The following is a 50,098-nucleotide window of genomic DNA, read 5'->3' as shown; positions in this document are numbered from 1 at the left end:
TCTATGACTGGAGCGAGAGAAGTTAATACTTCTTCTACGGCTTGGTAAAACTCTTTTTGAGCCGGGCTACTGTGTTGCAACGCAACAATAGTATCGTGTATGTGTGACATAGATCTCTTCCTTGATATGAATAAGCAATCAGTTTATATGAATTTATTCCCATTAAATAGTGATTTTGACCAATTCTCAATGGCTATAATGGTCTTTCCTGCGGATGAGAACGCTCAATTTCCAACTTCTGGTCGTATTGATGAGGAAGATTAAGTGAGTGACATGATTGGATGGTTGAGTGATCGGTTTCACATATAGCGAGCAGAAGCCAAATTAGTCGATATTGTTGTGCTGTCACGCAAACTGTTTTTGTTAACTCGGTGTTAACATTTGAGCGTGTTGACTCGAAAAAGATAAAAATATGCATGAGCTTAAGACTCTGGACTCGTTTATTCAGCAAAACGGTCTACCAGTGTTTGGCCATCTTGATGGGATTCCCACATCTTTACAGTTAGATAAGTTTACCTACCTTGATGAGATGGATAAGCCAGCGTCTAAGTGGCGCCGTTACTGTGACTATAAGCAGTTTCAGTTCGTTAATTTGGTCACACCTAACTACGTGATTGGGGTTGCGATTGCGGATATTAGGTATTTAGCATCTGGTTTTTGCTATCTGTTTGACATTCAAAATAATGAGTTAGTGGAGCAGCAGTGGTTAAAGCCTTTTAATATTGATTATCAAACTCAGCCTTCCAGTTGGTCTAGTCATGCCCATCTTGCTGACAAAAGTATTCAGTTTTCTATTCAGAATGGTATTTGGCACGTCCACTTTGTGACAAAGTCTGTCAATGCTGATCTCTACTTACGTCCAGAAAGTATGAGTTTGCCATTAATGTTGTGTACGCCAACCGGTTATGCGGGTTGGACTTATACGCAGAAACATAATGCGTTAACGGTAGATGGCAATTTATTCATATTAGGAAAGGAACAAGATCTCTCAGAAGTGGCTGCTGGTTACGACTTTTCCGCTGGGTACATGCGACGGGAGACAAGCTGGCGGTGGGCGAGTATTAATTGCTTTGAAAGCGGCAGACGGTTGGGGCTGAACTTAGCTGCGGGTGTCAATGAAACGGGCTACTGTGAAAATGTATTCTGGATTAATGGTGAACGGCATTTTTTACAGCCTGTTCAGTTTCAATTTTCACGAAATGATGAAGGACAAAGGTGGCATATCACGTCGGAAGATAAACGGATTGACCTAGTATTCACGCCTTTAAATCGACGTTCAGAAAAGAAGAACTTTTGGTTTCTCAAAAGCAATTTTCGTCAATATATCGGCTATTTCTCTGGCTACATCGTTGATGGGAATGGTATCAAACATCAGTTAGAAGAAGTCATAGGTCTTACTGAAGATCACTATGCAAAATGGTAGAAACACAATGGATTGGACACAGTTGATGGAACGCCCTGAATTACTTCTGATGATTTTGGCGCCTGTTTTCTTTTTATGTATGGTTGCAGAGTATTGGTTTGGACAACGAAGGGGACGTTTACCTGAAAGCGCGACGTATTATATTCCGGAAGTTGTATGTAATTTTGTGCTTGCGGGCTTACACCAAGCGACAGACATACTCACAGGTTTACTGATAGCTCAGTTATATTTGTGGTGGTTTGATTGGCGATTGTTTGATATCGAAATGAGCGTTTCAGCGTTTTTGTTACTTGTCGTCCTGCAAGATTTTTTCTATTACTGGTTTCATCGAGCTAGCCACCGTATTCGTTGGATGTGGGCTGCGCACGTGGTCCATCACAGCTCGGAGAGAATGAATTTCAGCACCGCGTTTCGTCAAAGCTTGATGTATCCGTTAGCGGGGATGTGGGTTTTCTGGTTGCCTTTGGTGATTATTGGCTTTGATCCTAAGTGGGTCGTCTTCGTTGTGCTGTTTAATCTGGGCTTACAGTTTTTTGTTCATACTCAATCAATTCGCTCGCTTGGACCGCTAGAGTGGGTATTTAACACGCCATCTCATCATCGTGTTCATCATGGTATAAACCGTCAGTACATCGACAAAAATTACGCGGGAGTGTTGATTATCTGGGATCGGATGTTTGGAACGTTTGAACCAGAAGTGGAAACCGTTAGGTATGGAATTTCTAAACCTGTAAACAGCTTTAATCCCATTCGTGTGACGTTTGCAGAATGGAAAGATATGTTTTATGACGTAACACGACCAAATTTAACGTGGAAACAACGTTGGCGCTGTCTATTTGCTCCGCCATCGGATTCTTTTGAGTAGATTGAGATAAAAGAGATTGGAGCGGGCAGCGGGAATCGAACCCGCATCATCAGCTTGGAAGGCTGAGGTAATAGCCATTATACGATGCCCGCGCATCGATAGGACTCAGGTAATATGCCACACTGAACGAAAAAGAAAAGTCTTTTCTCATCAATTGTTTGTCAGATGCCTAAAAAAGTAGCGTCTTGGTGTTAAAGTGTCCATTGTCTCTGTTTTTCAGGAGGGTCAGCGATTCCGCTTCTAAAATCGATGGCTGCTAATTAGGGGCAAACACACTGTCTACTAGCGTTTAGGCATTGATGATATTCAAGATTGTCAGTGTAAAGGTTAATCGCGTTTATTGAACAGTCAGGTTTCATGGTCAAGACTAGATATTGAAATGATTACTTTTTACTGCTGAAGCGTATGTATAGCACTAGCGTAATTCCGCTGAAACAGTCAGCTTAACCAAAGGAGATTTAACATGTGGAAAGGTTTGATATTAGGGGCGGTGATGATGCTCGTATCGGCTTGTACAACCGTAACAACGGATGTTGATAAGCAAGCCGATTTTTCAGCTTACAGAACGTTTGATTTCGGTGCCCAAGCAGAAGCCCCTACGAGTATTGATGGTCGACGTATTGAACAAGGATTGGCTGAACAGCTTGAAGACAAGGGCTTAATTAAAGTGAATAGTGGTGGGGACCTTTACGTTCATCATGATATCGTCGAAGAGTCCGAGCTTGTCTCTTCTGGGTCTTCGGTGAGTTTCGGTTATGGTTGGAATAGCTTTGGCGTGATCACTTCAAGCCCGGAACGATACAAAGAACGTAAGTATGGCAAACTGGTGGTAGAGCTTGTTGATGCAAAGGCTAATCAGGTTGTGTGGAAAGGTGTTTCAAGCAGGAAACTATCTGAGTCTATGAGCTCTGAGAAAAGAGAGTCTCTGATTGAAGAAGAAATTGCGAAAATGTTTGAAAACTACCCTTACGGTGAAAAATAATTAGTATTCTTAACGATTAAGAATACTAATTGCCAATCGTTACGCACAGGGTTAAAAGAACTTATTATTTTGGTTTTGGTTACCTTTGTGCGTACGACTCTGATTGCTTTACTCGGACTACTTTTCTGCTTGTTGGCTCCGAGCATGAGTATGGCGCACTCATACCCAAATTTTCTTTCCTTTCATAACCAGAATATTGCTGTTGACGCTAAGTCGAAGCACTTTTCAGAACACCCTGCCTCTCCAATACAACAAGACTATCCGAGTTTAAACAGCCGGAATATATTGAGGGTTAGCCATTCTAAGGAAACGAGCTCGAACGACGATGTAGAACTCGAATGGTTTGAAACGCTTGCTGTAGTTTGGTGGACACATCGTTCGGCAATTCACTCGATGGGGCTGCTAAAACGCATCGGCAATGAGGCTTTAGGTCGTTGTGTTGAAAGTATTTTTACTCATTCTAAATACAGAATCGGTGCGAGGAAAGAATCGAATCTCATATACCGCTTTATACATGCTCGCTAACACATTCCATGTTTTTACAATTTTTGGTTAGTTATGCTTAGGAGCGGTTTATGTTTGATTCGATAATTCAGGTCTTGAGTGCCTTTTGGCATCAAGATTTTACGGCGTTAATGGCGCCAGGCGGTGCAGGATTGGTTTATTTTGTTGTTGCTGCGCTTATCTTTTTGGAAAGTGGTTTTATTCCTGCTGCGCCATTCCCATGCGACAGTGTCGTCGTATTATCCGGTACGCTGGCGGCGGTTGGTGTCCTTGATCCAATAATGATCATGTTGGTGATAGCTGTTAGTGCGGGATTGGGAAGTTGGGCAGCTTACTTACAAGGCAAGTGGCTAAATCGCTTACCTAAGGTCCAAGGCTGGGTGAGCGCGGTTCCTCAAAAGCGTTTGGAACAGGTCGACGTATTACTCAGTAAACATGGATTGATCGCGCTTTTTTGTGCGCGGTTTATTCCGGTTGTTCGTTCCCTATTGCCATTAATGATGGGGTTGCGAGTGAAAGGTATTAGTAAATTCCATTACTTTGCGTGGCTGAGTGCGATTTTATGGACGCTGATATTATGCGGTTTTGGTTTATTGCTTCCCTTGTTACCAGAGAATATAAGCAAAACGATCACAATGCTATTAATGGCGGCCCCAATAATTACTCTTGTGATTGGGGTGCTTAGTTTCTTGTTTGTTAAAGCACGTCGAGCGTTCTGTAAATCCAAGGATGTGTCAGAGTTTTCTCAGTAAGTTTACTTTGATTTGCACTTTTAAGCTTGTATACAGATTAGACATCTAATCGGCTGGTTTTTATCAGTAAAAAGAAAGGCGCAATGTATGCGCCTTTCTTTTTGAGTGTCGTTAGGGTTTCGAGTTTAATAGCCAATGCTATATAGGTACTCGCCAACCTCTTTACACTGAGACTTGTAGATAGTTTCTACTTCGGATTCATTCTTATCTGCTGCTTTAAATTCAAGCTCAGCAGAAGATAACTGGCTGAAACTATAGTTTCTTTCAGACATTAGGTAGTGTCTGAACATCGCTCTGTGTTCAGGAACCGCAATACGTGCATTAGAAACATTGGCACACTCTAGCAGAGTCTCATTGCTCATTTCTTCTGGCTTTGCTTCTGTGTTAGCGAAGGCTGAGCCCGTTGCAAATAGTAATGCTAGTGCGATAGTCGTAGCGAATTTTGTCATTATATGGACCTCAAATTGGTTCTAGTAACAATGAGCGTATTGGTTCTCATCGTTACATTTCCGTGTTCTCTGTATGTCATAAAAAGTTAAACAACAGGGAAGGCGTTGCGACCATGAGTAAAGACGTACATTAAATTGGCTTCTTTTCTTCCTGAGAGTCGATAGAGAGAGCGTTTACTCATCAGCCCGCCATAACCATCAAGAGGTAAGCGAGATGCTTGTTTTGCCAATTCCAATAGTGGTGGGGAAGAGAAAGCAACAAGTAAAAAATAATCAGGAGTAAAATCTGATGATAAAACACCATCAGTGGCGGATGTTCGGCGGCAGGAAACCAGCGCTAACAACTCGCGCTTTATATGCAGATAATAACCTTCTGAGCCCCAAGAACTTGGAGAGGCAAAAGTATGGAATTCGCTATGTGCTAGTTCAAAATCGTCTTGTTGCGCAAGTTTAAGCAAGCGTTCAGAGGTGTAATGTTTAGTGTGGTGATACGTATGCGCATATGAGGCAACGATGAACCCTGAAAATAGGGACAATGAAAGCATCAATAATATACGGTGTAGATAACGCAAGAAGTAACCCTAAACATATAACGTCATAGACTATCACTATGACTACGGAATCTTAGTGACACTATGATAACAATGAAAATCGGTGTCTGACCAACTCAGCGTATACTAACGAGATGGAAGAGGGATGAACAGAGTTTTCTGATGTTATTTGGGTATAAGCTAATACCTAAATAATTTTAGCGTTGAGGCAAGCGAAAACTGGAGAAACAGGTAAAGAGAGTCATGAGACAAGGAAGCTTGAGCCAATCCGATTATTTGTTAGGGAAGAAATAGAGCATTCTTCCCCACATAATTTGCACCGCGTTATGCGCTTGCATAAATAACACTGCCGCCTTTTATGGTGTCAATGATCTCACGAGACAACTTCTTTGGCAGTGCAGGGCAACCCCAACTGCGCCCAAGGTAACCATTCTTCTTGATAAAAGAAGGGTTAGCATAGTCGGCACCGTGCACAACGATATAACGCTCGCGAGCTTTATCGTTCAACCCTGAGCTTAGACCATCTAATCGAAGTGAATAACCATTTGATCCGTAGTAGGTGGTGTCAGTCAAAAACGTACCCAGTGATGTTTTACGCGAGTTCACCACATTTGAAAACTGCGTCGCTGTTTTCTTTCCACTGTTCACACCGTGAGAAACATAAGTATTGTAGATAAGCTTCTTTTTATCTAAATCAACCACATAAAAGCGTTTTTCAGTCGATGGTTTACTATAGTCGATAATGGTTAGTACTGATTTCTTTCTATCGGGTGTTTTTTGGTACGCGATATAAGCGTCACGAAACAATTTAAAGTCTACTACGCCATCTAACTTTGCTTGTTTGAACACTTGTTCAATTTGATTCTGTGGTATGTGACTTTTGACTTCGTTATCTGCTTGTTTTGCAAAGGCAAAAGGAGAGGCAGACAGAAATGTCCATATAAATAATAAAATTAACTTTTTCATCTTGGCTAAATAAAACTCTATGGTGTTACAAATTTACCGATTGCTTCATGCATTCGTTAAAACAACATGCACATCAATATAATTCTATTCCCAATGTTTCTTATTGTACGCTTAGGTACTTAATATTGGGTTAACGATAAGTTTTCAAGTTAAAAACTAACTGTTTGAAACTCAAATAAATTATGAAGTTAATCGATTGTTTCGATAAACTTCGGCATAAATAATATCTGATATGTGTAATTAATAAAACTGTGTTTAAGGATATTTGTGAGGTGGCGAATTTATAAAAACGACGTTTTATTTTTCTAGATTAGAAATTCTTTTTATTTCAATATGTTTGTTTTTTGTACGTCTATTTAGCTTGCGTTTAGATTTGTGATTTGACTCGTAACAAATCGTAACGTCAACTCGTTATGTGTGTTAGTGCATTTTAAGTGAATGGGTAAACAACAAGATGGATAAGAAAGGTAGAGAAATACTGAGAAGAAGGGCATTTCTTGTTCACAAGTGATAAAGCTAAGTCTAAGTGGAGCCGACAAATGAGCTTCTACACGAATCATCTAAGCCGGTGATTAGCAGTACAAAAGTAAGTTTTGTCAGCTTTTACTTATTTCCTCTTGTTTTCAATTAAATACATAAAATCTGAACTAAACTTACCAAAAAGTAATTCTATCGTTTTGATTAAATATTTAAATAACTGTGAGGTTTCATCGAAAAATAATAATACCAAAAATTAACGTACGAACTTGTATCAATTTTTATCTTGTTGAATCTAAGAGTGATTTTTTATGTTGGACCTTATGTTTGATTCATAGAGAAAAATCCCCTTTCTTAGCTGAGTATCGAGTTTTTAATTTTGATCTTTAAACCTATTTTGTCATACCTGATAATGCAGTGACATTAACATACCAAGCATAATTGATATATTTAGCTAAGTAGGCGAAAATCTTGAGGGTGGAGAGTTCCCATTAAGAGAAGCTATTCAACCTGTTTAAGGATGGTTATGACAGCATTTAACAAAGTGTTTATTGTCACACCCAATGCGCATGATTTTGCAATCTTGCAAGAATCTGCATTGGAAATGTCCCTTCAAGTAACCACAAACGAACCTATCCAGCTGTATGGAGAATCTGTTAAAGACTGTTGGAGAAGTATTGATATTGAATGGTTAGATGTTGAAGGTGAAAACACATTACCTAGGCCTGATGTTGCTGCTTGGGGAGCGGTTACTTTCGCTGTGCCAGCTGCCATTGCTGATAAGCTTGGTGCGTTAAGCGAGAATGTCGAATTCTTGCCATTGAGTCTAAAAGGACAGCCTTGGCGAGCATTAAATATTATTACTCAAATCGATGCTATTGATAGCTCTGCTACCAAGTATAACCTTCGTAATGGGAAACCGAGTCGTACTAGGCCGTTTAAGAAACTCGTTTTGAATAGAGAAGCCATTAATGAAGCTGGCTTATTCAGAGTAAAAGGTGCGGGACTCAGGACGTTTTGCACGGACAAAAAAGGTGGATTGTACGATAGAGTCAAAGAACTAAATTTGACTGGATTGGATTTCAAAGAGGTGCTTGTTTAAGAGTAGATAAACGGTAATTTTATGCAACTGTATTATATCTATAGGTGTGTGATAGTAAGAGCTAGATTTTTTGTTCTCTCTATGAATCACACGTGACCAAGTACAGCAGCCACATATATGGCTTCTGTACTTAATCTTTAACAAGATGTCCCTTGAACAGTAATCGAACCTACTATGGAACCATCGAAGCGGCTATCATCATTTGCGGATTGCCACCACAAATTCAGTTGTTCCTTACTCATTGGCTTACCAAATAAATAGCCTTGCATATAGTCACAGCGGTAGGCCGATAACCATTCATGCATAACATTGTGCTCAATACCTTCTGCGGTGACCGTTTTATTTTGAGCGTGGCATAGATCGATGATGGGTTTGATCACATGACCGTTGTTGGTTTTCATCAATGTAACGAGGAACTCTCGGTCAAACTTGATCTTTTGAACTGGATATTGAACAAGTTGAGTCAGCGATGTATAGCCAGAGCCAAAGTCATCAATGGCGAGACGATAGCCACGCTTCGACAGCTCATCAAGTAATGCTGTACCTTGTTGTTCTGCGGCAAAGGTTTCTGTTATCTCTAACTCAATACATTCTGGTTTCACACCGTTTTTGCTTGCTTGGTCATGAATATAATTCGCCATTTCGATTGAGTTAAGTTCTGCTGAAGAGAGGTTGATCGAAAGGACAATGTCTTTGCCAAAAATATTTCTTAATTGGTGATATTCTGCAGTTGCATTGGCGAAAACCCAGCGATCAATTTTATCAAATAAGCCCGCCTGTTCCGCGATTGGGATAAACTCTTTCGGAGGCACGGGACCAATGCCTTCCGCTTCCCAGCGCAATAATACCTCTAGTCCTTCAATCTCGTTGTCCCGATTATTCATATAGGGTTGAAAAACGAGATGGAACTCTTCTTCCACGTTGCTTTTTCTGAGCGCTCGCTCAAGCTGACTGCGTCTTTGAGACTCAACATTGAGAGCAGCTGAGTAATAAGCGTACTGGTTTTTCCCGGCTCGTTTGGCTTGATACATTGCCGCATCGGCACTGGAGAGTAATTTCGCGACGTCTGTACCGTCTTGAGGGTACTGAGCGATACCTACGCTCGCAGTCACGGGGAATGAATTACTCCAAGATGGACTGAGATTGCTAATCGGTTTTAGCAACTCTGAGGCCAGCAAGTCGGGTAGGCGTTGTGCATCCTGATTTGAGCTCAATAAAATAGCAAATTCGTCACCAGACAATCTTGCTGCAAAACAGGGACTATCGTAGTCGTGCGAGAATTTTTGACAGACATTTTTGATGTGTGATGAAAACACCTTTAATAAGTTGTCTCCCAGTTCATGCCCGTATTTGTCATTAACGTACTTAAAGTTATCGAGATCGACATAAATGACCCACAAATGCTGCGAAGGGGAGACGAGTTCACGAGTTGCAAGTTCATGGAAACGATGGCGATTAGCGAGTTGCGTTAGGTGATCCGTTTCAGCCAGGCGTTTTGTCTTCTTATATATGACGTTGAGCTCTTCATACATATCAAAAAAGCGTGAGGATAAGCGTCCTATTTCATCGTTTGTTTCTAGCTTTTCAATGTTGCCGCGTTGATTTGTTTCCAGCTCTTGTAGCTGTTTATCGAGGCGAGAAACGGGGTGTAATACATAACGATACAAAACCAAAACAATTAAGGTGATGGTGCAAAACGCCGCCACACCAAAGGAAAGGGCCAGTTCTAGCCACACTTTATCGACTTTATTCCACATCAAATATTCAGCGGGGGAGAGTACCGCATAAAAGTGTGGCAATAGTTCAATCGTCTGAGCGAGAGGAATATCGAGATAAATAGGCTTGTCGGCAAAAGTTATCACGCTATGCGTGTCGAACTCGATTTCGTGCTTGATCTCATTGAAGGCTTCGAGCGATACCGATACCACCACGAAAAAGACATTTTGCGGATCAAAACTTAGAGGTTGTGTCCCTGTTCGTTTGTCGATCAGTTCGTATTGCAGAAGAATACTTTGCCCGCTGGAATTGTAAATAAAGCCAGTATGGTTAAACGTTTCTCTCGTACTAAAGCTTCGCGAGATGTAATCCAATACCTTAGGGTCGACTACACCTGAAGATTCGTAGTATTTATTTTCTGTGTAATAAAGAAGGTTTTGTTTCCCGTCGAGAATCGCCATGCTTGCATCGCCTGTATAGCCATGGCTTAACACATCTGCGGTTTCATCGAGTCGGTTAAATAACACGCGCTCACGATACGGATTGCTATGATTCACCAAGTAGTCTTGCAATACATCACTTTTGCTTAATGTGTATGCATAACTATTGAGGAATATGTTGGCTTGTCGGAACTGCCCTGCGAGCTTTTCCATTTGCAATTGGATATAGCTGTCTTCTCGCTTGATGAGCGTTACTTTTTGAATGCTGTAAATAATATAACTTGATACCAGCGCGCTTAATAAGATCACTGGCGCGACAAGCAAGATGACTCGATTGCTTAACTTCATTATGGCTTTTAGTTTCCGTTTGTGTCCCTACAAACGTCGCATACCATATAAGGTACTGAACGGATGATGTGTTTTGCAAATTGTAACCAGATTGTAAGGTGAGCGTTCTCCAAAATCAGACAACCATCCAAGAACTGTGATGATGTGTAAGGTTTCCATCTCATTAACTAGAGTATTTCTCAGTAATGGGACGTACCTCTTTTTCAACTGTCTTTAAAAACCTCACTTCAAGTGTCGATTAAACCAGATATCGAAACGTTTCGATGACAAAGTGTGACTCATGTACCTTTTTACTATTCGATGACCCGTTAATTACGGATCATTCTCACACCTTATCGATCTCACTCTGGTCAAATTACCACAACGAATTACTATTTCATCGAAACGTTTCGATGAGTTTTCTGTTAATAACGAAAGCACTTTAAAACAGGCGCTCATGGTTGTATGAACGTGTAACCGAAAGGTCGATGAGATGAAAAAAAGTACCCTAATTAACTCAGATATTTCTTACTTGGTGGCGACGCTAGGCCACACCGATGAGATCACGATATGTGACGCTGGCCTGCCAATCCCTGAGCATGTACAGCGAATTGATTTGGCGCTAACGCATGGCGTACCAAGTTTTCTTGATACTGTTCGCGTGATTCTATCTGAGTCGCAAATCGAAGGGGTCATCATTGCGGAAGAGTTTTCTGATGTAAGCCCTGTTTTGCATCAAGCATTGCTTAACGAACTGAGCAAAGAGAGCGAAGAAACGGGTAAATCTATCGAGATCAGCTACGTGTCACATGAAGCATTTAAAGCACGCACGGCACAAAGCCGCGCTGTCGTTCGAACTGGCGAATGCTCGCCATACGCGAACGTTATCTTTCAAGCGGGCGTGGTTTTTTAAGCCAGAGATATTGAGGACAGATTATGACTCAAGCCATTCTACAACTGAGCGACATTGAGAAAGCGTTCCCGGGCGTAAAAGCACTGGACAAAGCGAGCCTGAATGTTTACCCAGGCCGTGTCATGGCGCTCATGGGAGAAAATGGAGCAGGCAAGTCAACCTTGATGAAGGTGCTGACTGGCATCTATCACATGGATGCGGGTAGCATCCAATATCAAGGCCAACCTGCCGCGTTTAAAGGGCCGCGTGACTCACAGGAAGCGGGCATCAGCATCATTCACCAAGAATTGAACTTGATCCCTGAACTAACGATTGCTGAAAACATCTATCTAGGTCGTGAATTTACCGGCACGATGGGGCGTATTCAGTGGGGCAAGATGTATGAAGAAGCAGACAAGTTGCTTCAACGCCTTAACGTAAAGCACTCATCGAAAACGTTGCTTGGTGATTTGAGCTTAGGTGAACAGCAAATGGTGGAGATCGCGAAAGCGCTTTCGTTTGAATCGAAAGTCATCATTATGGATGAGCCAACTGACGCGCTGACTGATACCGAGACGGAGTCACTATTTAAAGTGATCAACGAGCTTCGAGAGCAGGGCTGCGGCATCGTTTACATCTCACACCGTCTTAAAGAAATCTTTGAAATCTGTGACGACATTACCGTGCTTCGTGACGGTAAATTTATCGGTGAATGCAAAGTAGCAGACACTGATGAAGACGGCCTAATTGAAATGATGGTTGGCCGAAAATTAGAAGAGCAATATCCACGTATTGATGTACAACATGGCGAAACTTGCCTTGAAGTGATTGGCCTGACTGGCTCTGGCGTTCACGATGTGAGCTTCACGCTGAAACGCGGTGAAATTTTGGGTATCTCTGGTTTGATGGGGGCAGGCCGCACCGAACTGATGAAAGTGATTTACGGCGCGTTTCCAAGTGAGCATGGTGTTATCAACCTCGATAACAAAACCATTAATCCGGTTAGCCCACAAGATGGCTTAGCAAATGGCATCGCTTATATCTCTGAAGATCGCAAAGGCGATGGCTTGGTGTTAGGTCTCTCGGTTAAGGAGAATATGTCACTTTGTTCTCTCAATCAGTTGACTAAAGGCTTCCAAATCCAACATAGCGATGAAGTGATTGCCGTGGAAGATTTTATCAAGCTATTTAATATCAAAACCCCTACGCGCGACCAAATCATTGGTAACTTATCCGGCGGTAACCAGCAAAAAGTGGCGATCGCGAAAGGGTTAATGACCAAACCTAAAGTTCTGATTCTCGATGAGCCAACACGTGGCGTCGATGTCGGTGCGAAAAAAGAAATTTATCAACTCATCAACAAGTTCAAAGCCGAAGGCATGAGCATCATCTTGGTGTCTTCCGAGATGCCAGAAGTGCTCGGTATGAGTGACCGCATTCTGGTTATGCATGAAGGTCGTATTACTGGCGAATTCGATGCGAAAGACGCCGATCAAGAAAAATTACTCTCCTGTGCCGTAGGCAAAAAGATCAATGAGGAAGCAGCATGAGTACTAATACCATGAGCAAACCAACCGAAGCTAGCAACAAGAAGTTGTTCACAAAAGAGTGGTTGATTGAGCAAAAATCACTGATAGCACTGATTTTTTTGATTGTTGTTGTGTCATTTTTGAACCCGAACTTCTTTACGGTCGACAACATTCTCAACATTCTTCGTCAAACCTCAGTGAATGCCATTATCGCGGTAGGTATGACACTGGTTATTTTAACCGCAGGCATCGACTTGAGTGTTGGTTCCGTACTGGCGCTATGTGGTGCCTTTGCGGCAAGCATGATTGCGCTTGAAGTCCCGGTGCTGGTGGCGGTTCCGACTGCTTTAGTCGCAGGTGCAGCGTTAGGCGCAATTAGCGGCATCATCATTGCGAAAGGCAAAGTACAGGCCTTTATCGCTACGCTGGTTACCATGACGTTACTACGCGGTGTGACTATGGTGTACACCGAAGGTCGTCCAATCTCGACAGGTTTTACTGACACAGCTGATGCGTTTGCATGGTTTGGTACCGGCTACGCGCTAGGTATTCCAGTACCCGTTTGGTTGATGGTAGTTGTATTCGCTGCGGCTTGGTATCTACTTAACCACACTCGCTTTGGTCGCTACGTTTATGCACTAGGTGGCAACGAATCAGCGACTCGTCTATCTGGTATCAATGTAGACCGAGTGAAGATTGGTGTGTACGCCATCTGCGGTATGCTGGCAGCGCTTGCAGGCATCATCGTGACTTCTCGTCTGTCTTCGGCGCAGCCAACAGCGGGTATGGGTTACGAGTTAGATGCGATTGCTGCGGTTGTACTTGGCGGTACCAGCTTGATGGGCGGTAAAGGACGCATCATGGGTACGCTAATTGGTGCGCTGATCATCGGCTTCTTGAACAATGCTCTTAACCTACTTGATGTTTCTTCTTACTACCAAATGATTGCCAAAGCAGTGGTTATCTTGCTCGCAGTACTGGTAGACAACAAAAACAAATAATCCATAACCATTAAATCCTGAATACAAACCGAGCCAGTGGGCGTGTGCTGGCTCACCCTACACAAAGGACTAGAACGATGAAAAAACTTGCAACTCTTATTTCTGCTGCACTTCTTTCTTCCACTGTATCAGTAGCGGCACAAGCCCAAGATACGATGGCGATTGTGGTTTCGACGCTAAACAACCCGTTCTTCGTAACGATGAAAGACGGTGCGGAAGCTAAAGCGAAAGAATTGGGGTACGACTTAATTGTACTGGACTCGCAAAATGACCCGAGCAAAGAGCTGTCGAACATCGAGGATTTAAGTATTCGCGGTGTAAAAGCAATTCTTATCAACCCAACGGATTCTGATGCTGTGTCTAATGCGATTCGTATGGCGAACCGTTCTAAGATCCCTGTATTGACACTAGACCGTGGCGCAAGCCGTGGTGAAGTCGTGAGCCACATCGCGTCCGACAACGTGATCGGTGGTGAAATGGCAGGCCACTACATCATGGAAAAAGTTGGCGAAAAAGCAAAAGTAATTCAGCTTGAAGGTATTGCGGGCACATCGGCGGCGCGCGAGCGCGGTGAAGGTTTCATGAATGCCGTGAAGGGCAGCGATATGGATCTTCTTGCCAGCCAGCCAGCAGACTTTGACCGTACTAAAGGCCTAAACGTGATGGAAAACCTACTCGCGGCTAACCCTGATGTACAAGCGGTGTTCGCACAGAATGATGAAATGGCGCTAGGTGCACTTCGCGCCGTTCAAGCTTCTGGCAAAGACGTCGTTATCGTTGGTTTTGATGGCACGGAAGACGGCATTGCCGCAGTTAACCGTGGCAAGCTAGCAGCAACCATCGCACAGCAACCAGATCTTATTGGTGCTTTAGGTGTTGAAACGGCTGACAAAGTCTTGAAAGGTGAAAAAGTAGAAGAATACATTCCGGTGCCACTAAAAGTAGTGACTAAATAAGTTTGACGTTCAATAAAGCGTCCTAATTTTTGCTCTCTCCTCCGTTTATATCTGTCGTTTAGGAGGAGAGGGCAAACATACCCAAGAGACTTAAAAATGCAGGGTATAGATGCCTTTGACTTTTTATCGTGACTCCTTCGTTAGGAAGAGAAGTTAAAGTCATCTAATGTATTTTCCAAAATAGTTTTTCAAAAAAAGGGTTCATTCAGAACCGAGGATAACCGTATGAATAAGTTAGTGGTGTTAGGTAGTGTAAACGCTGACCATGTTCTTCAAGTGCCTTCTTTCCCTCGCCCTGGCGAAACGCTACATGGTCGCAACTATCAAGTTATCCCAGGTGGCAAAGGTGCCAACCAAGCTGTTGCTGCAGCTCGACTCAAGGCTGATATTGGCTTTATTGCTTGTGTAGGCGATGACTCGTTCGGCATCAATATTCGTGAAAACTTCAATATGGACGGCATCGACATCACTGGTGTGAAGATGCAACCAAACTGCCCAACTGGCATTGCGATGATTCAAGTGTCGGATAGTGGTGAAAACAGCATTTGTATTTCAGCAGAAGCGAATGCCAAATTGACAGCAGAAGCGATTGAGCCAGATTTAGATCGCATTCGCCAAGCGGATTACCTGCTGATGCAATTGGAAACGCCGATGTGCGGCATTGAGAAAGCCGCGCGAGTGGCGAAAGATGCAAAAACTAACGTCATTTTAAACCCTGCCCCTGCTCGTGAACTGTCAGACGAACTGCTTGCTTGTATTGATGTCATTACACCAAATGAAACCGAAGCTGAAGTCCTGGCGGGGGTAACGGTAACGGATAATGACAGCGCGCAAGAAGCGGCGAATGTGCTTCATAGCAAAGGTATCGAAATTGTCATGATCACTCTCGGTGCGAAGGGTGTTTGGTTAAGTCAAAATGGTAGAGGTGAGCTCATCCCGGGGTTCCGTGTTGACGCGACTGATACCACCGCAGCAGGGGATACGTTTAATGGGGCATTCGTCACTGGCCTGTTAGAGGATTTACCTTTAGAATCAGCAATTAAGTTTGCACATGCGGCGGCTGCAATTTCTGTGACCCGCTTTGGCGCTCAGACGTCGATCCCAACTCGCGAAGAGGTGGACGCGTTTCTCGCAGCACAATAGGGCTTAAACGCCTCATTAATTAGGAGTAATAACATGGCGACGATGAAAGACATCGCAAAACTGGCAGGGGTTTCCACTTCAACAGTGAGCCATGTTATTAACAAGACGCGTTTTGTGAGTGAAGAGATCTCCGAACGCGTCAATAATGCCGCAAAAGAACTCAACTACTATGCGCCATCAGCTTTGGCGCGTAGCCTCAAAGTCAATCGTACCAAAACCATTGGTATGCTAGTGACCACTTCAACCAACCCATTCTTTGGCGAAGTCGTAAAAGGCGTCGAACGCAGTTGCTATCACAAAGGCTATAGTCTCATTCTATGTAACACAGAAGGTGATAATGAACGCATGCGCCAATCCATTAATACGCTTTTGCAAAAGCGTGTCGATGGTTTGATCTTGATGTGCTCCTCGCTAGAAGGGGAGCGTATCGATGTATTTGAGCGTTATCCTGATATCCCTGTCGTGGTGATGGATTGGGGGCCGATGCTGTTTACGAGCGACAAAATTCAAGATAACTCGCTTCGTGGCGGTTACCTAGCGGCGAAATACCTGATTGATTGCGGCCACACAGAAATAGGATGTATCACCGGCCCTTTGATTAAACACCAAGCACAAATGCGATACGAAGGTTACAAACGTGCGATGAACGAAGCTGGCTTGGAATTTAATGCTAACTGGATAATTGAATCGGACTTCGAATGTGAAGGCGGATATCAAGCATTTATGAAAATGGCGCAGCGAGGCACCTTACCCAGCTCGATTTTCGTTTCCAATGATATGATGGCGATGGGTGTGATTAACGCCGCAAATGAGCTCAATATTAAAGTCCCGGAACAGATTTCAATCATCGGTTACGATGACATACATATCGCGAAGTTCATGTCGCCATCACTCACCACAATTCACCAGCCTAAATACCGTCTTGGGCAAGCTGCCGTGGAAACGCTTGTCCGAAAATTGGATGATAAATCAACAGAAGCGCAAGTCGTGCAATTAGAACCTACCTTAGTTGAACGAAAAAGTGTCAAGATATTAAAGTCAAGCAGCACTAGATGACCTGTGATGTTGAGCTAAAAAATCAAAAAAGTCGTTTCTCTTTATACTATAAAGCCTTACTATCACCATTGATTATAAATAAAAATATTAATTGTTGTCTGGCGGATTAGTTAAATGTTATCAAAAGGTTACGCTAAGTTCTCCGTAAAGCATCCTTGGTTTCACCGAGTTAATGTTATTGCGGTCATACTAATTTTTTTTGTGAGCTGTTATCAGCTCTTGGTGAATGAAGCATTCGAGTACGCCATTGGGTTTGTTATTACACTTTTGGCGTCAGCTTTATTTGCATCAGCTTCCGCATTCAAAAAGCGCTATTTAGGTTTGGATTCTTAGGCGTGTTAATTTCCAAGCGGTTCAATTGAGTCATTTATTGCTTTCAAGCAAATATTGAACTGAATTATGATCGAGTGCATCAAGAGGGGGACAAATGTCCTCCTTTTTGTTAGGTGTCACGCCCTAATATAGGCATATTCCCAAACAAAATAATAAAGGACATCGACATGGACCTACTTGCCTTACTCGATATAAACAACACCCTAGTTAACATTCCAATTGGCGGCGGTTACGCAATGAGTTGGATCGAAGCTTTCGGTACGGTTTTTGGGTTGCTTTGCATTTGGTTTGCTAGCCAAGAAAAAACCATCAACTACTTATTCGGTTTGCTGAATGTCACTCTTTTTGCCGTTATCTTTTTCCAAATTCAGTTATACGGATTATTACTTCTTCAACTGTTTTTCTTCTGTGCGAACATTTACGGTTGGTATGCGTGGACTCGTCCAAACGCGGAAGGTGAAACGCTGGAAGTACGCTGGTTAAACAAACAGAAACTCATCGCCACTGCTTCTATTAGCGTTGTGTCTATCGCGTTGTTAACCATCTACATCGACCCTTTTTTCTTTGCATTAGCAAACATTGCTGTTGATAGCTTGAATCTCTTTGGTGCAGGTTTGGCTGATCCGGTACTTGAACCTGATGCGTTCCCGTTTTGGGATGCAACCATGACAGTACTTTCTGTTGTTGCACAAATTCTGATGACACGTAAATATGTGGAAAACTGGATTCTTTGGGTTGTGATTAACATCATTAGTGTTGGCATCTACGCGACACAGGGTGTTTATGCGATGTCCGTTCAGTATGCGATTTTGATGTTCATTGCTGCCAATGGTACGCGTGAATGGGCACGTAGCGCCAAGCGCAATGGCGATAAAACCTTAGCTCAAGCTGCAGCTTAAGGAACGAAAAATGGCGAAACAACCTCATATTGGTGTTGATGAAACACAAGTCGCTCCTCTCGTCATTGTATGTGGTGAGCCAGACCGAGCTAATCGTATTGCCGCATTATTGGATGATGCAGAAATGATCTCGGAAAATCGCGAGTACCGTGTTTTTACTGGCAAATACAAGGACCAGCCTGTTTCAGTATGCAGCACAGGCATCGGCGCGCCATCAATGATCATTGCGGTGGAAGAGCTAAAACAGTGCGGCGTAACTCATGTGGTACGTGTTGGATCGGCAGGTGCGATGCAATCTGGGATTCAGCTTGGCGAGCTAATCATTGCCGAAGGTGCGGTAAGAGATGAAGGCGGCTCCAAAGCGTATGTGGATTCGGCTTATCCGGCGTACGCAAGCTTTTCCTTATTAAAGGAAGTTGAGCGTTACCTGTCGGTGCAAGAGGCACGTTATCATTTTGGTGTGGTACGTTCTCACGACAGTTTCTATACCGATGACGAAGATGTGATATGCCAATACTGGAACAAGAAGGGCGTCTTAGGTGCAGATATGGAAACCTCAGCTTTGTTTGCCGTTGGCCGGTTACGTGGTCTTCATGTGGCTTCGATCTTAAATAACGTCGTTCTGTACCAACAAGATGTGAAAGAAGGGGTTAGCCAGTACGTTGATGAAGCGAAAGTAATGATGCAAGGTGAGAATCTTGCTGCAATGACGGCGTTAGAAGCTCTGATCGCTCAGAGGTAGTCCGTACTAACCTCAGTAACTCTTATAAATCAATGAATGTAAAGCGACAGGCCTCTGTCGCTTTTTTATTTGGTGTTACGGGGTACAATCCACCTGAGATAGTTATCAGTAACTTTTCTGAGAGAGCAGAGAATGAAAATCAGCCCGTATCCAACTGGCCGCTTCAAAACATACCTTGAAAAAAAGAGCGTTGCCTTTCGTGAGATGATCTATCAGTGTCAAATTAGTACGCGTTACTTTGATGCTGGGGAAGAAATTCTCCGTCAAGGTGAGCAACTTCAGTACTTATATGTTGTGCCGGTAGGTCGAGTGTCAATGAGCATATTGGCCGCGAATGGGCGACGCTTTCAATTAGGAGAGGCAAACTGCGACTATCATATCTATGGTGAAATGGAGTACTTCACTCAGACTCCTTGCCAATGGAATGTGATTGCAGATGAGCACATGCAGGTTGATGTTATCTGCATCCAAAAACTAACTGAAGCGCTACAAAAGCATCCAGAAATGATGGTGTTCTTTACTTCAGCGTTGGCCGAAGATTATCAAGATTCTATGGATATCTATACCAATCGGTTATTGCATCCCATTACTTATAATATTGCGTATGATCTTTTCGTCCGTAATCAAACCAACACATTGCTCGGTGGCTTTGACAAAGTAAATCAAGAAGCTGAGCGATTTGGTACTTCTGGTCGTGTTTATCGACGTGCAGTTAAAGATTTGATTGAAAAGGGATTGATTGCAAAAACGGAAAACGGGTTGGAGATTATTGATGAGCTTGCACTCAAAGCATTTATCGAAGCGCATGAATGATACACCTAGATATTGCAATGAATGGTTTTTATAAGTCTTTGATATAGTTGGAGCTCGAATAAGCGTAACTAATGTAAAGTACCTTAAATTTTGTTGAATGCAGTAAAGAGTAACGTTATATTGCGAACGCGCATGATAATAGATCTCATTAAGGCTTAACAAAATGAAAAAATTCGTCGGTGCGGCTATGTTGTCGCTATTTACTGTTTCTCCTTCTTTCGCTGCTAAGGTTGTGATTGACCATTACATGGGTCAAACCGAGCTAGAGCAATCACCAGAACGCGTGGTTGTGATTGGCTTTGGTCCGCTAGATGCGCTGGACAACTTTGGTATCGATCCTGTTGCAGTCTCTAACTCTTCTAATCTGCCTAGCTACCTTTCAAAGTACAGCAAAGATAACTACACCTCTGCGGGTAGTTTGTTTGAACCTGACTTTGAAACCATTTACATGCAAAAACCGGATTTGATATTGGTTGGTCCGCGAGCGTCTGCGAAATATGAAGAGCTGAGTGAAATTGCTCCTACGGTTGTTTTTGCTGCGAAAGAAAATCAAGGTTACTGGGAAGGTACGCAAGCGCAATGGCGCAATATTGGTAAAATCTTCGATATCGAAGAAAAAGTAGAGCAGAAAATTGAAGCGCTAGATGCTCAATTCAAAGCAATCCGTGACTACAATCAATCAAATAACAATGATGCGTTAACGATTTTAAGCATGGGTGACAACATCAGTGCGTTTGGAGCTCAATCACGATTTGGTGTGATTTATAACGATTTCGGTTTCTTGGAAACGGTTGAACACGTGAAAACGGGCACTCACGGAGATGTTATTTCTTATGAATTTATTCGTGAAGCTAACCCGAAAAATATACTCGTAGTTGACCGCAATTCGCTGAAAGGCACGCCAGATAACGATATTCGTAAGTCCATGGATAACGACTTAGTCAAAGCAACCGCCGCATATAAGAATCACAAAATCACTTATTTAGATGTGGACGCGTGGTACTTGTCGATGTCTGGTGTGACTGCAACAGAAAAAATGGTCAGTGAGATCAAGCAAACCGTTGAACTGTAATCCAAGATAGCAGAGGTTAACTTTGAAAAAGTTATTGCTAACCCTTGTGGTTTTAAGCGCGGTTTCGTTATTTGTTGGGGTGGCAAACATGACGCCCCAACAACTCTTTTCGGGTGATGAGAAAGCGTTGGAGCTTTTCTTTACCAGCCGTATACCACGTTTATTTGCCATATTACTCGCTGGTGCAGGCTTAAGTATTGCAGGCCTTATTATGCAGCAAGTTAGTCAGAACCGATTTGCTGCACCTTCTACAACCGGTACGATCGAATGTGCCATGCTGGGCTACGTACTGAGCGTGGTTTTCTTTGGTAACGACAATCACCTATGGCTTGTCTTCGGTATTTCGGTGTTCGGGACGCTAGCATTTATTTTCTTTATTCAACGCATTCAATTTAAGAGTGTGGTCTTTGTGCCACTTGTCGGAATTATTTTCGGCAATGTCATCCAATCCATGACCACGTTTATCGCTTACAAATACGATGCACTTCAAAGTCTGAATGCTTGGACAGTCGCGAATTTTGCCAACATCTTACGTGGTGACTTTGAGCTACTGTACATCGCGGTACCAATGGCTATTCTAAGCTATCTTTTTGCCGCACGGATTTCAGCCGTGGGTATCGGAAAAGATTTCGCGGTTAACTTGGGGTTAAATTATCAGCAGGTTGTCACGATTGGCGTGCTGTTGGTGTCAATCATGTCAGCAAGTGTCGTGATGATTGTTGGGCAGCTGCCATTCCTTGGTCTGATTGTGCCGAACCTCGTTAGTCACTTTTATGGTGATAACCTCAAAAAGAACATTCCGCTTACGGCCATGTATGGGGCGACTTTAGTGCTGTGTTGCGACTTGGTGAGTCGTTTGATTATCTTCCCTCATGAAATGCCAATCTCTATCGTGATCAGCATATTGGGTGGCGTGGTATTCATCGCGATGTTGTTGCGAGGTAAGCAACATGCGTGATTCAACGAAAATCCTACTGCTAGGTGGCATTGCGGTACTTTTTGCATGTTTGTTTATTGGTATTGGGCTAACGGCTGACAACTACCAGTATTTTTTATCTCGTAGAGTTCCTAAAGTATTGGCGATAGTGCTAGCGGGTGTGGCTATTGCTCAGTCTTCACTTGTATTTCAAACCATTACGCACAACCGAATTTTAACGCCAAGTATCATGGGGTTTGATGCGTTGTATGTGTTGACGCAAATTTTGATCGTGCTGATATTTGGTGGTTTGAGTACTTTAGTTCTTAACTTGTACGTCAATTTCGCGATTGCCGTAATTGTAATGGTGTCGTTTTCGTTATTGTTGTTTGGTTTTTACTTTTCTAAAGGAAGCAAGAACTTGATTACGTTGCTATTGGTCGGCTTGATCTTTGGTCAGCTATTTTCCAATGCGGCGTCATTTTTCTCTTTGCTGATGGATCCAAATACGTTTGCAATCGTTCAATCGAAACTTTACGCCAGCTTTAATAATGTCAAAGTGAATTTGGTTTACTTTAGTGCGCCAGCTTTGATGTTTGCATGTTGGTTGCTATTTAGTATGCATCGCACTTTAGATGTGTTTTGGCTCGACCAAGACAATGCGAAAAGTTTGGGCGTCGATGTACCTAAGGTGACGCGAAATGTATTCATTATCTCGGCGGTTCTGATTGCTATTTCTACGGCTCTAGTGGGACCAATTATGTTCTTTGGTTTGCTGGTAACCAACTTAAGCCGAGAAATGTTCAGAAGTTACCAACACAAAACGCTACTGGTTGGTTGTTCGTTTCTCTCCATCAGCTCGTTACTGGCTGGGCAATGGATTATCGAGAACGTATTCAGTTTTGAGACGACGTTGAGTGTCGTTATTAACTTTATTGGTGGTGCGTATTTCTTATACCTACTACTGAAAAACAAAGTTGTATAAATATGATAGTGATAGACAAATTAACGAAGGCCTTCGGTTCAAATAAAGTGGTTGATGAGGCCAATACTCAGTTTGAAAAGGGCAAGGTAACATCGATTATTGGCCCGAATGGCGCGGGAAAGAGCACGCTGTTATCTATGGCTTCGCGCTTAACGGAGCGGGATGGTGGTAGTGTTATCATTGATTGCAAGGAAATTGCGGAATGGGACACTAAAGAGTTAGCGAAAAAGCTGGCGGTACTTCGTCAAGCCAACTCGATTACCATGCGATTTACCGTGAAAGAGTTGGTCTCTTTTGGCCGTTTCCCATACTCCAAAGGAAATCTGACCAAAGAAGATCATGCGGTGATTGAACAAGCGATCGACTACCTAGATTTACAAGGTATCCAAGACAAATATTTGGATGAATTAAGTGGTGGTCAGCGACAGCTTGCGTTTATTGCCATGGTGATTGCACAAGATACAGACTACGTTTTTCTTGATGAACCACTTAACAATCTAGATATCAAACACTCTCTTCAGATCATGAAAGTCGTGCAGCGGTTAGCTCATGACATGAACAAAGCCATGGTGGTGGTAATTCATGATATTAATTTCGCAGCGTGCTACTCGGATGTCATATTGGCGCTTAAGCAAGGCAAAGTTGTGGCAAGTGGTGCGGTGGAAGAGGTGATTCAGGCGTCTACGCTAGAGGATATCTACGAAACGCCGTTTAATATTATCGAATTAAACGGCAAGCGCATGTGTACTTACCACTAATCCAACCTCAGTGCTTAATGAAAGCGATTCTTCAATGAGGATAGATAGGCGAGTTTACTTGGTGAGCTCGTCTATGATTGGGCATCGGCTTTCAGCGTCTCCCGGACAAGAAGAAACCCAACCTTCAAGTTGCGTTTTGATCTCCATAAGGTGCGCGATTTTTTCTTCAACCTCTCTCAGCTTATCCATGGTTCTTGCTTTTACTTCGCTGCTTTTTCGGTTGGGATTATGGGCAAGCTGCACAAACTCTTTGCATTCTTGCAGTGAAAAGCCAGCGTTTTTTGCGCGTGATACTAAGTTAAGCTCTTGAATATGATTATCTGAATATTCGCGATAGCCAGAGTCGCTGCGCGCTGGTGGAGATATGATCCCTTTGTCTTCATACAATCGAATCGACTTAGATGAAAGCCCAGTAAGCTTTGCGACAGCACCAATATTCATGTTCAACCTCCATAACGTTTAAGGCGAGTATATACCGATGTTGTGGATAAGACACTCCTAAATAACAGTCAGTTACCTGGGGCCTCTTTACTCTTTTATCACTTCATGCGGTGGTACACCAAATACCTTTTTGAAAGCGCAGGTGAAGTTGGAAGGGTGGTGGTATCCGGCTTCATAAGCCGCTTCCGTGATCGTCACTAGGCCACGTTCCAAGTGTTGCCTCGCAATCTCAAGGCGACGAAAGCGAATATAACCATTTACGGTCATATTCAGTGATTGTTTAAATCGGCGCTGCAGGTTTGAAACGCTCATTGAAAACACGCTTGCCAACTTTTCTAAGCCTAGTTCTTGCTCAAGGTGAGTTTCTATATAGCTAACAATATCCTCTATTCGACCATCTGTGTGCCGTTCATGGTTATTTTTATTAGCACTGAAGTTTTTGGGGATTTGCTCAGTCGCTTGATGCAAAATTTGATAGATCAAGCTTTCAACTTCCAACTTATCTTGGAATTCTTGTGGTGTTTCTCGGCTTGTCAGCGTTTCAGCCAGTTCGCATAACGCCTGGTTAAGCTCTAGAGGATGAAACGCCTGATGAGAGTTAAAAAAGGACCGATGACGACAGGTTTGGTCAAGGCGAGCCTCTAGCCACTGGGGCTTAACCAATATGTTGATCTTATTAATGACGTTATCTTTGAGCAGTGAACGACGAAAGTTTGCAGGTTTGAGTAGGTTCACCACGACACCTTTAGGGCCGTCGCTTGCGTCTAAATCAAATTGCAAATCGTCATAGCCAAACGAGAGCTTACCTTCTAAAAGAATAGTGACCAACAGTGAGGCGTGTGCAGTAGAAACAATATGTGAATCAACAAGCTCTAGGCAACGTCCACCATGAATAAAGATTTGATCATTGTACTGATATGATAGGAATTTGCCTTCTGCCAGTTGAGTTTGACAAGGTTGACCTTGCGTGACGATCCACTGCTTTTCTGTGGCTTCCAGTTTTTGGGTTAAAGCGATCTTGGCAATTCTAGTTCGTTTTGGTGTGACTTCCCGCATTTGACACTTCCTCATAACACTTGTGCGATTTCGCATAATCAAATCGCCTTTGTATTTATAAAACTCATGCTTATTATACCTGAGAATTATTATCATTAATATTTAGGAATGAAGTTATGGAAAGCCCTGCTTGTTCATCTATCAAGCTTTCAAGCCTTTGCCTTGCAGTGGGAATGGCGCTATCAAACCCTGTTTTAGCTCAAGATACCGAGTCACATTTTGAAGAAGTCGTTGTATGGGGAACAAAAGTTTCTAGCAATACTGAGTCGATGTTTGCGGACGACATGTCACTGAAGCAAGCGGATCATATGTCTGATTTACTGCGCGATATTCCCGGTGTGGATGTTGGTGGAACACACTCTGTGAATCAACGTATTACCATTCGTGGTTTGAGCGAAACCGATTTGGACATTCGTCTTGATGGTGCTTCTCAGCATGCGAGCATGTTCCATCACATTGGTAACTTGACGCTAAACCCTGACATTCTCAAATCTGCCGATATCCAGGTAGGTAATAACTCTGTGACTCAAAATGGCTTAGGCGGCTCGGTTTATTTTGAAACGAAAGACGCTCGCGATTTACTTCGTTACGATGAAACGTTTGGCGCTCGTGTTTATGGCGGTTATGCATCCAACGACAACCAACAAGGCTCGTTGACGCTGTACGGGCTTTTGTCCGAAAACATTGATGCGATGGTTTATGGTCATTACGTTACGCGTGATGACTTCGAAGATGGTGACGGCAACAAAACCTATGGCTCTGCGGGTGATGTTTACAACATTCTGGCTAAGTTGGGGTATGAACTAAACGACATCCATCGTTTTGAGCTCTCTTATGACATGTACCGAGACAGTGGTGATTACAGTCCGCGTCCTGATATGTCGGGTAGTGCGAACAATGGCTTATCGAGCACGTTACTTATTCCTACGGATTATGACCGAGATACCGTTACCTTGAGTTACGAGCTGCGAGGCGAACAGCATAAAGGTAACGTCACACTTTATGATACCGAGACAGAAATTAAACGGGATGAGAGCGTTATGGCTCCTCGCTGGCCTTCGAACCGTTTATCGAAGAACACCGCTAAAAACCAAAACTTTGGTTTGAATGGTAAGTTCCAGTCGGATGTTATGTTAGGTGAGTTTGATAATCGAATCACCTATGGTTTCGACTACATGGATAAGACATCTTCAAGTTACTACGGTAGTCGTAAGTTCATGGATGAATCGGCCATTTCAACCGCATTGTTTGTAGAAGACCAGTTCTTCTTCTCTGATGCTTTCTTTGTTACCGCAGGTATGCGTTTTGATGATTACAAACGTGAAGCTGAAACGGGGACGAGTAATTATGATGATGTGACCTGGGCCCTAGCAGCAGAATGGGCAGTCACTCAGGATTGGACGTTGTTTGCGAGCGCACGCTCTCTATTCAAAGGCCCTGAGCTGATGGAAACCTTTATTGCCTACCAAGACGTTGCATTTTTAGAGGATGGACTAAAGCCAGAAACGGGGTTGAACACACAGGGTGGTGTCCGTTTTGATAAAACCTTTGATAAGCATTTCTTTGGAGCGAATATTACGGCATTCCAAACGGAAATTGATGATTACATTGCAGACCAGTACCAAAACGCGACTCAAACTTACCTGATTTACAACTTAGGTGATGTCGAGATTAAAGGCTTTGAGGCAAGTGCTTCTTATGGCTACGACAAGTTTAACAGCAAACTTTCTTACTCTAAGTCGGACACCAAAAACAAGAATACTGGTGGCCCTGTTGCTGGGGGTAATGGGCGTAGCATTGATATGGGTGATAGTATTGCTCTAACTTTGGATTACCAGTCAGACGCTTTAGAAACGATCTTCGGGTGGAACTCAATGTTTGTTCTAGAGGAAGACAACGTCTTTGATGGTCAGCCAAAGAAAGCAAGCTATGATGTACATAATCTATATGCTCAATGGGTGCCGTCTGATATTGATGGACTGTCGGTGACCTTTGGTATTGATAATGTATTTGACGAGTTGTACAGCTCTCATGCGTCTCGTTCGGGTACGGCACGTGGCTTCACGCTTGATGACTACGAGCCGGGTCGCAACTTCAAACTTTCTGCTGCTTATCAATTCTAATAGAGCTCCCGAGAGGGGGCGCTTCAAAACACGAGTAAATTCATGATTAAAGAAAGCACCCGAATAGATAGCGAACACGCTGACAAATACTTAGTGACGCTTTGTCGGCATTTTGGACGAAAGGTTCCTGCTACTTGGAATGAAAACAGCGGTTTGGTGGCATTCCCGACGGGAAAAGCGGAGTTTGCTCTTTGCGAGTCTAGCTTGACCATTATTTGTGAGGCGGATTCCGAAGAGAAACTGAGCACAGTGAAGGCGATAATCTCATCGCATGTAGACATGTTCTCTCGTCGAGAAACATTAGCACTTAACTGGGTTCGCTAGAGCTATTGATGAATGTGCAGAAAATGAGAGCGCATTAAAAGCAAAAAGCCCGCGCTCTTATCATTCGCGGGCTTTTATTGTTCGAATGCTATTGCTTTTTAGGCTCTAGATTCTAGGCTTTTTTTTTCCTGTTGCATTTTTGCTAGGAAGTAGATATTAACGCAAGCAATAAAGCCGTTAGTTAATACTACAGGCCAAGAATCAATCATTAGTCCGTAAGCAGTAAATAGCGCACAACCAATAAAGTTAAGGATACGAAGCTTAACAATATCTTTCATAGTTAGCGAAATTGCGACCATGATTGAAGCTGCATAACCTAAAATCTCAACCATATTCATGTCCATTTTTTGACCCTCTTAAAATCTGCCGAATTTTGTCGGTACCAATTCTTCTCATCTTGAGATTAATGAGGAAGCTCCATGCCTCGAATGGTCTTTTTTTGTTGTATGGACGCACTATATCAATGGAAAAACCGTGATAAAAGCCTCAAATCAAGGTTAAGAGAAGGTTAGCGATTACGCAAACGTTTAGGACGGGAATTACTGATAATTTTACTTATTGTGTTGATTGATAATAACGATGGTATTAATAGCTCTCACATCATTGAAAGTGGGGGAGTATTTACATATGATTGAAAATGATAATTATTTTCAATTGTGATGTTTATGTATTTTCTTATTAGCTTGCTCGTATTTTTTTTACTGTATATCAGGACAAAGCCGAATTCGTGGTGCTCGGGAATTCATATTGTGAGCCACATTTTCATGGTTATATTTTGTCCAACGATTTATGTCATTCAATATTTAATCGTCACGTTTTTCTCGTCACCAATATTGATTAAGTTGTCATCACGTTCAGGTGTATACAACATTCTTATTGCTTTTCTTCCATTATTGATTGCAACCGGTAGTTTGGCGTTTAGCTGAGCGTTTTCATCTATCTTCTTTTTTAAAACGACTACACTTATACGGAATAAGGTATCAATTTCATATAATTAATCGATATTGCGGTGTTAGGACATGTGTCACCTTTTTGTGACTACTAGTAAGTTTTACTTACTTTGCTCATTAGTGCGCCATTTATCGATTGTTTAATGAGTTGATACTTAGTCTAATCGTCTAAAGGTGTGCAGTATGCCGCACTAAATCATTTAAAAACTATCTAAAAAGGTTAATGGGAAACGTAGGCCATTAGCGGAGGTCAGATGAGTACGCAAACCGTGCCGCAGAACGCGATTGTAAATGCTGTCAAAGGTGAAGTCTTGGTTTTAGGTCTGGATGGAAAAGTCAGGTCTATAAAAGCGGGGGATGAGTTAATATCTGGCGAAGTGATCATTACTGAAAATAACGCTTCTCTTGATGTACAGATACATAATGAGCTGTATCTGATTGATGCTAATTGTGTCGCGTGCCTTCCAGAACCTTCTTTTGAACAACCAGAAACCTTGTTGCAATCTCCAGTTAATGGCCAGGTTACTTTCGATCCAACAGCTATCGAAGGTGCTAACTTTGACGCTAATGATGTCGCGGCTATCCAACAGGCCATTTTAGATGGTGCTGACCCGACTGCTATTTTGGAAGCAACGGCTGCTGGTGCTGGCGCTGAAGGCTCAGCCAATGCTGGCTATGTGACCGTTGAATATAATAATCCGGAAGTACTTGCCTCCACCTTTTTTGAGACGTCAGCGACTCGTAGCGGTGTAGAAGAACGCGATGAAGCTGATGATTTGGATGTCACTATTTTTGCCGATGGCGGACAATCACTGCAATCTAGCGTAACAGAAGGCTCAATTTCTCTATCAAGCTATCCGCAAACCATTTCTTCTAGTGTGCTGGTTGAAGCAGGGGATCTCGCACTTGATACCGCTTCATTTGTACCCGAAACGTCTTCTTTAGAGTCTTTGTTAACTGAGCTTAACAGTGATATTACCTCTGGTGGTCAGCCAGTGGCGTTCGTTTATGACGAAGCGAAAAATGCCATTATCGGCACTCAAGAAGGTAACGAAGTGCTTCGTATAGAGATCGAAGCGACATCTTTAGGCCGTGATTTAGAGTTAGAGGTCGTCACCACGATTAGCCAGGGCATTGACCATGTCGCTTCTGTTGCTGATGGTCAAGTTTCCATCTCCGGTGATCAAATCAATATCGCTTTTGACATTACAGGCGCAGATATTGGTGGTAACAGTATTCAAGCACCTATCGATTTCACGACAACCGTTATTGATGGCGATGATCCGGCGCCGCAAAACGTTACTTTCGAAAACGTTGAATCTTCTTCTACTCCGATTACTGGCACCTTTGTTGATATTGGTAGTGATCAATTGGCAACGGTCACGTTTAATCAAGAAGGGCTTAGTCAGTTCGATGGCCTACTGAGTGATAATCAGGCGACAGAAGCGGTACTCTCTGAAGACGGCAGTACTATCACCTTGTACATTGCTGGCTCGAATGAAACCGTCTTAACCATCAGTCTGAACACCGATGGCACCTACCAATTTGAGCAATTTAAGCCGTTAGAACAAACAAACGGTGAAGATACGATTGAGCTCTCTTTGCCAACCACAATCGTCGATTTCGACCAAGATACGGCAAGCAACACCTTTACGTTAACCATCCTTGATGGCGATAATCCAGTGATTGAAAACGTGACGGGATTGTCTTTAGACGAAGCGGGTGTTGACCAAGGTTCACAGGAAGGCGCGGTAGTAACAAGTGGCACTGGGTCGATCACGACAGCGGTCGGTAGTGACATCATTGACCATTATGAGTTGGAACCTACAGAGTTTAATGTTGGTGGAGAACTCCAATCTCAAGGGCAGGTTGTTCAACTAGAATTAGCGTCCGAGAGTAACGGCGTGCGTACTTACGAGGGCTTCATCGAGCTGGATGGCGTGCGTATTACCGTATTTGATGTGGCGATTGATGCCCCTGCATTGGGCGAATACCAATTCAACTTGTATGAACAACTCGACCATACGGGTGCTAACGATGACTCGCTCACTTTCTCACTGCCAGTTTATGCGGTAGATGCGGATGGCGACCGCTCCTCGATTACTGAAGGTTCGAACACACCAGAAGCGGCGCAAATTGTCATTCAAGTTCAAGATGACGTTCCTACGATTGATGGCGTTGATGCACTAGCCGTCGACGAAGATGATTTATCAAGCATTGGCTCCGATCAAAGCGATTCTGTGCTCGCGCAAGGCAGTTTCACAACGACTCAGGGCTCAGACCGTGTTGTAAGTTATCAATTAGAGAGCGGCACTGATCCACTCAATGGGTTGGAATCACAGGGTCGATCTATCTCTCTGACGGAAACTGTCAACTCAGATGGCAGCTTTACCTATTCTGCAACGGCAGAAGGGGACGCTATCTTCACCTTACAAGTGAACTCTGACGGTTCTTATTCATTTACTCTTGAAGGTCCAATCGATCATGCTGTGGGTAGCGATAGCCTAACCTTGGATTTCACGATTGTTGCAACGGACTTTGACGGTGACACCAGTTCACTTGTTCTACCGGTAACCATTACTGATGATGTGCCAACCATTAACGACGTTGTTGCTCTTGCCGTCGATGAAGATGACTTAAGTTCGGTAGGCTCTGACCAATCACAGCCAACGCTGGTTGAAGGCCAGTTCACGACAACTCAGGGCTCTGATGGCGTTGTACAGTATCAGCTGGATGTAAACGCTGATCCTTTAAATGGCCTGCAATCTCAAGGTCAAACCGTCTCCATTGCCGAAACTCAAAATGCAGACGGCAGTTACACTTATAGCGCAACGGCAAATGGCAGTGCAGTCTTCACACTTATTTTGAATACCGACGGCTCGTACAGTTTTGAGCTGCAAGGTCCAATCGACCATGCGGCAAATAGCGACAGTTTAACTCTTGATTTTAGTGTTATTGCTACTGATTTCGATGGTGACACAAGTCAAATTGTACTGCCTGTTACCATCGTGGATGATAAACCGACCATTACCGATGTTGATGAGATTACTGTTGATGAAGATGATTTAGGCACGATTGGCTCAGATCAGACAGACCCGATTTCAATCGATGGCAACTTCACCACCACACAAGGCTCGGACCGAGTAGTGAGCTATCAGCTCGATGCTTCTGCAACACCAGTTGACGGCCTTACATCACAAGGCGTTGCAGTCACGCTAACTGAAACCGCAAACGGTGATGGCAGTTTTACCTACCAAGCAACAGCAGGTACTGAGTCGGTCTTTACACTGACAGTGAACACTGATGGCTCTTATAACTTCACGCTAGAAGGGCCAATTGATCATGCTGTCGATAGCGACGAGTTGACGCTCAACTTCCCAATCATCGCGACCGACTTTGATGGTGATACCACAAACGCGACTATCCCTGTCACCATCGTGGACGATAAGCCAGTTATTACTGACGTAGATGCCATTACGGTTGATGAAGATGATCTAGCATCAATCGGTTCAGACCAAAGTAATCCAATTTCTATTGATGGCAGCTTCATAACCACGCAAGGCTCAGACCGTGTGGTGAGCTACCAACTCGATGCTTCATCAACACCAGTGGACGGTTTAACATCTCAAGGTGTGGCGGTAACGCTAACAGAAACCGCAAATGGTGATGGTAGTTTCACTTATGAAGCGACAGCGGGTGGCAACCCAGTATTTACTCTGACAGTAGATACTGATGGCTCATATAACTTCACGTTAGAAGGACCAATTGATCACGCGGTTGATAGTGACGAGCAGACACTAAACTTCCCAATTATCGCGACAGACTTTGATGGCGACACCGTCACTGAAATCATTCCAGTCACGATAGTTGATGATGTACCGACTATTACAGCGGTTGGTGCGCTGAATGTTGATGAGGATGACCTTAACGTTGTAGGTTCCGACCCAGGCGGCGATCTGTTTGTTGAAGGCGCATTTACCACCACTCAAGGTTCTGACCGAGTGGTGAGCTATCAATTGGATTCAACAGCCGATCCTGTTGCGGGCCTGACGTCTCAAGGTGAGGCGATTACCTTGGTGGAAACCGCGAATGGTGATGGCAGCTTTACCTATGTTGCGACCGCAGATGGCAATCCAGTATTCACGTTAAACGTCGCAACAGATGGTACTTACGACTTTACGCTGCAAGGCCCGATTGACCATGCCGCTAACAGCGACAGCCTAACGATTGATTTCCCAATTGTTGCCACCGACTTTGATGGTGATACGACCACGGCAACCATTCCCGTTACGATCACGGATGATGCACCAATCATCGATAATGTCGTGCCTCTGGCTGTAGACGAAGATGATCTATCAGGTATTGGCTCAGACCAAAGTGACGCTGTTTATGTAGAAGGCGCGTTCACGACCACTCAAGGCTCAGACCGTGTGGTGAGCTACCAACTTGATTCAACGGCTGATCCTGTTGCAGGTTTAACCTCTCAAGGTGAGCCTGTTACTCTGGTAGAGACTGCGAATGCCGATGGCAGCTTTACTTACGTTGCTACCGCGGATGGTAATCCTGTATTCACCATGAATGTGAATGCAGACGGTACATACAACTTCCGTCTGGAAGGGCCGGTCGACCATGCGTTAAACAGCGATGAGTTAGTACTGAACTTCCCAATCATTGCGACGGATTTTGATGGTGATACGACTACTGCGACCATTCCAGTCACCATTACTGATGACGTTCCAAGCATCGACAACGTTGTTCCACTGACAGTAGACGAAGATGATCTCGCCACAATTGGCTCAGACCAAAACGATGATGCGTTTATGTCTGGTTCGTTTAGTACGACAGAAGGATCGGACAGCGTTGTTAAATACCAGCTTGATGCAACCGCGGATCCTCTAGCAGGGTTAACTTCTCAAGGTGAACCTGTTGTGCTTGCTGAGACGGCAAACGGTGATGGTAGCTTTACTTACACTGCTACAGCGGATGGCAATGCCGTATTTGAATTAGTGCTGAAGCCAGATGGCAGCTACACCTTTACTCTGCTAGGTCCACTAGACCATGCGATGAATAGCGACAGCCTACAAATCGATTTCCCGATTATCGCAACAGACTTTGATGGCGACACTTCAACTAAAATACTGCCTGTCACTATTGTTGATGATCAGCCAAGCATCACTAATGTTGATGCGATCAGCGTGGACGAAGATGACTTGGCTACGATTGGCTCTGATCAAAACGAGTCCGTGTCGATTGATGGTCACTTTGTCACGATGGGTTCTGATCATGTTGTGAGTTATCAGTTAGACGCGTCCTCTAATCCTATTAATGGCTTAACCTCACACGGGGTAGTGGTGACAATGACGGAAAGCGAGAATGCGGATGGCAGTTTCACCTATACCGCTACCGCAGGATCAGAAGCCGTATTTACCTTGACGGTGAACAGCGACGGCAGTTACAACTTCACGCTTGAAGGTCCAATTGACCATGCAACAGGTAGTGATGAGCTCACGCTGAACTTCCCAATCATCGCGACAGATTTTGATGGTGATACCACCACAGAAACGATCCCAGTCACCATCGTGGATGATAAACCGACCATTACCGATGTTGATGCGATTACCGTTGATGAAGATGACTTAGGCACGATTGGCTCAGACCAAACTGACCCGATTTCAATCGATGGCAACTTTACCACCACACAAGGCTCGGACCGAGTGGTGAGTTATCAGCTTGACGCTTCTGCAACACCAGTAGCTGGCCTTACATCACAAGGTGTGGCCGTCACGCTGACTGAAATCGCAAATGGCGACGGTAGCTTTACTTACGAGGCGACGGCGGGGAGTGAAGCGGTCTTTACGCTGACGGTGAATACCGATGGTAGCTATCAGTTTACGCTTGAAGGGCCAATCGACCATGCTGTTGATAGCGATGAGCTGACACTCAATTTCCCAATTATTGCGACAGACTTTGATGGCGACACGTCAGTTGAGACAATTCCTGTCAAGATTGTTGATGACAAGCCGACGCTTGGTGGCATCGAAGCAACAAGTGTGCAAACGGTTGACGAGGACGATATCCCAATAGTTGGATCTGATGGTACGCAGTCGAACAGCATTGCCGGTAACTTCATCGCGACTGATGGCTCTGATGGCATTGTAGAGTATGGTGTTTCTGACCTAACGACGCCAGTACAAGGCCTGACCTCTGGTGGTCAATCACTGGTCATGGTTGAAGTCTCAAACGCAGGTGGCGTTTCAGTTTACGAAGCTCGTATTGATGGCACGACGACACCAGTATTCCGTGTGACCCTTGATGCTTCTGATGATAGCTACACGTTCGATTTGCTTGCTCCTCTCGATCATCCAAATGCTGATGGCCAAAATGAACTGGTCATCAATTTGCCGATAAACGCGACTGACTTTGATGGAGACGTGTCGAACAACATCACCTTACCAATTATGGTTGTGGATGATGTTCCGACCATTGATGGTTTACTAGCAGGCAGCGAACAAACCGTTGATGAAGATGACTTACCAGCAGGCACTGATGCTGCAAGTACAGAAGATACTGTTATTTCAGGTACTTTTGATATCACCGAAGGTGCTGACCAAGTTGCTTCTATTCAGCTGAGTGACCTGACCACGCCTGTTGCTTCTCTGACTTCAGATGGTGATGCTATCACCTTAGTTTTGTCTTCTAGTGCAAACGGCGTGAACGTATACCAAGGTGTCTCTGGCAATCCTGCTGAAGTGGTGTTCGAACTGACGTTGGATGCAACGAACAATTCCTACGAGTTCGATTTACAGAAGCCGCTTGATCACCCAGATGGTAATCATCAAAACGAGATCATTATTAACCTCCCTGTGACCGCGACAGATAATGATGGTGATACTTCTCCAGCCTTCACATTGCCAATTACCGTTGTGGACGATGTTCCAGTTGTTACCAATATTGAAAGTCTACGTGTCGACGAAGATGACTTACCTCTTGGTTCTGATAGCACTAAAGAGCCGTTAACGGTATCAGGTGAATTCGAAGTCACTAGCGCAGATGGTATTGATTCTTTCGAATTAGATCTGAGCTCAAATCCTATCCCGAATCTGAAATCGGGTGGAGAAGTGGTAACACTTTCTCAAGACGTTGGTGCTTCAACTGCTGACGCGCTTGTTTACGTGGGACAAACTCCGGGTGGAGTGACTGTCTTCACGTTGACACTTCATCAAGATGGTAAATACGACTTTGAGTTATCTGGTCAGTTAGATCACGCGGTTAACTCTGATGAGATTTTGTTGAATCTACCTGTGAAGATTACAGATGGCGACAACGATACCATCACTGCGACCTTGCCAGTGACTGTCGTAGATGACAAGCCAACCATTGATGCTATTAGCTCTGGTAGTACCTTGTCTGTGGATGAGGATGATATTCCAAGCCAAGGTTCAGACGATACGCCAGAATCCAATATCATTGGCGGCAACTTTGACGTTACCGATGGTGCTGATTCTATCGTTAGCTTCCAGTTGGATAGCTTGACGTCACCTGTATCAGGACTTACCTCAGGCGGTCAGCCGCTTGAATTGGTTGAGTTTTCAAATTCAAACGGTGTGATTGAGTACCGAGCTTATGTACAAGGTACGACGGATACCGTCTTTAAACTGACGCTAAATGGTTCAGTAGACAGTTATGAATTTGAACTGTTGGGTGCACTTGATCATCCTGCGGGTAACGATGAAAACTCGTTAGTCATCAACTTCCCAGTCAATGCGACCGATTTTGACGGCGATGTGTCCAATAACATCACCTTGCCGATCATTGTGGTGGACGATGTTCCAGCGATTGTGAAAGTGACAGACTCTAGCCAACAAACCGTTGATGAAGATGATCTTGCTGGTGGCTCAGACACGACAAGTGGCGATTCAACGGTATTAACTGGTGGATTTGAAGTCGTTGATGGCGCGGATGAGATAGTCAGCTACCAAGTTTCTGACCTCAATGCGGTTGTGTCTGGCTTAACTTCAAACGGCAACAGCATCGAGTTGAATGTGGTGAGCTCGGTTGGTGGTGTAACCAGTTACCAAGCGGTCATTGCTGGCACCTCAACTAAGATCTTCACGCTGTCTCTTGATGCGAATAACGACAGTTACCAATTTGAACTATTGGGACCCATCGACCATGACGCTATTCAAGGTGAAAACAACCTTGTCATTGATATCCCAATTACAGTCACAGATTTTGATGGTGACACGTCATCATCACTGAATCTTCCAATTACCGTGGTTGATGACATTCCCGAAATTAAATCAGCAGATGCTTTGGCTGTTGATGAGGATGACCTCGCTAATGGCTCTCAGGCAACCAACAAAGACAGCCTAGAAGCAACGGGCAATTTCGATACGGTGGAGGGGGCAGATACCGTTGTCTCTTACCAGTTGGATCTTACTTCTAACCCGATCCCAGGAGTAACTTCCGGTGGGTTAGCGGTGACACTTGTTCAAACTGCAGTAAGCAACAACAACTACACTTATCAAGGGCAGACTCCGGATGGAAACTCAGTATTCACGCTAGTTTTGAACGCTGACGGCTCTTACAAGTTTACGCTTGAGGGTGTGCTAGACCACTCAATCCAAGGCGAAGATACACTTATACTTGATCTCCCAGTCTTCGCGACCGATGTTGATGGCGATACGGCTGATATCAACTTACCAGTGACGATCACCGATGATGTTCCAACCTTGTACGATGCATCTATTTCGCGTGTTGAGGGACAAGGCAGCCGCACGGTTCACTTATTCCAAGACCCTGTAGAAGGTGATGACGATCTTGGTGCTGACGGCGCACAAGTGACTTCATTTTCGGCTGATGATTCAGGCATTTACTTTAAGCAAAACGGTGTTGATTCTGATTCTGTCGATTTGAACGGCAGCGACCAAGTCGTATTTGTTCACAAGGTTCTTGACGGAGTGGATACTGAAATAGGTCGTTTGGTTGTTCGAACTGATGGCAGTGTGTCATTCCGTCCGAATGACGATCTTGACCATACAGAAACCGACTCGATTGATTTCACCATCAACGTTGTTGCAACCGATGGTGATGGCGATATCGCAGATGCCGATGTGGATATCTCGATAAGAGACCGCAATGCACAAATTGACACGTCTACCGTTATTGCGTTCGAGGACCAAGGGCGTGATGGTGTCGTTGTGGGCGTTGACTCTGCAAATACGCAGGACAACTTGTCGACGCTGGATGTGACACCGGCGAAAGTCGATTTGGTTATCGATTTGCATGATATCGATCGTAACGAAAGCTTAGGTGATATCACTATTCGAGATGCTGATACTCACAACGGTACGTTCTACTACCGAGACGGCAGTGGCAACTACATTGAATTAACATCTGTGGGCAATACGGTTGTTCTCGACGCATCAAATGTCGAGCAGTCATTCAATGGTGAGCTTGTCTCGTTAGATAACTTGTACTTCGTACCAGATCGTCATACATCAACCGATGCTTCTGGTATCGATCCTCGTATCCGTGTGGAAATTCTTAATAATGGTACGCCAGATCATACGATTAATGGTCGTTTAGACATTGAAGTTGCTGCCGTTGCAGATATTGCGACTTGGACGACGAGCAGCGAGTTTAACTATTCTGTCGATGAAGACGGAAACAACGTCGCACTTAATATCACGGCGGAAACTCAGGATACTAGTAATCCTGAAGATATAGTGTACGAGCTCGTCTTTACACAAGGGGAAGGTAACGCAGAGTTAGTCTATTCGGATGGTAGTGCGATTCCACAAACTGGTGGTGTTTATCTCGTAGATGCCAGCCGAATTGGTGACGTTCAAATTGACCCAATCGATAATTTCTCGGGCGAAATCAAGATTGATGTAACCGCGATTACAACAGAAAACAACAATCCGTTATCAGGGAAGGAAACGGCACGTTCAGAGACAGAAACTATCATCATTGATGTTAACCCAATCGCGGACCCAGGTAGTTTTACGGTCAACCGAATCAATGTCTTTGAGGATAACGCTCGAACTCAAGATACCGTCAATCCTGTCACGGATCATGATCCACTTCAGTTAAGTGAAGTGATTACCATGAAGCCGTCTGCGGATTTAGATGGTTCTGAAGCACTATTTGTGCGTATTTCTGACTTCTCAATTGATGGCGTTACGTTAGTGTGGCTTGATTCAGCAAACCCAAGCCAAATCGTAGAAGTAACCGATTCAAGCGGCAATGTACTCTATTACGAAGTGCCAGAATCTGAGTTAGCCAAGGTCGAAGTGCTTCCTCCGTTGCACAGCAATGATGACTTTACTTTCAACGTTGAAGGTATCGTCAAAGACACGGCATCCTTATCTAATGGGGTTGCCGAAGATATTTTGTCACTAGGCAGCAAAACAGTGATCGTCGGTGTGAAAGGCGTAGCTGACATACCATTTATTGAGCTGAATGATAAATCAGGGATCTGGCATGAGTTTAATGACGGCAATGTAAGAGGTATTGAGACTAATATCGATGAGAATGGTCAAGTAGAGTTGGGCTTTAGTGTCATCTCTGGCGAGTTACCAGATAACCCGAATGACCACTCAGAGTCGGTTACGGTTCTGCTGTCCAATATTCCGGCAGGTGTCGAGGTATTTGATAGCGATGGTGCATCCGTCGATCTGACCTTTGTAGGCTATGACGCGCAAAATCAGCCAATCTATGAAGCCAATATCACCACGGCGAATATTAATTCTGGAATTGTTATTAAACCGGAAGCGTCATCGACGGAGAACATTCATATTACAGCAACGACGATCGTCACAGAGAATGATGGTCACAGTCGAACCTCATCGGGTGAGATCCGAATTATTGTCGCTCCTGTCATTGATGCGCAAGATAACTACACGGTTCAATCAGAAGGTGATGAAGATACACGCTTTAATATTGATTGGAAGCCAACGTTGGCTCAAAGCCCTGATACAGACGAGTTCTTTAGTGATGTGACGATTTCTGGATTTCCTCCAGGCAGCACAGTTTATGTCGATGGCGTAGCACAAACATTGGTTTCTGGAACATTAACACTTTCGCCACTAGCGAACGAGTCGGAGCAAGACTTCTCTGCTCGAATCTCTCAAAGTGGTTATGTCCAGGTGCAATTAGAGCAAGACTCCAGTACTGACTTTGATTTGAATACTACGGTGACGGTGAAAGAGATAGACCACGAATATGTCGATGCTTCTAATCCAGGACAGGGAATTGCAGAAAAAACCATCAATGGCATGGTGCATGTCCAAGTCAATCCAATCGTTGAGCCAGAAAATACAACAGGATCGCTAGACGCCCAGACACGTTTGCTTGTTACTGAAAGCACTGGCGTTGTCACTGACATCGTGAAGTCAGACGGTCAAGGGAACATTGATTTTACGATCAATACTTCAACGGGTGGGGAGTCTGGTGCGAATATCATCAAATACCAAGAGTTTGACGCCTCTTCAGATGAAGTGGTGACTCAGCTTGTTGTTCAGTTCCACAATGTCGACCCTGAGATTCTCAATCAATTGGTCATTGTTGGTGCATTGAACGAAGGCGGCGGTCGATGGACAGTCATTGACGAAGAAAACTTCTCGATTAAAGCGCCTTCCGGTCTTGATTTAACGCCAAACGACGACAGCGATGATGGTGACAACGGCGGTCTATCTCAAATTGGGTTAACCATCTATGCCGAGGTCAACGATTTAGGTGAAGATGCCGTTGAAAAAGACGCAACAGTAGTAAGAGAAACTGACGTGACACTTGAGTTTCCGACGGTTCTCACGCCGCAAACAAGTGTTGCAGCTGAAATTAAGGTGGCTGATGACGTCCAAATTGAAGCATCGGAAGATAATGCGATCGACCTTGGCACTCAATTGACGTCGAAAGTCGATGCGATTAATGCGGATGGTGTGGAAGATGTTTTGACAGTTGTTATTGATCCATCCGCTCCCGGTATTCCTCCAGGCTTGGTGATAACAGGCACTGATATCGATTTTGTCAATGGTAAATACGTTTTCCAAGCAGATATTGATGCTAGTGGCAATATCACAGGTTTGGACGGTTTAACGATGCACTTGGCGGAAGATTACGCTGGTGATTTTGAATTGCCTGTGAGGTTTGTCACCAAAGACACAGAGTCTGGCGACGAAAAAGAAAACAACGTGCGAATTCCAGTTCAGGTTTTACCGATTGCAGATGTTCCGAGTTCGGCGGGTGATCAGCCACTAGATGGTGATGTTACACCAAATGTGACAGTGGATATCACAGGTACTCTCGGTTTAGACGCGAACAAACAACCCGTTGATGACCTAAATAACGATGTACCAACGGCGGATGGTGTGGGTTATGAAGATGGTTTAATCCAACTTAATCTGAATGTCGATTTTGCCGACCGTTATAACAATATCCAAGGTGGTCAGGAAACGCTAACGAACATCAAGTTAGAGCTCGATGACACAACACTGGGGGAGTTTGTTGACGCAAATGGCAATAGCTTAGGGACAAGTATTGAGTTTAATGAAGCAGAGATTTTAGCGGGTGCGCTTGATAATGTTCTGTTTAGGCCGAAAGAAAATTATCCCGTAGGTGGGGGACAAAACACCGTCAAGATTAATATCGAAGGAGAGATCACGGACGAGGCTGTATTTGATCAGTCTATCCTAAATAACCCTGGCGATAATATCGACATAAGAACTTTTACTGATGACGTGACATTCGAAGTTACGCCAGTGGTGGACGATATTACGATTACAGGTGCCGATCCTACGAAGCCAATTACCGTGGTTGGTGACGAAGATACTTTAATTTCGTTGAATCAATCGGGCTCAGGGGTTTCGATCAGCTTAAACGATAATGATGGCTCTGAAAGTTTCGTTTCACTCAAGTTAACAGGGATCCCTGATGACTTTGTCGTGCAATCCCATTCCTCTGATTATGTTGTTAAGAACAACGGCGGAGGAGAATGGAGTATTCAGCTAAAAGACCTTACTCAGACATCCGTTGATTTAAGTGACATCCAAATCAAACCGCCGAAAAACTTCAGTGGCGAGGCAGAGATTGGCATTACCGTGTTCATCCAAGAAGAATTGTTACAAGTACCAACTGAGCGAACTAATAACTTTACGCTGGTTGTGAATCCTATTGGCGATGATGTTGATGTGAATCCTGATACTTCAGCTGCGGGGAATGAGGGAGAAGATATTGTTATCAACGTCAATGCGTTGGTGGTTGATAACAAAGAGTCCATCGGAGATGGCGCAACCTACCAGGAAAATGATCCAGAGACGCTGAGAGTTGAGATTTCAAATGTCCCTGATGGGGCGAGTGTTTCATTACCTGATGGAACGGTGTTTACTGACCAAGGAAATGGCGTCTTCGTATTAGAAATCGATGCTCAAGATTTGGATCAAGTGGTCTTTAATTCTGGTGATCGAAACGATAACTCATGGGGAGGGTCACTGCATTTCAAAGTGCAAGCCGTTGATACCGGGCTCGATGGTCGCCAAAATTTAGGTTCAGCCGAGGAGTTTGACGTAGCTGTTGATGTTGAAGCGGTGAATGATCGACCGGACTTCGTGAATGTCATTGACGTTGAAACACCAGAAGACAACGCTATCCTGCTGGATACATTTGGTATTTCGGATATGGATGCGGTACTTGATGATCCTACCGCAGAGTATGTCTTGAATATTGCTGTCGATAGCGGTTACTTGGCGCTCAATCCATCGATTATTGCCAATTACGGATTGACGGTTTCAGGAGACGGCACGGGTTCAATTGAACTGAAAGGAACCGTATCTGACCTTAACGCCGCTATCGCTGATGGTTTAGTGGAGTTTAACCCAGCGCTTAACTTCTTTGGTAACGTCAATGTCGACATCTCTGTCGATGACCAAGGCAACGAAGGTATCGTGATTAGCGGTGTCGATGAAACACTCAATTCAAATAGCAGCCAATTTGTAATTGAAGTCACAGAGGTGAACGATGCGCCAACAACATCGGAAGTGACGCTGACAAGTATTGATGAAGACAGCGGCGCTGTTATTGTTACCGCAGCGGATTTGCTGGTTAATGCTGTTGATATTGAGTCGGACAATTTAACCGTTAGCAATGTTACGCTTGTCGACCCTGCAACAGGGACGCTTACTCAACTGAGCTCAACGGAGTGGAGCTTTGAACCTGCTCCTGATTTTTACGGAGATGTAAGCTTTAATTACGATATTACGGATGATGGCATGACCAATGGCGTCTCGGATCCGAAGACCGTCAGTGGCTCAGCCGTGATGACAGTGCAGGCGATTAACGATGCTCCGGAGATTGATGGCTCAATGGTAACAAATACGATTATGGAGTCATCGGATCAAAAAATCTCAGGTATCGAAATTACCGATGTTGATTTTGCAGGTATTCATGAGAATGAAATCATGACGGTGTCACTCAGCATCGATGAGGGTGATATAAGTGTTCTTGTCCCGGCTGGGAGTGGCATTACTCAAGGCGTTGGTTTAGCAGGTGAAACTGTACTGATGGGGACCTTGTCTCAGCTTAATAGTCTTTTCGCTTCGACGGATCCGGATGCCGGTGTATTTATTGATGCCAGTGACGTGAACAGCAATTCTATTGCGCTTACCGTTACCGCTAATGACAACGGTATCTTCTATGACAACTTAACGGGTACCTCACTACAAACATCAGAAACGTTTGATATTAACGTAACGCCTGTCGCTGACGTACCAAACTTGGCCATTGATCAGAACTTTAGTTACATTCAAAGAATTAGTGCGAGTCAAAGTGCAAGCCGTCAAGGCATCGCGCTGGTGGGTATTATGGCGGCGTTGACCGATGTCGATGAAGTACTGGCCTTAGAGCTCACTGGCGTGCCAAGAGGAGCCACTATCACGAGTGAAGCTACAACATCGAATATCAGCTTTGATGGTACAACATGGACTGTTCCAGAAGATGAAATTGATACGCTACATATCAATAATGCGATCCCGGGAGATTACGATATTACATTGACTGCGGTTTCTACTGCATCAAATGGTGACCAAGCGTATTCAACGCCATTAGACATTAATCTAAACGTTACACTAAATAGTCAAGATATTGATCAGTCAGCTGAAAGTGAAGACAGCTATCTTATTGGTAGTGATGCAGGCATTACTTTAGCAGCAGGTACGGGAGATGATTATATCCTAGGAGGAGATGGAGATGACGTGCTTATTGGCGGACTAGGCTCTGATATTCTGACTGGTGGTGCGGGTAGCGATATCTTTAAATGGACAGAAGACACGGTGGATAATGGTGCGATTGACACCATCACTGACTTTAGCGTCAATGAGGACACCATTGACCTCAAAGACGTGATCGCTGATTTGAATGATCCAACGGCAGGTATTGATGATTTACTTGCGCACATTCAAGCCGATTACGACGCATCAACAGAAAATGTTTCTCTGAACATTACGACGGATGCAAATGTCCAGCAAACCATTGTTGTGGAAAACTTAGGTACATCGATAGACTTCAACGGTCTTAGCTCCAATGAGATTGTAGAGTCATTGCTGAATCATGGTGTTATTGATAACGGATAAATCTGGATTCAACATAAAACGGGCGGCTTTAACAAGGCGTCCGTCTTTTTTTGGGAGTTATTGATTTTTATCGAGACTTATTGAATCGAAATAGCACAACATTAGGTAGCAAAAGAGGGCTTGTTACGGATTTGTAGTGACAGGTCGGAACTAAGAAGTTTTAGACGTGAATATCGAGTAAGCTGCCAATGACTTCATTGTTTTTCTCAATGACGGACGCACCCACTCGGTTGTAACCTGCAGCTTGCGTAAGGTTGATGAGTGATTCAACTTTTTGAGAGGGGAGGCTAGGAGTTGAAGCGGTTATTGCGACATCTGCCACTTTAGCCAAATCGATGTTGTGAGAAGCGATCTCTTCTTTCACTTTACCTAAATTATCATTAATGCCATGCGCGGCTTTTTCAGCCATCTGCTGTGACATCTGAACAATTTGGTGCCCAGATTGAATTCCTGATACAGGCATATCACCACCCCCAATACTATGCTAATGAGAGCATAGGTGGAGTTTATAAAACGTTCAAGTGTTTTATATCAATGATTTGATTAAGCAAACAGTTTAGAAAGCATTTCTCTTTCTTCAACAGAAAGTACTGGGTTTTGTGTTTTGTTTAACTTTACGCTTATCTCACCCTGTAATGATTTCAACTGACTCGCCGTTAAATCACTGAGCTTTTGTTTAAGTTCATTAAATTGTTGTGCGTTCATCTCAATACCCTCGTTGTAATTCGGTTTATCCTTCATTTCCCGAAATTCTTCGTCCTTTGGATACAACATATTTATTCAACCTAGATAGATTAGAATTTGATCGATTGCTTTTTGTCCGAATATTGTCAAGGTGCGTTAAGTGATACGTCAGATTTTTCCTATGAAGGTACATAATTACCCACTTTGGGGTAGATAGAAAAGTAGAAAGAAAAAAGGAAGCGACAATCCGCTTCCCTTTTATATGCGTGTGTTACTAGTTAACCCTCACTGCAAACTTACTGGCGAGTGAATGTAGCTCTGGGAGCATGCGATAGATAAGGTGAAGTTGCTGCAATACCATGCGAGCGGAACTATCATCTTCATCTCGCCACTCATTCAAGCGTTGCTCAAGTCCTGCGTCGTCAATATTAGATAAATCGCACTCTTCGCAATGCTGGTGAAGCTGTTTATGGAGGACGTCTAAATGCTGATGAATACAGCGGTGTGCATCTAAAACGAGCTTATGAATTGACTCATCTTCAATGCGAGTTCGGTGCGCACCAAGAGCAGAAATATAGTTCAGCATTGCGTGATTTAACGTTAAGAAGCGGAAGCTCTCATCAACGGCAGCACGATATTTACCAGGTTCCGCAAGCATTGTACTGATGGCAGAAGAAAGTGAGGCATCACTGTTATGGGCTTGACGACGAGCAATGCGATAGCTCAAGTTGTCCTTTTTACCAATTCGATACTGACCAATGATCTGATCGAGATACTGTTTGTTAGCATCTATCGCATCCGACATGACTTTGTGCAGCCTTCTCGATTGCCAATCTGGCAAAATAACCAGCACGGCTCCTACAGCAAGCACACACCCGATGAGGGTATCAGCTAGTCGAGGAAGCACAACCGCGTAACCTTCACCTAACTGGTTGAATAAGAAGAGGACCAGTAGTGTGATAAAACCGGTTGCGTATCCGTAATTGTTCATCCGAAAGGCGAAAAACATCACGCCAGAAATAACGATGAATACTAACTGGCTTTCTTGAGAAGGGAAGAAAGTCAGTAATGGTACGCCAATTAACAAACCAGCTAAAGTGCCTATGACTCGCGCTGTCAGTTTTTGACGTGTTGCGCTGTAGTTCGGCTGACACACGAAGAGAGTGGTTAAGAGTATCCAGTAACCTCGGTCGATGTTGAATACTTGAATGATTCCATAACCAATCGTCAAGGCAATCGACATACGCAATGCGTGTCGAAACAGCATCGAATCTTTGTGTAAATTCGCGGATATACGCTGCCACATGGCTTTTAATGTGTGCGGGTTAGTATCGGCGAGCGTATCTTCCTCTAGGCCCTCAACATCTGGGTTGTTAATGTTATTCAGTTGCTTTTCTACCGTCGCTAAGTTATTGAATAAATATGTTAACTGCATTAGCAGACGTTTCCAGTGTCCTTGCTTTTGTTCTTCTAAGTAAGCAAGTGAATTTTGCACTTCAGCTAAGGCCAAGATGGACTGATCGGTATGTGAGTATTCATTCCCTAGCTGAATCGCTAATGCAATATCGCGACACGCTTGGGCTTGAGATTCCAAAAGATATTTAAAACGAAACAGCACATCAGAACGTTCAAATTCAGTTGCTAAATCTTGATAGCGGTAATGGCTAGAGCTGACTCGTTCGTGGATGTCTTGAGCGATGAAGTAGATATTTAAGAATCGGTCACTAGGGCCATCAATGTGGCCGCGTTTCGAGCGGTTTAGTAATGTCGCTTTGCAAGCGTTTAGCGCCATCACCGTCGCTGCGTTGCACTTGGCGGCTTCAATCCGAAGTGGCTGTGGCGTTAGGTTGGTGACAGGGTGAAAAAGCTTGGCTTTCGCATCGAGATAATTTGCCATTTGGAAGAACACATTGGCTAAGCTTTGTTGTACAGGCTGAAGAGGCCAAAATATCTGCCAAATCATCGACATGAAGTAATACCAAGCCGCACCAGTTAAAAGCAGTAGTGGCTGAAACCAAATGTTAGTACTTTCATGCGCACCAAGCATGGTGTAAATGGCGATCAGCAAAGAGCCAAAAGCAATGCTCGCGTATTTAGGACCTATCGCTCCAAGAATGATAAAACCAAAGGTTGAGATAAATAACCCTAATGCAAATGCCCAAGGGGTGTCGAACAAGATTTCAATTGAGAAAGCGGCGAGCGCAAAACAGAGAAAGGTCAGAATCAGCGCCTTGATGCGCCCAGTGAAACTATCATCACTCTCTGCCAAAGCAGCAGCAATAACGCCCAGTATTAGCGGCGTGATCAGCGTGTTTTGCTCGAAGTACCAAGTCGGGATAACCACACCCAGTAAGGTGATTAGGATAAGAACGCTGTAATTTATGGTCTTGTTTGCCCAATAGAGCCGAAATTTAGAAGTTGCTTGCACAATGCGCCTTATGTTTCCGATAAAGAACGGGGGAATACTACCAAACCCACTATAGCGCGTTTATGATTTACTTTAAGAAAAATTCGTTGTTGTCGATAAAATCAACAGGGATGTCATTGACTTATACTAAAGCAGCCTCGCAATGTGTCTATAATTGTAAAGTCAGCTTCAAATAGAATGAGCTTTAGGTTACTAAATCGACAGTAATGTGAATTTTATTAAAGAATAAAAGAAGATGCTTACTTAGGTGCTCGCCATTGCTACAATTTGGCGCCTTAAAATGATATAAATCGACAACTTCTAAATTAAAAGGCGCACGTTTCATGCAGCTCACTGCCACTAGCAAAGCACAGTTTTTTATTCAAAATGAGTACCATCACGTCGAAATAAAAGAGAACAGTGTTTTATTAAGCTCAATAGGCAGTGAAGAACATATTCCTTTTACGATCTGGAATGGCAAAGTTAGCGTAAAGCGTGGGTTGTTATGGAGCTCTTTGCAGTTTTTTGCTCATGAGCACGAAGGCAAACAACAAAGCTGGCTAGTACAAGGGCTACCGTGGCCACAATGCCGTAAGTTTGCTCTTGAAGCTGTTCGTCAGTATCAAGAATGGCACAATACTCAGTGCCGAAAACTGGCTGAGTATCTACCTAAGTGGGAAGAAGAGCTCTACAAACTTAAGCATCTTCCTGCCTATCTATCGCACTCTCAAGTGGTCTCCTGGGTGGAAAGTCTTAACCAAGAGTTAAGCGAAATGAAAACCACTCTAGAAGAAGCCAAAATGCGGATGCCGAATCGCATGGCGGAAATCGAACCTTGGCTTATTGATACGTCTGCGACGCTTGGTGAGCGTAATCGTGATTGGCTTGAGGAAGAACGTCCGAATTGGGAAGTGCTGTTTAATCGCATAGAATCTTCGCCTTTAAACTTATCCCAGCAATATGCGGTGTTGCTTAACGATGATCACAACTTAGTCCTTGCTGGCGCAGGCTCTGGCAAAACCAGTGTTTTAACGGCTCGAGTTGCATACTTGTTGCAAAGCCACCAGGCTCAAGCAGAAGAGTTGCTTATGCTGGCTTTCGGTCGTGATGCCGCGACTGAAATGAAAGAGCGTTTAGTGGATAAAGTAGGCATGGCCGCAGACGGTGTGCGTGTGAATACGTTCCATCAACTAGGCTTATATATACTCAATCAAGTTGAGCAACAGCCTGTTGAGATCAGTCCGTTGGCGTTAGATGACAACCAGCGAACAGCATGGTGTGTAGATTGGCTGAAAAAGCATTGGATGACGCCTACTAACTTTAAACGTTGGCAAAAACATTTAGACAAATGGCCGATTGCCTATTTAAAAGGGGACGATGAGTTAGGAAGTCACTCAGAAAACCCAAAACTGATCGCGTGGCTAGACTCTCAGTTGTCTCACTTAGCTGCGGTAGGGCTAACCAAAAAGCAAGTGCAAGAAAAGTTGGTAAATCACCAAGACTATACTCGTTTAAACAGCGAACTCGCCTTGTGTTGGCCATGTTTTACGGCGTGGCAGAAAATGCTTAAAGAAAGCAATCAAGTGGATTTCCCTACCATGATCAGTCGTGCAACAGATTATGTAAATAAAGGGAAATTTGTCTCCCCATGGCGCTTCATTATGGTCGATGAGTACCAAGATATCTCTCCAGACCGTTTAGCACTGATTGAAGCACTGTGCGAATCCACACCGAAACAAGCGGGTGCGACGTTGTTTGCGGTTGGTGATGACTGGCAGGCCATCTATCAGTTTGCTGGTGCGGACGTAGATCTTATCACTGGGTTTAAAGACCGCTTTGCTCACTCTACCGTTCATCATCTAGATACGACTTATCGTTTCAACAATCAGATTGGTGATGTGGCAAACACTTTTGTGCAGCAAAACCCATCGCAATTGCCGAAAACACTAAATAGCCACAAGCAACGTAAGCAGAAGAGTGTGCATACCGCACCGAGCAACCAAGTTGAAAAAATCTTGGATCAATTGAATCAACAAGCCAAGCAAACCAAGTCAGTCTTATTGTTAGGACGTAATCATTATCACAAGCCCGACTTGTATGACGATTGGTTGCGACGTTTTCCTAATCTCGATATTCGTTTTATGACTTGCCATGCGAGTAAAGGGCGAGAGGCTGATTTTGTCATTATCCTTTCTGTGGATGAGGGGCAGTTCCCTGCGAAGAAGAAGCAAATTCACATTGATGGTGCATTGACCGAGTCTAAAGACAAATTCCCTCACGCAGAAGAGCGCAGGCTGTTTTACGTGGCGATTACGCGTGCGAAAGAGAAAGTTTGGATTACGCACACTGGCGCTGGGTCCGCATTTGTTCAAGAGCTCGTCAATGGCGATTATCCGATCATCACTTCGCGTTGAAGGCAGAGTTCTGAATTTTAGAAATAATAAAGGCGATACTCAGTATCGCCTTTACGTTATTCGGTTGGCATCAAAGCTTACATGCGTTCAGCAAGATACGCTTCGTAATCCGGTACTTCAATATCCACTTCTTGCTCAAGAAGAGGGGAGTTAAACAGGAACTTAGCGGTGGCTCGGTTCGTTGCCACAGGAATATTCCAAACGCTAGCAATACGAAGAAGCGCTTTAACGTCTGGGTCGTGAGGTACGGCGTTGAGCGGATCCCAGAAGAAAACGAGAACGTCGATTTTGCCTTCTGAAATGAGCGCGCCAAGTTGTTGGTCACCGCCCATTGGGCCACTGATCATGCTCTTAATCGCCAGTCCAGTTTCTTTGCTCAACATGTGCCCGGTTGTGCCTGTCGCGTAAAGAAAGTGACTCTGCA

The 50,098-nt window shown here is 43.9% G+C and carries 34 protein-coding genes and 1 tRNA gene (1 of these 35 only partly in view); 23 read left to right on the top strand and 12 right to left on the bottom strand.

The genetic code is table 11. The features are described from left to right. Positions 1 to 412: 412 nt before the first annotated feature. Together ACWYVB_RS04755 and ACWYVB_RS04750 are read left to right on the top strand one after the other, a co-directional pair. On the top strand, positions 413 to 1,423 hold the full coding sequence (locus tag ACWYVB_RS04755) for a DUF2804 domain-containing protein (protein WP_048624941.1): 1,011 nt from the start codon (positions 413 to 415) through the stop codon (positions 1,421 to 1,423). Positions 1,424 to 1,430: 7 nt separating this feature from the next. Next, positions 1,431 to 2,288: a sterol desaturase family protein gene (locus ACWYVB_RS04750; RefSeq protein ID WP_065645933.1), complete on the top strand. Its 858-nt coding sequence runs from the start codon at positions 1,431 to 1,433 to the stop codon at positions 2,286 to 2,288. A gap of 17 nt (positions 2,289 to 2,305) precedes the next feature. Here the strand turns inward: ACWYVB_RS04750 and ACWYVB_RS04745 are convergent. Then, a tRNA-Gly gene (locus tag ACWYVB_RS04745) sits at positions 2,306 to 2,380 on the bottom strand. Between the two features lie 371 nt (positions 2,381 to 2,751). Here ACWYVB_RS04745 and ACWYVB_RS04740 point away from each other — a divergent pair. The 3 genes from ACWYVB_RS04740 (at position 2,752) to ACWYVB_RS04730 (ending at position 4,526) form a co-directional block, all read left to right on the top strand. Continuing rightward, the gene (locus ACWYVB_RS04740; RefSeq protein ID WP_005397138.1) at positions 2,752 to 3,270 is read left to right on the top strand and encodes a DUF4136 domain-containing protein; all 519 of its coding nucleotides are present in this window, start codon (positions 2,752 to 2,754) and stop codon (positions 3,268 to 3,270) included. A gap of 87 nt (positions 3,271 to 3,357) precedes the next feature. Then, positions 3,358 to 3,795, top strand: a complete 438-nt coding sequence (locus ACWYVB_RS04735) for a hypothetical protein (protein WP_258667410.1) — start codon at positions 3,358 to 3,360, stop codon at positions 3,793 to 3,795. Between the two features lie 50 nt (positions 3,796 to 3,845). Beyond that, positions 3,846 to 4,526, top strand: coding sequence for a DedA family protein (locus tag ACWYVB_RS04730; protein WP_053807828.1), 681 nt, complete (start codon positions 3,846 to 3,848; stop codon positions 4,524 to 4,526). Positions 4,527 to 4,651: 125 nt separating this feature from the next. On the opposite strand, the gene ACWYVB_RS04725 is transcribed toward ACWYVB_RS04730, so the two are convergent. The 3 genes from ACWYVB_RS04725 to ACWYVB_RS04715 all read right to left on the bottom strand — a co-directional run bounded on the left by ACWYVB_RS04725 (position 4,652) and on the right by ACWYVB_RS04715 (position 6,492). After that, positions 4,652 to 4,975 carry a hypothetical protein gene (locus ACWYVB_RS04725; RefSeq protein ID WP_046875977.1) on the bottom strand — a complete coding sequence of 108 codons (324 nt, stop codon included), beginning with the start codon at positions 4,973 to 4,975 and terminating at the stop codon, positions 4,652 to 4,654. A gap of 86 nt (positions 4,976 to 5,061) precedes the next feature. Then, on the bottom strand, positions 5,062 to 5,520 hold the full coding sequence (locus tag ACWYVB_RS04720; RefSeq protein WP_006741015.1) for a hypothetical protein: 459 nt from the start codon (positions 5,518 to 5,520) through the stop codon (positions 5,062 to 5,064). Positions 5,521 to 5,850: 330 nt separating this feature from the next. Continuing rightward, positions 5,851 to 6,492: a murein L,D-transpeptidase catalytic domain family protein gene (locus ACWYVB_RS04715; RefSeq protein ID WP_006741014.1), complete on the bottom strand. Its 642-nt coding sequence runs from the start codon at positions 6,490 to 6,492 to the stop codon at positions 5,851 to 5,853. Positions 6,493 to 7,495: 1,003 nt separating this feature from the next. Here ACWYVB_RS04715 and ACWYVB_RS04710 point away from each other — a divergent pair. Further along, positions 7,496 to 8,071, top strand: a complete 576-nt coding sequence (locus ACWYVB_RS04710) for an imm11 family protein (RefSeq protein ID WP_457528137.1) — start codon at positions 7,496 to 7,498, stop codon at positions 8,069 to 8,071. Between the two features lie 137 nt (positions 8,072 to 8,208). Here ACWYVB_RS04710 and ACWYVB_RS04705 read toward each other — a convergent pair whose 3' ends face one another. Continuing rightward, positions 8,209 to 10,575: an EAL domain-containing protein gene (locus ACWYVB_RS04705; RefSeq protein WP_457528135.1), complete on the bottom strand. Its 2,367-nt coding sequence runs from the start codon at positions 10,573 to 10,575 to the stop codon at positions 8,209 to 8,211. Positions 10,576 to 11,047: 472 nt separating this feature from the next. Here ACWYVB_RS04705 and rbsD point away from each other — a divergent pair, with 472 nt between their 5' ends. The 13 genes from rbsD (at position 11,048) to vctC (ending at position 23,649) form a co-directional block, all read left to right on the top strand. After that, positions 11,048 to 11,467 (top strand): D-ribose pyranase, encoded by a 420-nt coding sequence (rbsD, locus tag ACWYVB_RS04700; RefSeq protein ID WP_005397153.1) that lies wholly within the window; start codon positions 11,048 to 11,050, stop codon positions 11,465 to 11,467. Between the two features lie 23 nt (positions 11,468 to 11,490). Next, entirely contained in the window at positions 11,491 to 12,996 is a 1,506-nt protein-coding gene (gene rbsA, locus ACWYVB_RS04695; RefSeq protein ID WP_258614629.1) for a ribose ABC transporter ATP-binding protein RbsA, read from the top strand. Next, entirely contained in the window at positions 12,993 to 13,976 is a 984-nt protein-coding gene (rbsC, locus tag ACWYVB_RS04690; protein WP_006741011.1) for a ribose ABC transporter permease, read from the top strand. The genes rbsA and rbsC overlap by 4 nt, the downstream gene beginning before the upstream one ends. A 77-nt stretch (positions 13,977 to 14,053) precedes the next feature. Continuing rightward, a complete protein-coding gene (gene rbsB / locus ACWYVB_RS04685) occupies positions 14,054 to 14,932 on the top strand; it encodes a ribose ABC transporter substrate-binding protein RbsB (RefSeq protein ID WP_005397160.1) in 879 nt (292 codons plus the stop codon). Between the two features lie 225 nt (positions 14,933 to 15,157). Continuing rightward, positions 15,158 to 16,075: a ribokinase gene (gene rbsK / locus ACWYVB_RS04680; RefSeq protein ID WP_264912296.1), complete on the top strand. Its 918-nt coding sequence runs from the start codon at positions 15,158 to 15,160 to the stop codon at positions 16,073 to 16,075. A gap of 33 nt (positions 16,076 to 16,108) precedes the next feature. Continuing rightward, entirely contained in the window at positions 16,109 to 17,131 is a 1,023-nt protein-coding gene (locus tag ACWYVB_RS04675) for a substrate-binding domain-containing protein (RefSeq protein ID WP_005397164.1), read from the top strand. A 500-nt stretch (positions 17,132 to 17,631) separates the two neighbouring features. Further along, entirely contained in the window at positions 17,632 to 18,363 is a 732-nt protein-coding gene (gene pnuC / locus ACWYVB_RS04670) for a nicotinamide riboside transporter PnuC (RefSeq protein ID WP_005397168.1), read from the top strand. Between the two features lie 10 nt (positions 18,364 to 18,373). Further along, positions 18,374 to 19,105, top strand: coding sequence for a nucleoside phosphorylase (locus ACWYVB_RS04665; RefSeq protein ID WP_258614616.1), 732 nt, complete (start codon positions 18,374 to 18,376; stop codon positions 19,103 to 19,105). A gap of 132 nt (positions 19,106 to 19,237) precedes the next feature. Continuing rightward, positions 19,238 to 19,918: a Crp/Fnr family transcriptional regulator gene (locus ACWYVB_RS04660; protein WP_256936497.1), complete on the top strand. Its 681-nt coding sequence runs from the start codon at positions 19,238 to 19,240 to the stop codon at positions 19,916 to 19,918. 163 nt (positions 19,919 to 20,081) lie between these two features. Continuing rightward, positions 20,082 to 20,990 carry a siderophore ABC transporter substrate-binding protein gene (locus ACWYVB_RS04655; protein WP_134645591.1) on the top strand — a complete coding sequence of 303 codons (909 nt, stop codon included), beginning with the start codon at positions 20,082 to 20,084 and terminating at the stop codon, positions 20,988 to 20,990. A 22-nt stretch (positions 20,991 to 21,012) separates the two neighbouring features. Then, positions 21,013 to 21,948, top strand: coding sequence for an iron chelate uptake ABC transporter permease subunit VctD (gene vctD, locus ACWYVB_RS04650; RefSeq protein WP_256936498.1), 936 nt, complete (start codon positions 21,013 to 21,015; stop codon positions 21,946 to 21,948). Next, on the top strand, positions 21,941 to 22,891 hold the full coding sequence (vctG, locus tag ACWYVB_RS04645; protein ID WP_005397178.1) for an iron chelate uptake ABC transporter permease subunit VctG: 951 nt from the start codon (positions 21,941 to 21,943) through the stop codon (positions 22,889 to 22,891). Before vctD ends, vctG begins: the two co-directional genes overlap by 8 nt. A gap of 2 nt (positions 22,892 to 22,893) precedes the next feature. Beyond that, a complete protein-coding gene (gene vctC, locus ACWYVB_RS04640) occupies positions 22,894 to 23,649 on the top strand; it encodes an iron chelate ABC transporter ATP-binding protein VctC (protein WP_005397181.1) in 756 nt (251 codons plus the stop codon). Positions 23,650 to 23,703: 54 nt separating this feature from the next. Here vctC and cueR read toward each other — a convergent pair whose 3' ends face one another. Both cueR and ACWYVB_RS04630 read right to left on the bottom strand, forming a co-directional pair. Next, positions 23,704 to 24,090, bottom strand: coding sequence for a Cu(I)-responsive transcriptional regulator (cueR, locus tag ACWYVB_RS04635; RefSeq protein ID WP_012842332.1), 387 nt, complete (start codon positions 24,088 to 24,090; stop codon positions 23,704 to 23,706). Positions 24,091 to 24,177: 87 nt separating this feature from the next. Further along, a complete protein-coding gene (locus ACWYVB_RS04630; RefSeq protein WP_047008259.1) occupies positions 24,178 to 25,146 on the bottom strand; it encodes a helix-turn-helix domain-containing protein in 969 nt (322 codons plus the stop codon). Between the two features lie 116 nt (positions 25,147 to 25,262). Between ACWYVB_RS04630 and ACWYVB_RS04625 the strand changes: the two genes are divergently transcribed. Together ACWYVB_RS04625 and ACWYVB_RS04620 are read left to right on the top strand one after the other, a co-directional pair. Next, positions 25,263 to 27,269 (top strand): TonB-dependent siderophore receptor, encoded by a 2,007-nt coding sequence (locus tag ACWYVB_RS04625; RefSeq protein WP_074190576.1) that lies wholly within the window; start codon positions 25,263 to 25,265, stop codon positions 27,267 to 27,269. A 42-nt stretch (positions 27,270 to 27,311) separates the two neighbouring features. Beyond that, entirely contained in the window at positions 27,312 to 27,593 is a 282-nt protein-coding gene (locus tag ACWYVB_RS04620) for a DUF2218 domain-containing protein (RefSeq protein ID WP_074190577.1), read from the top strand. Between the two features lie 98 nt (positions 27,594 to 27,691). Here ACWYVB_RS04620 and ACWYVB_RS04615 read toward each other — a convergent pair whose 3' ends face one another. Further along, complete coding sequence (locus tag ACWYVB_RS04615) at positions 27,692 to 27,937, bottom strand: YgjV family protein (RefSeq protein WP_005397186.1); 246 nt, start codon at positions 27,935 to 27,937, stop codon at positions 27,692 to 27,694. An 860-nt stretch (positions 27,938 to 28,797) separates the two neighbouring features. Between ACWYVB_RS04615 and ACWYVB_RS04610 the strand changes: the two genes are divergently transcribed. Continuing rightward, a complete protein-coding gene (locus ACWYVB_RS04610) occupies positions 28,798 to 44,169 on the top strand; it encodes a retention module-containing protein (protein ID WP_457528128.1) in 15,372 nt (5,123 codons plus the stop codon). A gap of 160 nt (positions 44,170 to 44,329) precedes the next feature. Here ACWYVB_RS04610 and ACWYVB_RS04605 read toward each other — a convergent pair whose 3' ends face one another. The 3 genes from ACWYVB_RS04605 to yccS form a co-directional block, all read right to left on the bottom strand. Beyond that, on the bottom strand, positions 44,330 to 44,632 hold the full coding sequence (locus ACWYVB_RS04605; RefSeq protein WP_005396673.1) for a hypothetical protein: 303 nt from the start codon (positions 44,630 to 44,632) through the stop codon (positions 44,330 to 44,332). An 80-nt stretch (positions 44,633 to 44,712) separates the two neighbouring features. Beyond that, on the bottom strand, positions 44,713 to 44,943 hold the full coding sequence (locus ACWYVB_RS04600; RefSeq protein WP_041853076.1) for a hypothetical protein: 231 nt from the start codon (positions 44,941 to 44,943) through the stop codon (positions 44,713 to 44,715). 184 nt (positions 44,944 to 45,127) lie between these two features. Beyond that, positions 45,128 to 47,281: a YccS family putative transporter gene (yccS, locus tag ACWYVB_RS04595; RefSeq protein WP_005396670.1), complete on the bottom strand. Its 2,154-nt coding sequence runs from the start codon at positions 47,279 to 47,281 to the stop codon at positions 45,128 to 45,130. A gap of 323 nt (positions 47,282 to 47,604) precedes the next feature. On the opposite strand from yccS, the gene helD reads away from it, so the two are divergent. Further along, the gene (gene helD, locus ACWYVB_RS04590; RefSeq protein WP_005396667.1) at positions 47,605 to 49,674 is read left to right on the top strand and encodes a DNA helicase IV; all 2,070 of its coding nucleotides are present in this window, start codon (positions 47,605 to 47,607) and stop codon (positions 49,672 to 49,674) included. 77 nt (positions 49,675 to 49,751) lie between these two features. Here helD and ACWYVB_RS04585 read toward each other — a convergent pair whose 3' ends face one another. After that, a protein-coding gene (locus tag ACWYVB_RS04585; RefSeq protein ID WP_005376571.1) for a methylglyoxal synthase crosses the window boundary here: on the bottom strand, positions 49,752 to 50,098 show its 3' portion. It continues 109 nt past the right edge of the window; the window shows 347 of its 456 coding nt (coding positions 110–456); its start codon lies off the right edge, out of view — the gene reads right to left on this strand; its stop codon occupies positions 49,752 to 49,754.

Source organism: Vibrio sp. JZG10, from assembly GCF_054064075.1.
The sequence above is the reverse complement of the archived record's forward strand: the minus strand, read 5'-3'. Positions and strand labels throughout refer to the sequence as shown.

Coding starts and splice junctions, on each gene's coding strand:
- ACWYVB_RS04610 (WP_457528128.1), top strand. CDS start 28,798: ATGAGTACGCAAACCGTGCCGCAGAACGCGATTGTAAATGCTGTCAAA.
- ACWYVB_RS04600 (WP_041853076.1), bottom strand. CDS start 44,943: ATGTTGTATCCAAAGGACGAAGAATTTCGGGAAATGAAGGATAAACCG.
- rbsA (WP_258614629.1), top strand. CDS start 11,491: ATGACTCAAGCCATTCTACAACTGAGCGACATTGAGAAAGCGTTCCCG.
- ACWYVB_RS04755 (WP_048624941.1), top strand. CDS start 413: ATGCATGAGCTTAAGACTCTGGACTCGTTTATTCAGCAAAACGGTCTA.
- ACWYVB_RS04615 (WP_005397186.1), bottom strand. CDS start 27,937: ATGGACATGAATATGGTTGAGATTTTAGGTTATGCAGCTTCAATCATG.
- ACWYVB_RS04620 (WP_074190577.1), top strand. CDS start 27,312: ATGATTAAAGAAAGCACCCGAATAGATAGCGAACACGCTGACAAATAC.
- ACWYVB_RS04605 (WP_005396673.1), bottom strand. CDS start 44,632: ATGCCTGTATCAGGAATTCAATCTGGGCACCAAATTGTTCAGATGTCA.
- ACWYVB_RS04705 (WP_457528135.1), bottom strand. CDS start 10,575: ATGAAGTTAAGCAATCGAGTCATCTTGCTTGTCGCGCCAGTGATCTTA.
- rbsC (WP_006741011.1), top strand. CDS start 12,993: ATGAGTACTAATACCATGAGCAAACCAACCGAAGCTAGCAACAAGAAG.
- ACWYVB_RS04725 (WP_046875977.1), bottom strand. CDS start 4,975: ATGACAAAATTCGCTACGACTATCGCACTAGCATTACTATTTGCAACG.
- ACWYVB_RS04675 (WP_005397164.1), top strand. CDS start 16,109: ATGGCGACGATGAAAGACATCGCAAAACTGGCAGGGGTTTCCACTTCA.
- cueR (WP_012842332.1), bottom strand. CDS start 24,090: ATGAATATTGGTGCTGTCGCAAAGCTTACTGGGCTTTCATCTAAGTCG.
- ACWYVB_RS04625 (WP_074190576.1), top strand. CDS start 25,263: ATGGAAAGCCCTGCTTGTTCATCTATCAAGCTTTCAAGCCTTTGCCTT.
- ACWYVB_RS04665 (WP_258614616.1), top strand. CDS start 18,374: ATGGCGAAACAACCTCATATTGGTGTTGATGAAACACAAGTCGCTCCT.
- ACWYVB_RS04750 (WP_065645933.1), top strand. CDS start 1,431: ATGGATTGGACACAGTTGATGGAACGCCCTGAATTACTTCTGATGATT.
- ACWYVB_RS04655 (WP_134645591.1), top strand. CDS start 20,082: ATGAAAAAATTCGTCGGTGCGGCTATGTTGTCGCTATTTACTGTTTCT.
- vctC (WP_005397181.1), top strand. CDS start 22,894: ATGATAGTGATAGACAAATTAACGAAGGCCTTCGGTTCAAATAAAGTG.
- ACWYVB_RS04630 (WP_047008259.1), bottom strand. CDS start 25,146: ATGCGGGAAGTCACACCAAAACGAACTAGAATTGCCAAGATCGCTTTA.
- rbsK (WP_264912296.1), top strand. CDS start 15,158: ATGAATAAGTTAGTGGTGTTAGGTAGTGTAAACGCTGACCATGTTCTT.
- vctG (WP_005397178.1), top strand. CDS start 21,941: ATGCGTGATTCAACGAAAATCCTACTGCTAGGTGGCATTGCGGTACTT.
- ACWYVB_RS04710 (WP_457528137.1), top strand. CDS start 7,496: ATGACAGCATTTAACAAAGTGTTTATTGTCACACCCAATGCGCATGAT.
- ACWYVB_RS04660 (WP_256936497.1), top strand. CDS start 19,238: ATGAAAATCAGCCCGTATCCAACTGGCCGCTTCAAAACATACCTTGAA.
- pnuC (WP_005397168.1), top strand. CDS start 17,632: ATGGACCTACTTGCCTTACTCGATATAAACAACACCCTAGTTAACATT.
- helD (WP_005396667.1), top strand. CDS start 47,605: ATGCAGCTCACTGCCACTAGCAAAGCACAGTTTTTTATTCAAAATGAG.
- ACWYVB_RS04720 (WP_006741015.1), bottom strand. CDS start 5,520: ATGCTTTCATTGTCCCTATTTTCAGGGTTCATCGTTGCCTCATATGCG.
- rbsD (WP_005397153.1), top strand. CDS start 11,048: ATGAAAAAAAGTACCCTAATTAACTCAGATATTTCTTACTTGGTGGCG.
- ACWYVB_RS04730 (WP_053807828.1), top strand. CDS start 3,846: ATGTTTGATTCGATAATTCAGGTCTTGAGTGCCTTTTGGCATCAAGAT.
- rbsB (WP_005397160.1), top strand. CDS start 14,054: ATGAAAAAACTTGCAACTCTTATTTCTGCTGCACTTCTTTCTTCCACT.
- ACWYVB_RS04740 (WP_005397138.1), top strand. CDS start 2,752: ATGTGGAAAGGTTTGATATTAGGGGCGGTGATGATGCTCGTATCGGCT.
- ACWYVB_RS04715 (WP_006741014.1), bottom strand. CDS start 6,492: ATGAAAAAGTTAATTTTATTATTTATATGGACATTTCTGTCTGCCTCT.